Origin of the sequence: Janthinobacterium sp. DSP2-3-3, assembly GCF_049897325.1 — a bacterium.
Classification (GTDB): domain Bacteria; phylum Pseudomonadota; class Gammaproteobacteria; order Burkholderiales; family Burkholderiaceae_D; genus Janthinobacterium.
The window spans coordinates 115,343-155,761 of record NZ_JAFCWA010000014.1 but is presented as its reverse complement, the minus strand read 5'-3'; the positions used below and the strand labels follow the sequence as shown (position 1 = coordinate 155,761).

33 protein-coding genes (1 of these 33 running past the window's edge) are annotated in these 40,419 nt (G+C 64.0%); 13 read left to right on the top strand and 20 right to left on the bottom strand.

Annotation, left to right across the window (positions count from 1 at the left end; genetic code table 11):
* Positions 1 to 86: 86 nt before the first annotated feature.
* Both ACP7DE_RS23970 and ACP7DE_RS23965 read right to left on the bottom strand, forming a co-directional pair.
* A complete protein-coding gene (locus ACP7DE_RS23970) occupies positions 87 to 299 on the bottom strand; it encodes a hypothetical protein (protein ID WP_426074431.1) in 213 nt (70 codons plus the stop codon).
* A gap of 211 nt (positions 300 to 510) precedes the next feature.
* Positions 511 to 840 carry a hypothetical protein gene (locus tag ACP7DE_RS23965; RefSeq protein WP_426074430.1) on the bottom strand — a complete coding sequence of 110 codons (330 nt, stop codon included), beginning with the start codon at positions 838 to 840 and terminating at the stop codon, positions 511 to 513.
* A 172-nt stretch (positions 841 to 1,012) separates the two neighbouring features.
* Here ACP7DE_RS23965 and ACP7DE_RS23960 point away from each other — a divergent pair, with 172 nt between their 5' ends.
* The 8 genes from ACP7DE_RS23960 to ACP7DE_RS23925 all read left to right on the top strand — a co-directional run bounded on the left by ACP7DE_RS23960 (position 1,013) and on the right by ACP7DE_RS23925 (position 12,401).
* Positions 1,013 to 2,707, top strand: coding sequence for a methyl-accepting chemotaxis protein (locus tag ACP7DE_RS23960; protein ID WP_426074429.1), 1,695 nt, complete (start codon positions 1,013 to 1,015; stop codon positions 2,705 to 2,707).
* Between the two features lie 93 nt (positions 2,708 to 2,800).
* Positions 2,801 to 3,436, top strand: a complete 636-nt coding sequence (locus ACP7DE_RS23955) for a hypothetical protein (RefSeq protein WP_426074428.1) — start codon at positions 2,801 to 2,803, stop codon at positions 3,434 to 3,436.
* Positions 3,433 to 4,356: an HDOD domain-containing protein gene (locus ACP7DE_RS23950; protein WP_426074427.1), complete on the top strand. Its 924-nt coding sequence runs from the start codon at positions 3,433 to 3,435 to the stop codon at positions 4,354 to 4,356. The genes ACP7DE_RS23955 and ACP7DE_RS23950 overlap by 4 nt, the downstream gene beginning before the upstream one ends.
* 74 nt (positions 4,357 to 4,430) lie before the next feature.
* Positions 4,431 to 5,057, top strand: coding sequence for a response regulator (locus tag ACP7DE_RS23945; protein WP_426074426.1), 627 nt, complete (start codon positions 4,431 to 4,433; stop codon positions 5,055 to 5,057).
* A 33-nt stretch (positions 5,058 to 5,090) separates the two neighbouring features.
* A complete protein-coding gene (locus ACP7DE_RS23940) occupies positions 5,091 to 5,453 on the top strand; it encodes an Hpt domain-containing protein (protein ID WP_426074425.1) in 363 nt (120 codons plus the stop codon).
* Positions 5,450 to 7,006 (top strand): response regulator, encoded by a 1,557-nt coding sequence (locus ACP7DE_RS23935; RefSeq protein ID WP_426074424.1) that lies wholly within the window; start codon positions 5,450 to 5,452, stop codon positions 7,004 to 7,006. Before ACP7DE_RS23940 ends, ACP7DE_RS23935 begins: the two co-directional genes overlap by 4 nt.
* Positions 7,007 to 7,208: 202 nt before the next feature.
* Positions 7,209 to 8,918 (top strand): ATP-binding protein, encoded by a 1,710-nt coding sequence (locus ACP7DE_RS23930; RefSeq protein ID WP_426074423.1) that lies wholly within the window; start codon positions 7,209 to 7,211, stop codon positions 8,916 to 8,918.
* Between the two features lie 48 nt (positions 8,919 to 8,966).
* Positions 8,967 to 12,401, top strand: coding sequence for a response regulator (locus ACP7DE_RS23925; protein WP_426074422.1), 3,435 nt, complete (start codon positions 8,967 to 8,969; stop codon positions 12,399 to 12,401).
* A gap of 166 nt (positions 12,402 to 12,567) precedes the next feature.
* On the opposite strand, the gene ACP7DE_RS23920 is transcribed toward ACP7DE_RS23925, so the two are convergent.
* From ACP7DE_RS23920 to ACP7DE_RS23880, 9 genes are all read right to left on the bottom strand, one after another.
* Positions 12,568 to 13,779, bottom strand: coding sequence for an NnrS family protein (locus ACP7DE_RS23920; RefSeq protein ID WP_426074421.1), 1,212 nt, complete (start codon positions 13,777 to 13,779; stop codon positions 12,568 to 12,570).
* Between the two features lie 149 nt (positions 13,780 to 13,928).
* Entirely contained in the window at positions 13,929 to 14,591 is a 663-nt protein-coding gene (locus ACP7DE_RS23915; protein ID WP_071323820.1) for a response regulator, read from the bottom strand.
* Positions 14,592 to 14,615: 24 nt separating this feature from the next.
* A complete protein-coding gene (locus tag ACP7DE_RS23910; protein ID WP_426074420.1) occupies positions 14,616 to 16,517 on the bottom strand; it encodes a type IV pili methyl-accepting chemotaxis transducer N-terminal domain-containing protein in 1,902 nt (633 codons plus the stop codon).
* 29 nt (positions 16,518 to 16,546) lie between these two features.
* A complete protein-coding gene (gene moaA, locus ACP7DE_RS23905; RefSeq protein ID WP_426074419.1) occupies positions 16,547 to 17,533 on the bottom strand; it encodes a GTP 3',8-cyclase MoaA in 987 nt (328 codons plus the stop codon).
* 88 nt (positions 17,534 to 17,621) lie between these two features.
* On the bottom strand, positions 17,622 to 18,368 hold the full coding sequence (locus ACP7DE_RS23900) for a peptidylprolyl isomerase (protein WP_426074418.1): 747 nt from the start codon (positions 18,366 to 18,368) through the stop codon (positions 17,622 to 17,624).
* 14 nt (positions 18,369 to 18,382) lie between these two features.
* Complete coding sequence (narI, locus tag ACP7DE_RS23895; RefSeq protein WP_426074417.1) at positions 18,383 to 19,069, bottom strand: respiratory nitrate reductase subunit gamma; 687 nt, start codon at positions 19,067 to 19,069, stop codon at positions 18,383 to 18,385.
* 34 nt (positions 19,070 to 19,103) lie between these two features.
* Positions 19,104 to 19,772: a nitrate reductase molybdenum cofactor assembly chaperone gene (gene narJ / locus ACP7DE_RS23890; RefSeq protein ID WP_426074441.1), complete on the bottom strand. Its 669-nt coding sequence runs from the start codon at positions 19,770 to 19,772 to the stop codon at positions 19,104 to 19,106.
* Positions 19,773 to 19,793: 21 nt separating this feature from the next.
* Entirely contained in the window at positions 19,794 to 21,344 is a 1,551-nt protein-coding gene (gene narH, locus ACP7DE_RS23885) for a nitrate reductase subunit beta (RefSeq protein ID WP_426074416.1), read from the bottom strand.
* Between the two features lies 1 nt (position 21,345).
* Positions 21,346 to 25,044, bottom strand: a complete 3,699-nt coding sequence (locus ACP7DE_RS23880; RefSeq protein WP_426074415.1) for a nitrate reductase subunit alpha — start codon at positions 25,042 to 25,044, stop codon at positions 21,346 to 21,348.
* Positions 25,045 to 25,289: 245 nt separating this feature from the next.
* On the opposite strand from ACP7DE_RS23880, the gene ACP7DE_RS23875 reads away from it, so the two are divergent.
* Positions 25,290 to 25,661 (top strand): ribonucleotide reductase subunit alpha, encoded by a 372-nt coding sequence (locus ACP7DE_RS23875; protein WP_426074414.1) that lies wholly within the window; start codon positions 25,290 to 25,292, stop codon positions 25,659 to 25,661.
* Here the strand turns inward: ACP7DE_RS23875 and ACP7DE_RS23870 are convergent.
* From ACP7DE_RS23870 to ACP7DE_RS23860, 3 genes are read right to left on the bottom strand one after another with little or no spacing between them, the layout of a single operon-like run.
* The gene (locus ACP7DE_RS23870; RefSeq protein WP_426074413.1) at positions 25,647 to 26,342 is read right to left on the bottom strand and encodes a carbonic anhydrase; all 696 of its coding nucleotides are present in this window, start codon (positions 26,340 to 26,342) and stop codon (positions 25,647 to 25,649) included. The two genes, ACP7DE_RS23875 and ACP7DE_RS23870, sit on opposite strands and share 15 nt — an antisense overlap.
* A gap of 56 nt (positions 26,343 to 26,398) precedes the next feature.
* On the bottom strand, positions 26,399 to 27,796 hold the full coding sequence (locus ACP7DE_RS23865) for a NarK family nitrate/nitrite MFS transporter (RefSeq protein ID WP_426074440.1): 1,398 nt from the start codon (positions 27,794 to 27,796) through the stop codon (positions 26,399 to 26,401).
* 8 nt (positions 27,797 to 27,804) lie between these two features.
* Positions 27,805 to 29,049 carry an MFS transporter gene (locus tag ACP7DE_RS23860; RefSeq protein WP_426074439.1) on the bottom strand — a complete coding sequence of 415 codons (1,245 nt, stop codon included), beginning with the start codon at positions 29,047 to 29,049 and terminating at the stop codon, positions 27,805 to 27,807.
* 225 nt (positions 29,050 to 29,274) lie between these two features.
* On the opposite strand from ACP7DE_RS23860, the gene ACP7DE_RS23855 reads away from it, so the two are divergent.
* Both ACP7DE_RS23855 and ACP7DE_RS23850 read left to right on the top strand, forming a co-directional pair.
* Positions 29,275 to 29,631: a GNAT family N-acetyltransferase gene (locus ACP7DE_RS23855; RefSeq protein WP_426074412.1), complete on the top strand. Its 357-nt coding sequence runs from the start codon at positions 29,275 to 29,277 to the stop codon at positions 29,629 to 29,631.
* Between the two features lie 86 nt (positions 29,632 to 29,717).
* Complete coding sequence (locus ACP7DE_RS23850; RefSeq protein ID WP_426074411.1) at positions 29,718 to 30,095, top strand: SirB2 family protein; 378 nt, start codon at positions 29,718 to 29,720, stop codon at positions 30,093 to 30,095.
* Positions 30,096 to 30,099: 4 nt separating this feature from the next.
* Here the strand turns inward: ACP7DE_RS23850 and ACP7DE_RS23845 are convergent, their stop codons facing one another.
* From ACP7DE_RS23845 to ACP7DE_RS23835, 3 genes are all read right to left on the bottom strand, one after another.
* Entirely contained in the window at positions 30,100 to 32,568 is a 2,469-nt protein-coding gene (locus ACP7DE_RS23845) for a TonB-dependent siderophore receptor (protein ID WP_426074410.1), read from the bottom strand.
* 85 nt (positions 32,569 to 32,653) lie between these two features.
* Positions 32,654 to 33,628 carry a FecR domain-containing protein gene (locus ACP7DE_RS23840; RefSeq protein ID WP_426074438.1) on the bottom strand — a complete coding sequence of 325 codons (975 nt, stop codon included), beginning with the start codon at positions 33,626 to 33,628 and terminating at the stop codon, positions 32,654 to 32,656.
* Positions 33,628 to 34,140 (bottom strand): sigma-70 family RNA polymerase sigma factor, encoded by a 513-nt coding sequence (locus ACP7DE_RS23835; protein ID WP_426074409.1) that lies wholly within the window; start codon positions 34,138 to 34,140, stop codon positions 33,628 to 33,630. Before ACP7DE_RS23835 ends, ACP7DE_RS23840 begins: the two co-directional genes overlap by 1 nt.
* A gap of 29 nt (positions 34,141 to 34,169) precedes the next feature.
* Between ACP7DE_RS23835 and ACP7DE_RS23830 the strand changes: the two genes are divergently transcribed.
* Positions 34,170 to 34,346, top strand: a complete 177-nt coding sequence (locus tag ACP7DE_RS23830) for a hypothetical protein (RefSeq protein WP_426074408.1) — start codon at positions 34,170 to 34,172, stop codon at positions 34,344 to 34,346.
* Positions 34,333 to 34,845 (top strand): hypothetical protein, encoded by a 513-nt coding sequence (locus ACP7DE_RS23825; protein WP_426074407.1) that lies wholly within the window; start codon positions 34,333 to 34,335, stop codon positions 34,843 to 34,845. The genes ACP7DE_RS23830 and ACP7DE_RS23825 overlap by 14 nt, the downstream gene beginning before the upstream one ends.
* Before the next feature lie 6 nt (positions 34,846 to 34,851).
* On the opposite strand, the gene ACP7DE_RS23820 is transcribed toward ACP7DE_RS23825, so the two are convergent.
* From ACP7DE_RS23820 to ACP7DE_RS23810, 3 genes are all read right to left on the bottom strand, one after another.
* On the bottom strand, positions 34,852 to 36,219 hold the full coding sequence (locus tag ACP7DE_RS23820) for a DUF3472 domain-containing protein (RefSeq protein ID WP_426074406.1): 1,368 nt from the start codon (positions 36,217 to 36,219) through the stop codon (positions 34,852 to 34,854).
* A gap of 63 nt (positions 36,220 to 36,282) precedes the next feature.
* The gene (locus ACP7DE_RS23815; RefSeq protein ID WP_426074405.1) at positions 36,283 to 37,674 is read right to left on the bottom strand and encodes a Gfo/Idh/MocA family protein; all 1,392 of its coding nucleotides are present in this window, start codon (positions 37,672 to 37,674) and stop codon (positions 36,283 to 36,285) included.
* Between the two features lie 66 nt (positions 37,675 to 37,740).
* Positions 37,741 to 40,419, bottom strand: partial view of a TonB-dependent receptor gene (locus ACP7DE_RS23810; protein WP_426074404.1) — the 3' portion only. It continues 369 nt past the right edge of the window; the window shows 2,679 of its 3,048 coding nt (coding positions 370-3,048); its start codon lies beyond the right edge, outside the window; it ends in the stop codon at positions 37,741 to 37,743.

Below are 40,419 nucleotides of genomic sequence, written 5' to 3'. Positions count from 1 at the left end.
AAAATGAAAAGTCGACCAAGGTCGGCATCGCTACCAAACGCTTAAAAGCGGGCTGGAGTGCCGACTATCTTGCCAAGGTCTTGGGCTTACCGACTTGATGCTTCATGCAATCGCCCTGCCGTCACAACCGTGCCGGCCACGGGAACTGGAGCGTTTTTTGCCTTTTCAACCGCCAGCTCGGCTTCCAGCGTGGCGATCTTTTTATTCGCCGCATCCAGTTCGGCATTGGGTGCTTTAGGAGAGCAAGCGCTAATGGAAAGTAAGGCGGCAGTTATTACCGAGAGAGTCGTCGTTTTCATTGAATAAATCACAGGAGAGGCGACATGAGTCCGATCCCGAGTCTAGCAAACGACATTCCTACATGCAACATGCAAAGTTAAAAATTCGCCTGCACCAGAGCTAATGAGGCTACGGCGCAGCCAACAGTAGCGGCACCGCAACGATGGTGACTCTGTCGTTTTCCCCGCCGCCTTCACCGCCTCGTCCGGCAAGGCAAACGCCACCAGACTATCACCGCTCTTCGTGCCCAGTGAACCATGGCCGCCGGCTATCACCACCACACATGGGAAGCCCAGCGGCGACAGAAAGGGCTTGATTTCCACGGTAAACGTTACGCCCGTCTGCGGCTGCAAGCCCATTTCCGAACCCATGCAGCCCTTCGCGTTGGCTTGGGCACGGCGCCAGGCGCTCCAGGAAGCCCATGTAGTCCGGATTGACCAGCAGCAACTGACGCACCGGATCGACGGCCGCCCCGCCCCACTCGAACACGATGTCGCACCGCGACGTCATACCAGGAGCCGCCAAGGCAGACGAGCCAGGCGCCGCGGTGTTGCTTTTCATTACACCCCATCCTCCGCTCAGTCCGTTCTCCATCGGCGACCTCAAAAAAACAAAATAAATCAAATAAATAACAAATATCTCGAATAAATCAAATTTTTATCGTAAAATGAAAAACACGAACTCTACAAACGATTTTCCCGATTTTCAACCTTCACGTGGAGCGGCACCCATCATGACTATCGCCCAACGCCTGTATGCATTGATACTCTCCGCCGTTCTGGGACTGGCCGCGCTGGCGGGCGTCGGCATATATGAAACGGACCGCGTGTACACGGCGGCCAGCTATGCCACCGTCAACACCGTTCCCAGCCTGCTGACCTTGAACCAGGCTTTCGTACCCTTCACACAGATGCGCACGGCCGTCTGGCAGCACGTGGCGAGCAAGGATGCCGCCATGCGCGACAAGCTGGAAGCGGGCATCAGGGAAGCGCGTGCGGCAGTCGAGCAGGCGCTCGACAAGTATGAAAAGGAAAACCTTTCTGATGAGCAAGACAAAGCGTTGCTGGCCACGGACCGTGCCGTACTGCTGCGCTACGATGCCGTGCGCGACAAGGTACTGGCCCTGTCGAAGGCGGGTGAACTCGACGCGGCGCGCGACTTGCTGATGCAGAACCAGCCCATCATCAAGGAACTGGTCGACGCCCTTGCCGCCCACCACCGCCACAACGAAAAGCTGGGCAACATGGGCGCGGCCGAGGGCGCCGCCGCCGCGGCCAACTCGCGCTGGATTTCCATCAGCCTGGCCCTGGCCGTGACGATACTGGTGGCTGGCATGGGCATGCTGCTGGCGCGGCGCATCGTCGCCTCGCTGGCCAGCGCCATCGGCGTGGCCCGCACCATTGCAGGTGGCGACCTCAGCGTGCAGGTCAGCGCCACCTCGAACGACGAGGTGGGCCAGTTGATGACGGCCCTGGCGGACATGAGCGAGAGCCTGGTGCGCATCGTGGCCGAAGTACGCGCCGGCACGGAGACCATCAGCACGGCTGCAAGCGAGATCGCGGCAGGCAACCTGGACCTGTCGGCACGCACGGAACAGCAGGCCGGCTCGCTGGAAGAAACCGCCTCGGCCATGGAAGAACTGACGGCTACCGTGCGGCAAAACTCGGACAATGCCCGCCAGGCCAAGCAAATGGCCGTCAGCGCTTCGGACAAGGCGGTGCGGGGCGGCGAGGTGATGGGCGATGTCATCCGCACCATGCAAGCGATCGACAACTCGTCCAACAAGATCGCCGACATCATCAGCGTTATCGACGGCATCGCCTTCCAGACCAACATCCTGGCCCTGAATGCGGCCGTGGAAGCGGCGCGGGCCGGGGAACAAGGACGCGGTTTTGCCGTCGTGGCAACCGAAGTGCGCAACCTGGCACACCGTTCGGCGGCAGCCGCCAAGGAAATCAAGACACTCATCAGCGACTCCGTGGAGCAGGTGGAGCAAGGTGGCAAGCTGGTCCAGCAAGCCGGCGCGGCCATGACGGAAGTGGTCGACACGGTGCGCAGCGTCACCGACATCGTCAGCGAAATCTCGGCCGCCAGCGCGGAGCAAAGCACGGGCATCGAGGAAATCAACCGCGCCATCACGCAGATGGATGAAGTCACGCAGCAAAATGCGGCCCTGGTCGAAGAAGCGGCGGCGGCATCGCAATCGCTGCAAGAGCAGGCGCGCAACCTGGCCAGCGTGGTGGGCGCCTTCAAGCTGGCGCATGGCCAGGCCAATGTGGCGCAACAGAGCACGCCGGTGCGCCACGCCCCAGCCGCCCAGCCGCCGGCACCGCGCAAGACGGCGCCGCTCAAGCTGGTCGCCCAGCGCGCCGCCGGTCAGGCCAGAAGCACGACCGCAGCTGACGGCGGCGACTGGGAAACATTTTGAACCAGTCGCCACGCAGGATCAGCGGCATTGATCGCCCTGGAGCATCGCCATGACATCCGTTTTCAACCGCTCTCACTGTATGCAGGCATTGCCATGAACGCCTTCCTCGCCGTCCATCCTTACCTTCGCTGCGACGATGTCTCGCTGATGCGGCCGGCGTTGGCCCTGGCAGGCCTGCTGTTGCTGCTGGCCGCCCTGCTCTGGCGCCGCCTCCGCTGGCGCCAGGCCGGCCGCGCGCAAGCCGCCAGCGCGCCGGCTGCCGATCTGCATCAACTGCTGCAAACGCGCAGGGCCATCCAGCCGTGCAAGGTGGCAGACACGGCGCCGCCACAGCCCGAGGCGCTGGACACGCCGCCGTTCGAACTGGCCCGCCTGGATGCCATGTTCGGCTACGACCGACGCCTGCAGGGCGAGATTCTGGCCCTGTTCGTGGCCGAGACGCGCGACCGCCTGGCCGGCATCGCCCATGCGCTGCGCTGCGAACGCCCCGCCCCGGCACGCGTGCTGGCACAGGAAATTCTCGACAGCAGCCACGCCATGGGACTGCTCCCGCTGCAGGCCCTGGCGCGCCAAGCCGTGCATGCGGGCTTTTCCAACGATATCGGCGCGCTGCGCCGCCTGCATGCGGACCTGCTGATGGCGCTCGACGTGCTGTCGCAAGCGGTCACGGCCCTGCAAACCGGCGCCGCGCAGGCGGATGACTACCGTGGCATTGGGAGCCGGCCATGAATGCATACATCGATCTGGCGCGCCTGCTCGGCGGCGCCATCCTGCCCTCGCCCGCCTGGCGGCGCCACTGGCTGACGACCTTGTGCCAGCAACAGCTGCCGCTCGATGCGTTGGCAGAACAACTGGGCTGCGATCCGGCCCTGACCGGTATGATCATCGGCCTGGCGAATGCCGGCGTGCCACCGGGCGAGCGCCAACATGCGGCGGTCAACGCCGCGATGCTGGCGACCATCGGCTTGCCCGCCCTGCGCCAGGCATTTGCCACCCCCGCCGTGCCAGCGGCCACGTGTGCGCACTTCGACACGCAGCGCTTCTGGTCGCACTCGCTGGCCATGGCCTGCGCCGTCCGCGTGGCAGGCGACACGCTGCAGCTGGCGCCGGCCGATGAGCTGTACAGTTGCGGCTTGCTGGCCAACTGCGGCCAATTGGCGCTGGCCACCTTGCATCCGCAAGAATATGGACAACTGCTGGGCCAGCACGGCAATGCCGCCAAGACCCTGCTGCTGTGCGCAGAGTCGCAGCGCTTCGGCCACCACCAGTTGGAGCTGTCGGCCATGCTCATGCGGGGCTGGGGCATGCCGGACATCCTGTGCGACGCCGTACTCTGCCATGCGGCGCCGCCCGGCTTCGGGCAGTCCGGACGCAGGACAGACCTGGCCTGGCTGCTGAAACTGGCCAGCAGCTTCGCCGACCTGATACTGCGCAATGGCGTGGGGCCGCGCGGGCCGGCCATGGCCACTGCGCGGGTACTGGGTCTGGATGCGGAACACATGGAAACCCTGCTGCGCCACAGCAACGCGGAGTGGAGCGAATGGCGCGATATCCTGGAGCCGCACGGCCATATTGCCCTTTGCCGCACGCGCACGGGCACCGGCGCCAGGCCCACCGCCGCACGGCAGGTTTTTAGTGAATTCATCTAATTCGTTGAAATTGATTTTTTGAGCACGATTGCGTATCATTCCCTTCAACTTCATCCGCGACCATAAAGCCCATCATGCACACTGCAGACGTCTGCACTACACAAAAGGCCGCCGAAATCCTCGGCATCTCGGTCACCTCGGTGCAGCAATTGGTCGAGGCCGGCGTGATCGAAGCCTGGAAGACCAAGGGCGGCCACCGGCGCATTCCCCTCGCGGCCGTCGAGGCCTACAAGGGCAATCCCGGCCAGCCAGGCCAGGACCAGCGCACGGCACGGGCCAACCGCCCCGCCCCATCGGGCCGTCCGCCGTCCATCCTGGTGATCGAAGACAATCCAATCGAACGCGCGCTGTATGAAAAGCAGATCGGTTCATGGGGCTTGCAGGCTAGCTTGCGCTTTTGCGAGAACGGCTATCAGGCGTTGATGGAAATCGCCCGCGATCAGCCCGACATCCTGCTGGCCGACATCATCATGGAAGGCATCGACGGCTACGAAGTGATACGCACCATCCTGGCCGACCCGCTGCTGGCGGACATGCATATCGCCATGCTGTCGAGCCTGACGCCGGAGGAACTGGAAGAACGCGGTGGCGTGCCGCCCGGCGTGGTGTTCTTTGCCAAGCCCGTCAATTACGACGAGCTGCGCGGCTATTTGCGCGCCTGCTGCGCCGGCCATGCGCGGCGCAACAGCCTGGCCGCCTAGCCCTCCACCGCTTTCCATCGCCACGGAGCCCCCATGCCAGCCTATCGCCACATCGATCCAGCCGTGCTGTTCCAGGCCACCGGGCACGACCTGGAGATGTTCCGCGCCCTGTCCCAGACCTACCTGGACACGTCGCCGGCCATGTTTGCGCGCGTGGAACAGGCCGTACGGGGCGGCGCGGCGCAAGCGATCGTGCATAGCTGCCATACCTTGCGCGGCACCGTGGCCCTGCTGGGTGCCAGCGCCCTGGTGGCGCGCCTGGCGGAGCTCGAGCAACTGGTGCGCCACCAGGGCGTGGCGGCAGCCGGCTGGCTGGCGGAAACGGCAGCGCTGATCGGCGCAGTGGAGCAGGAGGTACGCCGCAGCATGCTTGACTACACGGGCACGCAAGCATGACCACGCGCCAGGCCGTCTTGCGCCTGGCGCACCGCTATCGCCCACGCAGCACGGCGGCCGTGGTGGGCCCGGTGCTGGTAGGCTTGCTGGCGCTGTGCATCGTCGTCTCGGGCGTGCTGCTGCACCGCGAAGCCGTCGATAACTGGAAGCAGGACCTGTCCAAGCTGTCGCTGCTGCTGGCGGAAAACACGGCGCAAAGCATGACGGCGGCCCGCCTGGTGCTCGATAGCGTCAGCAATGACATCCAGGCCGCCGCCCCCGCAGACGCGGCCGCGCTGGCGGCCGCCGTCGGCACCCCGGCCACGCACCAGATGCTGCGGCACAAGATCGGCGGCGTACCGCAAGTGGACGTGGTGTCCATCGTCGGCAGCGATGCCAGCGTGCTGACCTTCAGTCGCGCCTATCCCGCACCGCCCATCCGCCTCGACGAGCGCGATTACTTCGAGTATCACCGGCGCCACCCGGACGGCGGCATGCATCTCAGCGCGCCCGTGCAAAACAAGGGCAATGGCGCCTGGACCTTCTATATCAGCCGGCGCATCAGCAGGCCGGACGGCAGCTTCCTGGGCGTGGTGCTGGTCGGCCTGTCGTGCGACTTCTTCAGCAAATTCTTCCAGAACGCCAGCATCGGCGAACACACGGCCTTTTCCCTGTACCGCAGCGACTACACGCTGCTGGCGCGCTGGCCGACCGTGCCCGCCATGATGGGCAAGCGCAACCTGACGGGCAGCACCTACCGCTTGCTGGAACAAGGCAAGACGCATGGCGTGCTGCAGGTGGACTTGCCGCGCGCAGCCGAGCAGTGGCGCACGGTCGGCCGCCTGGCCGGCATACGACTGGTGCGCGACTATCCGCTGGCCATCAACGTGACCGTGACGGACGAGGTCTACCTGGCGGGCTGGCGGCGCATGCTGCGCACCATGGGCGGTGCGGCCGTGGTCAGCCTGCTCGGGCTGGCCCTGGCCATCGCGCTGATCATGGCCCTGCTGCGCCGCCACGAACGCGACGCGGCCATGGCGCTGGCGCTGCAAGCGCGCGCGGAAGCGGCGTATGCCGCCATGGCCGTCATGCGCCACGAGGTCCGCGCGCCGATAGCCTGCATGGCGGCCCATGTGCCGGAACCAGAGATAGCGCCGCCATCCGCATCCGCATCCGCGCCTGCCCCCACATCGGCGCCGGGCGCGCGCATCCTGCTGGTCGAGGATACGGCGCTGAACCGCCAGTTGGTGTGCCTGCAACTGGCCGCCCGCGGCTACCGCATCGACACGGCGGAGAACGGCGCACTGGGTCTGCAAGCACTGGCTGAGCAGCAGTACGACCTGGTCCTGATGGACTGCATGATGCCCGTCATGGATGGCTACCAGGCTTGCCAGGCCCTGCGTGCCCGCGAAACGGCCAGCGGCGCGGCGCGCCTGCCCGTCATCGCCCTGACGGCCGGCGTTACCGAGGACGACCGGCAGCGCTGCGTGGCGGCCGGCATGGACGATTATCTGTCCAAACCCTTTACGGCCACCCAGCTGCGCGCGATGGTGGAGCGCTGGCTGACGCGCTAGACGGCAATGCACAACTGCCGACGCCGGCGCCGGATACAACACTTCCGCATAAAAATCAATTTATTCAATAAAATCAACTATATTCGATATAATTAACAAAACAACGCGCCAGTGACGCCGGGCATCCGCGCATAGTGGCGGACTTGGCAGACCTGGCAGACCTGGCGGAGGCAGCATGCGGGAGTATAGAAACTGGAAAGCCATGACCAGGGAGCGCTGGCAGGGTTGGCAGAGTTGGCAGAGTTGGGATACCCGCGCCCTGCTGTCGCTCTTCATGGCGGTCCTGCTGGCGGGGCTGTGGAGCATCACTATGCTGCAATTGCAGCGCGCGCGCGACGCCGCCATCACCGATGCCGGGCGCGATGCGCGCAGCATGGCGCGCGTCTTCGACGAACACGCGATCCGCACGATAGCGGCGGCGGATCAGGCGGTCACTTACCTGCGCAGCCGCTACCAGGCGCTGGACAAGCACCTCGATATCGTGGCGGACCTGCAGCAAGGCCTCAATCCCGGCCCCCTGTACAACCTGTTTACCATCGTCGACGAACAGGGCGATACTGTACTGTCGAGCCGCCCCTTCAAACCGACCAATCTGGCCGACCGCGAGCACATCCGGGTACACATGCAGCGCGACAGCGGCGAACTGTATATCAGCAAGCCGGTGCTGGGCCGCGTGTCGAAAAAATGGTCGATCCAGATGACGCGCCGCATCAACCATGCCGATGGTCGCTTCAAGGGCGTGGTGGTGGTCTCGATGGACCCGTATTACTTTACGCGCCTGTACGACGAAGTCGACCTGGGCGACAACAGCTCGCTCACGCTCGTCGGCAGCGACGGCGTGGTGCGCGCGCGCCGGGTCGGTGCCGTCAACACCATCGGCCAGGATCTCGGCGGCAGCAAGATATTTGCCTTGATGCAAGGTAATTCACGGGGCAGCTTCACCGAGCGCAGTCCAGTCGACGGCACCCTGCGCATTTACGCCTTCGAAAAACTGGCCAACTACCCGCTCTACATGCTGGTTGGACTGGACCGCGACACGGTATTGGCCGACTACGTCTCGCGCCGCAACCAGGTCTTGCTGATGGCTGCCGTCACGAGCGCACTGATCGTGCTGTCCTGGGCTGCGCTGGTGCTGCTGATCGGCCGCCTGGTCGACAGCCGCGCCAGGGCCATCGCCGCCAGCGAGGCCAAGTCGCGCTTCCTGTCGAACATGTCGCATGAATTACGCACGCCCCTGAATGGCATCCTGGGGTTCTCCGAGCTACTGCTGGAGCAGCTGCGGGAGCCGGAACAGGCCGCCTACGCGCAAACGATACAGGACAGCGGCCGCCAATTGCTGGCCATGGTTGAGGCGGCGATGGAACTGAGCGCGCTCGAAAACGACCAGGTGCGGCTGGAGTCTGCCGCCGTGCCGCTGGACCAGCTGCTGACACTGGCGCTGGCGCCGCACCGGCAGCGCGCGGCGCATAAGGGCCTGCTGCTGGCCTCGCATATCGCGCCCGCAACGCCGCTCAGCATCGATTGCGACCGCGTCCGCCTGGTGCGCGTGCTCGATATCCTGCTCGACAATGCCATCCGTTACACGTCCGCAGGGCGGGTCGATGTCCACGTCATGCTCGGTGGCGCAGACCTGCAGATCGAAGTGCGCGATACGGGCATCGGCATCGCGCAGGCGCAGCAAGCCGAGATCTTCGACAAATTCTCGCAGGCGGACGACTCGCCGAGCCGCGCCCATGATGGCGCCGGCATGGGCCTGGCCATCGCGCGCCAGCTCGTCACCTTGATGGGCGGCGGCATCGGCGTGGAATCCGCGCCGGGCCACGGCGCCGCCTTCCGCCTGCGGCTGCCGCTGGGCGGCACGGCCCGCGCGATGGCGGCGGGCGGCAAATTGACCACACTATCGCATGCATAGTCATACGCTAACGTTGTTATCCATCCCTATCGGGTATAGCATCGCCTCATGACTTACCACACAGATGCGGCGGCGGTACGCAGACAATGGATCGAATGGCTGTTTTTACTCCTAGGGCTGCTCCTCGTGGCTACCGCCCTTGCCTACGCGCATATGGCCGAAGCTTCGCGGCACGACGCGGCCGAGCGTGAACGGCTCAGCGTGCTGACGGCCCTGCTGGCAAAAAATATTGAAGTCGACCTGGCGGCGACCAACTTGGTGCTCGACGGCGTGATCCGCGACTATCTTGACGCCGGCGCCGCGGCAGACGCCGGGCAAGCCCTGCCCCGGCGCCTGGCCGCGCTGGTCGACGCCATGCCGGGCGTGCGCACCATGCTGGTCATCGATGCGAAGGGCAAGCCGATCGCCACGAATATCCCGGAACTGGCCAAGCAGGATTTTTCGCGCCGCGGCTACTTCCAGACGGCGCGCGACGCCCCTGATGCACGCATGCTGTACATTTCGGCGCCCTTCCTGTCCTTCAAGCGTGACCTGGTCATCACGGCGTCGCGCATGGTGCAGGACAGGCAGGGCCGCTTTGCCGGCGTGGTGGTGGCCACCCTCGACCCTGAATACTTCACGGCCAAGTTCCGCACCGCCATGTATGCCCCCGACGTCTGGGCCGTGGTGCTGCATGGCGACGGCCGGCAATTCCTGAACTATCCCGCCAGGGCTGCCAATGGCGGCAATGTGGACACGCCCGGCAGCTTCCTGCGGCGCTTCCGCGACAGCGGCTATCAGGCTGGCGTCCTGAGCGGCGTCGAGATTGCCGGCGGCGCCGCACCCCGCATCATGGCCATGGCGACCATCGCGCCTCCCGCGCTGCACATGGACCGTGCCATCATCGTCGGCCTGAGCCGCGAAGAAACGGCCATCGCCGCCCCGCTGCGGCGGCAGGCGCTGGCCTATGTCCTCTGCTTTGCCATGCTGGCGCTGGCCGGGGCCAGCCTGCTGTTCTGGAGCCAGCGGCGGCGCCGGCAACAGGCCGCTTGGCATGCGGAACAGGAAACGGAGCGCCAGGCCATGCAAGCCGTGTCCGACAGCGAGACGCGCTTTCGCACGCTGATCGAAGATGCGCCCGTGGCCATCGCGATCCTGCGCCATGGCCACTTCATCTACTCGAATCCCCGCTATCGCAGACTGCATGGTTACGCGTTTGAAGACGATTTGAACGGTCTGCCCTGGTCCGCCATGATTTCCCCGCAATCGCAGGCGGCACTGGCCACCAACGAAGCGCTGATCGAGGCGGACTCGCCCAGCGAACAGGTGTTCGAAGCCATCGGCCTGGACAAGCAGGGCCTTCCCGTGCCCATGTTCAAGACCACCACGCGCGTGATGCTCAAGGATGGACCGGCCACGCTGATCTTTGCGCAGGATATCTCGGCACAAAAGCAGGCCGAAGAGGCCATGTTGCTGGCGCGCGATGCGGCCGAGACGGCCAACCGCAGCAAGGCGGAATTTCTCGCCAACATGAGCCATGAAATCCGCTCGCCGCTGAACGCCATCCTCGGCATGGCATGGCTGCTGGAACGCGGCAGCCTGGACGGCGAAGGACGCGAGATGACGCGCAAGATCCGCGCCGCCGGCCAGTCCTTGCTGGGCATCATCAATGACGTGCTCGACGTGTCGAAAATCGAGGCGGGCCACATGACCATCGAGCAGGCGCCGTTTCGCCTGGCCGAGGTGATCGAGAAGATCGCCGCCAGCATGGGCGTTGCCGCGCATGACAAGCCCATCGCCGTGCTGATCGGGCCACTGCCCGATGGTGTGGAGCAGGTGCTGGGCGACGCGCTGCGTCTGGAACAGGTGCTGGTCAACCTGACCAGCAATGCCATCAAGTTCACGCCGCAAGGCACGGTCGAGCTGTCGACCACACTGGAGCGCCGCGACGGCGACGCCGCGGTGCTGCGTTTCAGCGTGCGCGACACGGGCATCGGCATCGCCTCCGAGGCGCAGGAGACGATCTTTTCCGCCTTCGCCCAGGCCGACACGTCCACCACGCGCCGCTTCGGCGGCACGGGCCTGGGCCTGACCATCTGCCGCCAGTTGGTCAGCCTGATGGGCGGCGAGCTGCGCCTGAAAAGCGGCCTGGGCCAGGGCAGCGACTTCAGTTTCACGGTGCCGCTGCAACTGATGCCCGTCGGCGCCCTGTCCTCGCCCGACATGCAAGCCTTGCATGTCCTGCTGGCCGATGCCAACGCCGACACGCGCGATGCCGTTGCCGCCGTGGCGCGCGGCCTGGGCTGGAGCGTGCATGCCGTGTCCGGTGGGCGGGCGGCCCTCGACCATGCGCTCGCCTGCGCCCAGGGCGCGCGGCCCGGCGTCGTCCTGCTGGCGGCGCGCATGCCGGAGCTGGATGGCGAAGCCACGGCGCGCGCGCTGCGCGAACACCTGCCACCGCAGGACTGCCCCATCGTCATCCTGGCGGCCAGCGGCGCGCCAGCCTCGCAACCAGCGCGGCGCCATACGGACCCGGCCGATCCGGCCGACGCCGTCCTCAACGAACCGGTGACGGCTTCCAGCCTGTACAACGCGACGATGGAAGCGCGCCAACAGCGCGCCAGGGCTGCCGGCGTGGATACCAGCCTGGGTACGCTGGAAGAACGCCTGCTCGCCGGCGTACGCGTGCTGGTGGTCGACGACAGCGAGATCAACCGCGACGTGGTCAACCACATCCTGCGCGACCAGGGCGCCCTGCCCTCGTTCGCCTGCGATGGCCAGCAGGCGCTGGACTGGCTACTGGCCCACCCCGCCGCCGTCGACATCGTGCTGATGGATGTGCAGATGCCCGTCATGGATGGCTTGCAGGCGACGCGCGCGCTGCGCCGGCTGCCGCAGTTTCACGACCTGCCCGTGGTGGCGCTGACGGCCGGGGCATTCCAGGCACAGCGCACGGCGGCACTGGAAGCGGGCGTGAATCATTTCATCAGCAAACCGTTCGACGTGCCGCAGACCATCGCCCTGATTGCGCGCGCGCATCGCCGCCATGCGCAAGTGCTGTCTGCCCTGACGCCGTTCGTGGCCGAAGCGACGATGCCCGTGCCGCCTTGCGGTGCGGCATCCGTGATCGACCTGGCGCAAGGCATGGCGCAGTGGCTCGATGAGGCGCCTTACCGCCAGCATCTGTCGCGCTTTGGCAACACCTACCGCAACACGCTGGGCGCCATGCGCGCGCTGCTGGCGGCCAACGCACGCGACGCTGCCGCGGCACTGGCGCACAAGCTGGCGGGCGAGGCTGGCAGCCTGGCCCTGCCCGCCACCCTGCAGGCCGCTCAGCAAGTAGAACAGTTGCTGCACGCCGGCGCCGATGCGTCGGCCGCGCTCGATACACTGGAGCAAGCCCTGGCGCACGCCATCGATGCCATCGCTGCCTTCACGGCGCAGACGGCACCACCCGGCCAACCGGCCATGCCAGAAACTCAACATGGCAGTGCATGCCAATGATAAACTTGCCAATATGAAATTCGAAGGGACGCTATGCTTTGGTACAGGGATTTTCTGCTGAGGGCCTTGATGCTGGGCATGCTGCTATTCGTCGTGGGCGAATCGCTGTCCTACTGGACGCCGGAGATCAGGAAGCTGATGGCCTGGCGCCCTCTCTGACAAGCGCCTAGCCTTCGCGCCCATCCACCCTGGCGCGCCACAGATACGGCGCATACACGCACGCATACAGACCAAAGGCCAGCGACCAGCAAGCGCCTGCTGCCAGCAGCAGCGGCATGGCCAGCGCTGCGGGACCGACAGCGGCCAGCAGGCGTGTCAGCGCGCCCAGCTGGATCAGCCAGTACATCGCCGCTTCCGCCCGGCCGCCCGTCAAAGGGCGCCCCGTGTGGCCCAGGGTGGTGCGCGTCATCATGCCGATGATCAATCCGGCCATCGAGCCCACCGTCAGCGCGTGAAATGCGGCGCTGGCCGGCAGCAGTCCCAGGCTGGCCAGCGCCAGCAGCGCAAAGCCGACGCCTATCCACGCATACGACAGGTGCAAAATCCACAGCAAGGGCACTCGCAAGGTGCGCTGCGGCTGCCAAGCCAGCAGATTGGCCAGCGACACGCCGCTCGCCGCCAGGGCCAGCGGCGCCGTCAGCCAGGCCGGCGCGCCTGCCAGCCAGGCGATGGCGGCGGCCGCCATGCAGGCCACGGCGACCAGCGCCCGCTTCGGACTGGCCACCGGCGTACTGCCTGGCGCGCCATTGCGCGTAAACATGGGAATCACGCGCGCGCCGATCACCGATTCGATCAGCACGATGATGAAGATGGCCGCCTGCACGGGCACGAACAGCGACAGCGGCAACCAGCCCAGCACGGCCGCGTGGAACAGGCCATTGGCCAGCGCCAGCAAAGCCAGCAGGCCCACCAGGAACAGGTTGCGCGTATTGCCCGAGCGGCGCAGCACCTGGTACAAGGGCCAGGCGGCCAGCGGCAGGAACAGCCACTCGACCAGCGCCGCCACCAATCCGGGGCCGCACAGCATGGCCACGCGCCCCGCCAGCCACAGCGCCACCAGCGCCATCAGTTGCGCGCCGTGCGGCGTGGGCAAGCCCGTCCAGTTGCGCCCCGCCGTGTACAGGAAGCCCACGACGACGGCCAGCGCGAAGCCGAACACCATTTCATGCATATGCCAGTCCAGTCCCACCTGCAGGCCGCCCGCCAGCAAGCCGGCATAGCTGGCCAGCCACAGGGGTATGCTGATGGCCGCAAACACGGCCGCCAGCAGGTAAAACGGGCGGAAACCCAGTTGCCAGACGGCATGGCCGGCATGCCAGGGAGCGGCGTCGGCTGTCGTGGAAGAAGGGGAAGGTTCGCTGATCGGGGTGATGGCCATGATGGACTCGTATTTGAAGATATTGAAGATATATTCGTTAAAGATATATTCGTTAAAGATATATTCAACATACTACTTTAAAAACGCACACAACGCCATCGGCAAAAGGACTAGCCGACTAGCCCGCGATGACTAGCCGGCACTGCGGGCTACTTGCCCTGGCGGTGCTCAACCGCATACACGGCCGCCTGCACACGGCTGGTGAGGTTAAGTTTTTTCAGCACGTTCTGCACGTGGATCTTGACCGTGCTTTCGGCCAGGTCGAGGGTGCGGGCGATGCCCTTGTTGCTCTCGCCGCGCGACAGGCAGTCGATGATTTCCTTTTCGCGCGGCGTGAGCTTGTCGAGTTCCGACACGGGTTCCTCGCGCCGCGTGCCCGCCTGCAGCTGCGCCACCAGCTTGCCCGTCATCGCTTCGGCGATAACGACTTCACCGGCGGCTGCGCGACGGATGGCGCGCACCAGGTAATCGGCGTCGATATTCTTGATCAGGTAGCCGCAGGCACCCGCGCGCAGGGCCGTCGCCAGATCCTCCGCGTCTTCGGAGACGGTCAGCATGACGATGGCCGTGTCGGGACAGTCGTGCTGCATCAGCTGCAGCGCTTCGACGCCCGACATGCCGGCCATATTCAGGTCCAGCAACACCACATCGGGCTGCAACTGGATGGCGCGCTTGATGCCTTCCACGCCATCGGCCGCCTCGCCCACCACGGAAAAGTCGGTATGCCGCTGCAGCAGCGAGCGGATGCCGCTGCGGAACAACGCATGGTCGTCCACCAGCATGACGGTGATCGGTTTGACGGGAGTCTCCATTTTTTTGTACTTTCAGATAGTTGCTTATGCGGCGCGGCGCTGCTCGCGCGACAGGTGCAGTTCGACCGTGGTGCCGCCACCGGGACAGGCATGCACGTCGAACGTGGCCTCGATGCGCTGCGCGCGCTCGCGCATGATATGGATGCCGACATGGCTGTCGCCCTTTTCCAGCACGGCGCAGGCATCGAAGCCGACGCCATTGTCGCTGATCGTCAGCGTAAAGTCCTGGTGATCGGCGAGGCGCACCTCGACATGGCTGGCCTGGGCGTGCTTGCGGATGTTCGACAACGCTTCCTGCACGATGAATAGTAACTGCAATTGCTGTTCGCGGGGGAATGGCGCGCCATCGACATCGGCTAGCAGCTCGGCGTCGATGCCCGTCTGGCGGCGAAATTTGTCCACCGCCGCGCGCAGGGAGCCGATCAGGTCGTCTTCCATCAGGCGGCTGCGGAAGTTCGCCAGCAGTTCGCGCACGTCTTCATAGCTTTCCTTCACGCCCGCATGCAGGGCCGGCACGATGCCCGCCACTTCATCGAAGCGGGCATTGCGCACCGAATCGTCGAGCATCTGCACTTGCAGGTTGAGGAAATTGAGGCTTTGCGCGATGCTGTCATGCAGGCCCTGCGCCACCAAGTTGCGCTCTTCAGAAATGGCCATTTCACGCTCGCGCGCGGCCAGGCGCAGGTTTTCCAGCGCGATGCCCAGCAGCTGGCCCAGGGTTTCCAGCAGCGCCAGCTCGCGCGCGGAAAACACGCGCGCATGGCGGAAATGCAGGTTGAAGAAGCCCAGGTGCTGCTCATGCGCGTGGATATGGAAGACGGAGACGGTGGCAAAGCCTTCGCGGTGGCAGCGCAACTCGTGCGCCTTGTCGATGCGGCGCATGTCGTGCACCTTCGACACCTTCATCTCGACAGCCGTGCCGCACAGGCAGTCGCCCACCTTCAGGCAATGCTCGGATGCTACCAGTTCTTCCGACAGGCCGTGGTGCACCACCATGTGCAGGTTGCCGCGCTCGGCGTCGAGCACGCGCACGGTGGAGCCGTCGGCCTCGAAATAATCGACGATGCGCTGCATGAAGCCGCCGCAAATATCTTCCAGTGGCTGCGGGCGCTGCAGGAAAGCGGCGCTTTCGTACAGCAGGGCCAGTTCGCGGTTACGGTACTCCAGGGTGGCCGTCTTGCTGCGCACGCCCTCCTCCAGGTTGCCGTACAGCGCCTGCAGGCGGTCGGCCATCTGGTTGAAGCCACTGGCCAGCTGGCCGAATTCGTCATTGCTTTCGACGGCCAGGCGCACGCTGAAATCGCGTTCCTTCATGCGCTGCATGCCCAGGCGCAGCCGCGTGACGGGTTCAATGATGAGCATGAACATCAGGTAAATCATGCTGACCGTGCCGATGACAGCCATGCCGACCAGGATCAGCTGCGAGGCGCGCAGCCAGAAGGTGCGCTGTTCGCTATCGTGCTCGATCAGCCGCACCAGCTGGTCGACTTGGCCGACAAAGGTATCGGCGTCATGCTCGAAATGGCGCGCGCGCGCGGTGCTATCGGCGGCCAGGGCGGCCGGGCGCAAGGTGCCGCGCCAGGCGACGCCGATACGCTCGAATTCCGACTTGATGGCCGTGCTGGGGGGCAGGAACAAGGGACGCTGCGGGTCGCCGTGGCCGATCTTGGCCAGGGTTTCATCGATCAGCAGCACTTGCTGACGCGCCTGCTCGCCGGCGTCGCTGGCGAGCAGCAGGGTCAGACGGTAGGTCTGCATGCGCAAACGGCCCGTTTCATTGATGGCGGCAGAACTGCCTTCGAGCTGCCAAGACAAGAACAGGGTGCAGCCGATCGCACTCAAGGCCAGCACCAGCATGAGCAGCAGCGCGCCGACGATCTTGGTCGACAGCTTCTGCCAGGAGGAAAACATCGCCTTGAATTTCATACAGCCCTTGAATGTAAATACAAACTGCTTCAACCGCCCGTCTGCGCCATAAACCGGATAATCTTGTCTGGCTGCGTACTAAAATCGTGCTGCTGCGGCTTGAGTTCAATGGCGGCGCGGATCGCCGCTTCGATCTCCGCATCCGTGGCCCCGCCGCGCAGCATGGGGCCGAAGGCGAATTTCTCTTCCTGGCCCAGGCACAGATACAGGGTACCATCGACAGACAGGCGCACGCGGTTACAACTGGCGCAGAAATGCTGCGACATGGGCGTGATGAAGCCGATGCTCGAGCGTCCATCGGGTGTCGCCATATAGCGCGCCGGCCCGCCACCCAGCTCCATCGCCTGCGGCACCAGGCCAAAGCGGGCCGCCAGGCGCTCGCGCACGGGGCCCAGCGGCATGTAGCTGGCATTGCGGCCCGTGCTGCCCATAGGCATGGCTTCGATCAGGCGCAGGATGAACTGCTGCTCGATGCAAAACGCGGCCATGGCCTCGATCTGGCCGTCATTGACGCCGCGCATGGCCACCATATTGATCTTGATGGGGTCAAAACCGGCGGCTTTGCCCGCCATCAGGCCGTCTAAAATGGGCTGCAGGCTGTCGCGTCCCGTGATCTGCTGCATGCAGGCGCGGTCCAAAGAGTCCAGGCTGACATTGATGCGGTCCACACCGGCCGCGCGCAGTGCCACGGCGTGCTTGCCCAATTGGGTGGCGTTGGTCGACAGAGACAGGTCCTGCAAACCGGGCAGCGCGGACAGTTTCTGCGCTAGCTCGGGCAGATTGCGCCGCAACAGCGGCTCGCCGCCCGTCAGGCGCACGCGGCGCGTGCCGAGCCGCACGAAGATGCCCAGCAAGCGCTCGATCTCGTCGAACGTCAGCCAATCCTTCGGCTCTTCGAAGCCGCGAAAGCCCTTGGGTATGCAGTAACTGCAGCGCAAATCGCAGCGGTCGGTAACGGACAGCCGCACATAATCGATCGAACGGCCAAAACGGTCCTGCAACTTGACGCTACCCATGACACTACTCCTGTTACTTCCTTGATTGTAAGGGCTGGGGCACGATCTGGCTGCGCCCCAGAAGGCCTAGCGCACTACGCCTTTCGGTCTATTGCACCAGCGGGCTGGCTGTGCCTTCGAGCTCGATGCCCGCGATATCGGCGCGTCCCACCAGCAAGTGCAGATACTGGTGCACGGCGCGCTGCCACGCTGCGCGCGCCAGGCGGTCGGCGATCTGCGCCCGCACCGCCTCGTAGGCGATGGCCTGGCCTTCGACCCGGCGCTGCACCTGCACGATGTGGTAGCCGAAGCGCGTTTCCAGCAAGTGACCGGCCAGCGCACCCGCCTCCAGGCGGAACAGCAGCGCGTCGAATTCCGGCACGCTCTGGCCCGGCGACAGCTGGCCCAGGCTTCCGCCCAAAGCGCCGGACGGGCAATTCGAATACTGCGCCGCCAGTTCGGCGAAGCGCTCGGGCGCCAGTTTGAGGGCGTCAAGCACGGCTTGCGCCGTCGTGCGCAGCAGCTCCAGCGGCGCTTCCGGCGTCACCTGGAACAGGATGTGGCGCGCCTCGACCAGCGCGCCGCTGCGGAACAATTGCGGGCGCTGCGCATAAAAAGTGCGACAGGCTTCGTCGTCGGCGGGCGGCACGCGCACTTCCTGCGCAAACAGCGCCTCGATGCGGTCGTCATCGCTGCCGCCCTGCACGCCGAGGCGCTCGGCCTCACCCAGCAGCAGCCGGCGCAGCACCAGTTCATGCACGGCCTGTTTCAGCGGATTGCCAGCACGCTCGTGGTGCGGCAATTCCAGTGCGATGTCGGCATCGTCGATATCGATGCCATTGACGGAGATTCCCATGACTGACTCCTTTCTTAGCGGCGGCGAACCAGTTGATAGGCGCGGCCCAAATAGACAACTGCGCCAAAGCCGCTCCACACGTGCACCAGACGGGTGAACGGGAAGATGACGAACAGCGACATGCCCATGAACAGGTGCAGCTTGAAGACCAGCGGCGCATCGACGATGAAGCTGGCGGCGTCGCCGCGGAAGGTGACGATGTGCTGTGCCCAGTTCATCAGCAGGACCATCATGTGGCCATCCATGTGCGAGGCAGAGACAAAGATCGACGACAGGCCCAGCAGCAAGGTCAACAGGATCCAGACCATCACCAGTTTGTCGCCGGCCGTGGTGACGGCGCGCAGCCGGTCATTGGAAAAGCGGCGCACCAGCAAGATCAGCAAGCCGGCCAGGCACAGGCCGCCCATGATGCCGCCGGCCGCCATGGCCACGCCCTGTTTCAGGCTGTGCGACACGCCCAATGTATCCCACACCCAGACGGGCGTGAGCAAGCCGGCCGCATGACCGAACAGCAGGCCGATGATGCCGATGTGGAACAGGATATTGCCCAGGCGCAGGCTGCCACGGTGCAGCAGCTGGCTGGAATCAGACTTCCACGTGTATTGCTCGCGGTCGAAGCGGATCAGACTGCCGAGGAAAAAGATGGCCAGCGCGATGTATGGATAAATGCCGTACACAAATTGATGCAAATAATTACTCATGATAACTCCTCGTCATGCGGGCGCAGGGGGCCGTTTAAGCGGCGCGCCGCGGCTGCGGGTGAAAATGCACGGGATGGACGCCGCCCGGGGCCTGGCCCAGACCTTGGCGCAGCAACGGCTCGACGCCATCCGCACCGGGACCGAAGGTTTCCAGCGCTTCATCCATGTCGCGGATGGGCGGTTCGGCCAGCATTTCGGCCGCCACGGGGCTCAGGAGTTCGAGCACCGTGAAGACGGGCGCATACGGACTGCCGTTGACCGTCAGCTTGCGGCCGATATGCGCCAGCACGTGGACGGCGTCGCCCAGCAACGGCGCCGATGCAGCCTCGTCGAGCTGCGCCAAAAATTCCAGGAACAGCGGCACGAAGTCGGGCAAATCGTCGCCCGTCATCTGCAAGCCATGGCGCTTGTATTCCTCCATCAGGTCGACCATGGCCTGGCCACGGTCGCGCGATTCGCCGTGGATATGCTCGAACAGATGCAGCGAATGCGACGGGTTGCGGTCGAACGTGGCCACGTACTGCTGCTGCAGGTCGATCAGGCTGCTGCTTTCCAGGTGCGCCAACAAGGGCCGCAACGAGGGGTACATCAAGGCGTGCTGTTCCGGCATGGCCGCCAGCGCCGCGTCCAGCTCGGGCAGATGCGCGATCAGCTCGGGCTCGGGATACAGCAACAGGCGCGAGAGGATTTGATAGTGATTCATAGCGTGTGTCATATCGGTTCCTTAAGCGCCTGGCGCCGTTTTGCGCGACTTCGGCATCTGCATGAAGATGGCCGAACCGTGTTTTTTCTTGCCGAACAAGGTCGGTTCACTGGTGCCGTCCGAGCAGCCATTGCCGAAGCTGAAGCCGCACGAGCCCTTCTCGTTGAAGCTGTCTTCGGCCATTTCCTTGTGGCTGCTGGGAATGACGAAACGGTCTTCGTAATTGGCGATGGCCATGATGTGGTACATGTCTTCCACCTGCGCCTTGGTCAAGCCCACCTGCTTCAATACCGTCAGGTTCTCCACCTTGTCGACGGTCTTGCTGCGCATATAGGCGCGCATGGCCAGCATGCGGTCCAGCGCCGAGACGATGGGCGGCTGGTCGCCTGCCGTCAGCAAATTGGCCAGATACTGCACGGGAATGCGCAGGCTTTGCGTGTCCGGCAGCATGCCATTCACGCCCAGCTTGCCCGATTCGGCGGCCGCCTGGATCGGTGACAGGGGTGGCACATACCATACCATCGGCAAGGTGCGGTACTCGGGATGCAGCGGGAACGCCACTTTCCAATCGACGGCCATCTTGTAGACGGGCGACTTCGCGGCCGCTTCCAGCCACAGGTCGGGGATGCCCTGGCGGCGCGCCTCGGCGATGATGGCCGGGTCGTGCGGATCGAGGAACAGATCGAGCTGCGCCTGGTACAGGTCCTGCTCTTGCGGCACGGAGGCGGCAGCCTCGATCTTGTCGGCGTCGTACAGCAGCACGCCCAGGTAGCGGATGCGGCCCACGCACGTTTCCGAGCACACGGTAGGCTGGCCCGCTTCGATGCGGGGGAAGCAGAATGTGCACTTCTCCGCTTTGCCGGACGACCAGTTGTAGTAAATCTTCTTGTACGGGCAACCGGAGATGCACATGCGCCAGCCACGGCATTTGTCCTGGTCGATCAGCACGATGCCGTCGTCTTCGCGCTTGTACACGGAGCCGGACGGGCAAGACGCCACGCACGTCGGGTTCAGGCAATGCTCGCACAGGCGCGGCAAATACATCATGAAGGTGTTTTCGAAGGTGCCGTACATTTCCTTCTGCATGTTGTCGAACAGCTTGTCCTTGCTGCGGTGGGCGAACTCGCCCCCCAGGTCATCCTCCCAATTCGGACCCCATTCGATCTTTTCCATCTTCTTCCCCGTCAGCACGGAGATCGGACGGGCGGTCGGCGGCGTCTGCGACAGCGGTGCGCTTTGCAGGTGCTCGTAATCGTAGGTGAACGGCTCGTAGTACTCGTCGATGGCCGGCAGGTTCGGATTGGCGAAAATATTCGCCAGGATTTTCAGTCGGCTGCCCTGGCGCGGCTCGATCTTGCCCGCGTCCGTGCGGCGCCAGCCGCCATTCCACTTGTCCTGGTTTTCCCACTGCTTCGGATAGCCGATGCCCGGTTTCGTTTCGACGTTGTTGAACCATGCGTACTCGACGCCGTCGCGGCTGGTCCACACGTTCTTGCAGGTGACGGAACAGGTGTGGCAGCCGATGCACTTGTCCAGGTTCAGCACCATGCCGATTTGCGCTCTGATTTTCATACTATGCTCCTTCTTCCTGCAACGGGCCTTCCAGCCAATCGACCTTGTTCATTTTGCGCACCAATACGAATTCATCGCGGTTGGAGCCCACCGTACCGTAGTAATTGAAGCCGTACGCCAGTTGCGCATAGCCGCCGATCATGTGCGTCGGCTTGGGCACGGCGCGCGTCACGGAGTTATGGATGCCGCCCCGCTTGCCCGTCATCTCCGCGCCAGGCACGTTGATGATCTTTTCCTGCGCGTGGTACATCATCGTCATGCCGGACGGGATGCGCTGGCTGACGACGGCCCGCGCCGTCAGGCTGCCGTTCACGTTGAAGACTTCGATCCAGTCGTTGTCGACGATGCCGGCCGTCTTCGCGTCGATTTCCGACAGCCACACGTGCGGTCCGCCGCGCGACAGGGTCAGCATGCGCAGGTTGTCCGAATACGTGGAGTGGATGCCCCATTTCTGGTGCGGCGTCAGGAAGTTCAGCGCCAGTTCCTTGTTGCCGTTCGGTTTGGTGCCCAGCAGCGCTTCCGTCGTCTTGGTATTGATCGCCGGCTTGTACACGCACAGGCCTTCACCGAAATCGCGCATCCACAGGTGATCCTGGTAAAACTGCTGGCGGCCCGTCAGCGTGCGCCATGGGATCATTTCATGCACATTCGTATAGCCGGCCGTGTAGCTGACTTCTTCGCTTTCCAGACCCGACCAGGTGGGCGAGGAAATGATCTTGCGCGGCTGCGCCTGCACATCGCGGAAGCGGATGCTGTCATGCTCGCGCGGCTTGGCCAGATGCGTGTGCTCGCGTCCCGTGATGGCCGACAGCGCGGCCCAGGCTTTCACGGCCACGTGGCCATTCGTTTCCGGCGCCAGCGTCAGGATCATCTCGGCTGCATCGATGGCCGTGTCGAGGCGCGGCTGGCCTTTCGACACGCCTTCATCGAGCACCGTGCGGTTGATGCCGCGCAACACGTCGATTTCATGCCCCGTTTTCCAGGAAATGCCCTTGCCGCCGTTGCCGATGGTTTCCAGCAGCGGTCCGATCGAGGTGAACTTCTTGTAGACGTCGCGGTAATTACGCTCGACAACTGTCATGTTCGGCATGGTCTTGCCCGGCACGGCTTCGCATTCGCCGGCGCGCCAATCCTTGGGATCGAAAGGCTGGCCCAGCTCGCCCGGCGTATCGTGCATCAGCGGCGTCAGGATGATGTCTTGCTGGGTGCCCAGCAGCTCGCCGCCGATTTCCGAGAATTTCTCGGCGATGCCCTTGTAGATTTCCCAGTCCGACTTCGATTGCCACAAGGGCTGCACGGCTTCCGACAACGGGTGGATGAAGGGGTGCATATCCGAGGTATTCAAGTCATCTTTTTCATACCAGGTGGCCGTCGGCAGCACCACGTCGCCATACAAACACGTGGTCGACATGCGGAAGTCCAGCACCACCAGCAGATCGAGCTTGCCTTCGGCGGCGGGACGCACTTTCACCTGTTTCGGCGTGATGCAGTCGTCTTCGTCGCTGAGCAAACCGTTCTGCGTGCCCAGCAGGTATTTCAGGAAATACTCGTGGCCCTTGCCCGAGCTGCCCAGGATATTCGAGCGCCAGACAAACATATTGCGCGGGAAGTTGGCTGGATTGTCCGGGTCGTCGCAAGAGAACTGCAACTGGCCGGCCTTGATCTGATCGAGCGCATAGGCGGCCGGCGCCTGCCCCGCCGCCTTGGCGGCCTTGGCCACTTCCAGCGGATTGGTTTGCAACTGCGGCGCCGATGGCAGCCAGCCCATGCGCTCGGCCTTGGCGTTGTAGTCGAGCAGGGTCAGGTCGCCCGTGCCGCTGGCGGCCGATGGCGAGGCGATGTCGCCCGTTTCCAGCTTTTCATGGCGCCACTGGCTGGTGTGCGCATAGAAGAATGAGGTGCCGTTCATCTGGCGCATCGGCCGCACCCAGTCCTGGGCGAAAGCCAATGGCGTCCAGCCGGTTTGCGGACGCAGCTTTTCCTGTCCCACGTAATGCGCCCAGCCACCGCCGGACTGGCCGATACAGCCGCACATCATCAGCATATTGATGATGCCGCGATAGGTCATGTCCATGTGGTACCAGTGATTCAGGCCGGCACCCACGATGACCATGCTCTTGCCGCGCGTCTGGTCCGCATTTTCCGCGAACTGGCGCGCCACGGTAATGACGTCGGCGCGTTTCACGCCCGTGTGTTTTTCCTGCCATGCCGGGGTGTAAGGCACGTCGTCGTCATAGCTTTCCGCCACGTTTTCGCCGCCCAGGCCACGGTCGATACCGTAGTTGGCCAGGGTCAGGTCGAACACGGTGGTGACCAGGGCGGTGCTGCCGTCGGCCAGGCGTATGGTTTTCACCGGCACTTTGCGCAGCAGCATGTCGGCCGCATCCTTGCCGCCGAAGTAGGCGAAACCCACTTCCGTGACGGCATCGCTGTCGTTGATCATGGACAGCATCGGCACGATGGGCACGCCGCTGCCGCCTGCCTTCTGCTCCAGGTTCCACTTGCCCGATTCGCCCCAGCGGAAGCCGATGGAGCCGGCCGGCGCCGTGATGGCGCCCGTGGTTTCGTCAATGACGAGGGTTTTCCATTCCGGGTTGTTGGTTTCGTCGAGGTTGTTGTCCAGGTGCGAAGCGCGCAGGAAGTAATCGGGCACCAGGGTGCCGTTATGCTCCTTGAGCAGCACCAGCATGGGGAAGTCCGTGTACTGGCGCGCATACTCGCGGAAGTAGGCGCTCTGCCCTTCCGAGTGGAATTCCTTCAGGATGACGTGGCCCATGGCCAGCGCCAGCGCGGCGTCCGTGCCCTGTTTCGGGGCCAGCCAGATGTCGCCGAACTTCACCATTTCGCCATAATCGGGCGAGATGGCCACGGTTTTCGTGCCCTTGTAGCGCACTTCCGTGTAGAAGTGGGCATCCGGCGTGCGCGTCATCGGCACGTTCGAACCCCACACCATCAAATAGGTCGAGTTGTACCAGTCGGCCGATTCCGGCACGTCCGTCTGTTCGCCCCACACTTGCGGGCTGGCAGGCGGCAAGTCGCAGTACCAGTCATAGAAACTCAGGGCCACGCCGCCGATCAGTGACAGGTAGCGCGTGCCGGAGGCATAGCTGACCATGGACATGGCGGGAATCGGCGAGAAGCCGACGATGCGGTCCGGGCCGTATTTCTTGATCGTCAGCGCATTCGCGGCGGCGATGATTTCATTCGATTCTTCCCAGGTGGCGCGCACGAAGCCGCCCAATCCACGGATGGACTTGTACTGCTGCGAGCGCACGGGGTCCTGGCTGATCCAGTCCCAGGCGGTGACGGGGTCCATGGTCTTGCGCGCTTCGCGCCACATTTCCATCAGGCGGCCGCGCACCATCGGATACTTCACGCGCTGGGCCGAATACATATACCAGGAATAGCTGGCGCCGCGCGGGCAGCCGCGCGGCTCGTGGTTGGGCAGGTCGGGCCGCGTGCGCGGGTAATCGGTTTGCTGGGTTTCCCAGGTGATCAGGCCATTCTTGACATACACCTTCCAGCTGCACGAGCCGGTGCAATTCACGCCATGCGTGGAACGCACGATCTTGTCGTGCTGCCAGCGCTGGCGATAGGCGTTTTCCCAGGTACGGTCTTCATCGACCACGGTGCCATGGCCGTTGGAAAACGGCTCGGCGGGCTTGCTAAAAAATTTCAGGCGGTCCAGAAAGTGACTCATGCTACCTCCACATTGCGCCGCAGGCAGCGGCGCCAGGTCTTAAAAAACGCTGCAAGCAGGATGGCTCAAGCGTCGATACAAACAGTCTATCGATGCGCCCCGCGCGGCGGTATTGGCAAGAAGTCGGTTTCCGGCACCAGGAATGCATAGGCGCGTAGTCACCCGGATAGTCACTATTGCCTATGGGCGCCGCGAGCGTGCTGCGGTATACCTGTCGTCATCGTTCAACACAGAGAAAGAGCACCATGTCCATTACCGATTACGCCAGCTTGCTGCGCAGCGCCCGCGACCAGGAACAGCCGCAACGTCTGCTGTTCACCTTTACCCAGGCGCAGGCCCAGCCAGGCGGCCAGGGCAAGTCCCTCACGCCCGTGATGTGCGCCGACAAGCTGCCAGATGAACTGGGCAGCTTCGATACATTGATGGAGGAGTCGAAACAGATGCAGACGCACTGGGACGTGGTCTTCGTGGCGGGACTGGCGGGCCAGGACGGCCAGCCGCCCGCCGCGCAGGCATGCGAGGCGCCCCTGCGCGCCATGGTGACGGCCATCGAGCAAGGGCGTATCGACGGCCTGCTGGCGTTTGACCGCAGCGGCGATCTGTTACGCTTTAGTTGAATCCGGCCAAGGGCGCTCGTGCAAATGGCGCGCCCTTTCGATTGGACACACGAGCGGCAAAAACTGCTGCTGGCGCGCCGAATACGCCATCAGCGCGCCGCTGTCGATGTCAAAATACCAGCCATGCAATTTCAATAAGCCCTGCTCCACCCGGCGCTTCAGCCAAGGGTAGGTCAGCAGGTTGTCCAGCGACTGCAGGATGCTGGCCAGTTCGCACGCATGGTGCTGTTCCTCCGATGAGCGGTGCGCCAGCTCGCGCCGCACGCGCTGCGCCACCGGTTCGGCAATGCGCATCCACTGTCCCACGAAGTCCGTTTCCTGCCCTTCCGCGCGCGGCTGCGGTTCCAGCAGTGCGCGGATGCCGCCGCAGCGCGCATGTCCGAGCACGATGACCCTGGCCACTTCGAGCTTGCAGACGGCAAACTCGATGGCCGAACTGACGCCGGGCGGCGCGTCGGGCGTGCACGGCGGCACCAGATTAGCGATATTGCGCACCACGAACATGTCACCCGGGTCGCTGCCCGTCAGCAGCATGGGGTCGACGCGCGAATCGCAGCAACCGATCAGCAAGGTCGTGGGCCGCTGCCCATCGCGCAGGCTGTCGTACAAGGTCTGCGGCTCGCTGAAATACTGCCGCTGAAACAGGCTGAAGCCGTTGACGAATTTTTCCAGTTCTTCCATGACATACTCTCATTTCCTCAACGTCTGGCAAGAACGACTTGCCAGACACTCCAACTTTAGCAAGGCATGGGCGCATTCTTGCGCGCATAGCACCACCAGGTAATCGCGATGCAGCTCACATAAAAGCCGATGAAGCACCACAGGGCCGCGTCGGGGCTGCCCGTCAGAGAAATCGAGGTGCCATAGCTTTTCGGAATGAAGAAGGCACCGTAGGCCGCCACGGCCGAGGTGAAGCCCAGGACTGCCGCGCCTTCCTTGTTGGCGTCGACGATGGCTTGCTCCTGCGCCGCCTTGCCCTTGCCGGCCGCAGCGCGCTGGTGCTCCGTCAAAAAGATCACGGGGATCATGCGGAAGGTCGACGCATTGCCGATGCCCGTGCCGGCGAACAGCAGCATGAACATCCAGAAGAAGCCCTTGAAACTACCCGCAGTGTGCACACCTGCGCCGGCTTGCGGCATGAAGTACAGCACGCCCAGCACGGCGCCTATCATCAGCAGGAAGGACCACAGGGTGACTTTGGCGCCGCCCAATTTATCGGAAATCACGCCGCCGGCCACGCGCGCCAGCGCGCCGACCAAAGGGCCCAGGAAGGCGTAATCGAGAGGGTTGACGTCGGGGAACTGGATCTTGATCAGCAGCGGGAACGCGGCCGAATAACCGATGAAGGAGCCGAAGGTGCCCGTGTACAGCCAGCACATGAGCCAGTTGTGCTTGCGCTTGAAGATCACGGCTTGTTCGGAAAACGAAGCCTTGGCCGAGGCCAGGTCATTCATGCCGAACCAGGCCAGCAATGTGGACAGCGCGATGAACGGCACCCAGATGAAGCCCGCGTTTTGCAGCCACATGTCCTTGCTCACGCCATTCTTGACCCAGGTGAGCGAATCGCCGCCCCAGGCGCCGAAGACGGCGAACGTGATCACCAGCGGCACGACGAACTGCACCACCGACACGCCCAGGTTGCCCAGGCCCGCATTCATGCCCAGCGCGAAGCCCTTGCTCGCCTTCGGGTAGAAAAAGCTGATATTGGCCATCGACGAAGCGAAATTGCCGCCGCCGAAGCCGCACAGCAGGGCCAGGATCAGCATGGTCGGATAGCCCGTGTTCACATCCTGCACGGCCAGGCCGATGCCGATGGCGGGAATCAGCAGCGACCCCGTGGAAATGGCCGTCCAGCGGCGGCCGCCAAAGATGGGCACCATGAACGAATAAAAGATGCGCAAGGTGGCGCCGGACAGGCCCGGCAAGGCCGTCAGCCAGAACAGCTGGTTGTTACTGTAGGTGAAGCCGATGTTGGGCAGGTTGACCACCACCACGCTCCACACCATCCACACGGCAAACGCCAGCAGCAGCGCGGGAATCGAAATCCACAGATTGCGGGCGGCCGTGGCCTTGCCCGTGCTTTGCCAGAAGCTCGGGGTTTCCGGCTCCCAGGTATTGATCATGTAGCGGCTCATTGGTTTGCTCACAGCGTCACTCCTGCAGGTTGATTGATTGGTGCCGCACGCAGCGGCTTGAACGAGAAATACATCCAGACGAGGGAAACGCAGACGGTGCCGTACAGAAGCATGAAGGCGCTCGAACGCACGCCGGTGAAGTCCACCAGGGCGCCGAACATCACGGGCAGGACGAAGCCGCCGAGACCACCGGCCAGGCCCACTACGCCCGAGACGGCGCCGATGTTGTCGGAAAAGTCATCGCCGATGAACTTGAAGACGGAGGCCTTGCCCACGGCCATGGCGATGCCGACGATGAACAGCAGCACGGTGAACCACAGCGGCGACAGGCCGATGTGGATAGCCAGCGGCCCCGTCACGGTCTCGATCACCATCTGCGTTTGCGGATATGACAGCAGGAAGAAACACACCCAGCACACCCACATCACGGCCCAGGTGACTTTGGCGGCACCATATTTGTCCGAGATCCAGCCGCCCAGCGCGCGCAGCACGCCGCCTGGCAGCGAGAAGCAGGCCGCCAGCAGCGCCGCGTGCTTCAGGTCGAAGCCGTATTCGGCCACGTAATACTTCGTCATCCACAGCGCCAGCGCCACATAGCCGCCAAACACCACCGAGTAGTACTGGCAGTAGCGCCACACGCGCGGGTCCTTCAGCACCTTCATTTGTGCCGAAAAACTCTCGCCCGATGGCGCCAGATGCGATTTGTCGGTGTACGAAAACAGCCAGAAGATAATGGCCGTGGCCAGCATGGCCACCGCATACACCTTCGGCAGCATTTGCCAGCCGAAGGCGGCGACGATGCCCGGCGCGACGAACTTGGTCAGCGCGGAACCGGAGTTGCCGGCGCCGAAGATGCCCATCGCCAGGCCACGACGCTCCTTTTCATACCAACGCGCCACGTACGGCGTGCCGACGGAAAACGAGCCGCCTGCCAGGCCCACGAACATGCCCAGCACGAGGAAATGCCAATAGACGGTGGCGTAGGAAATCAGGTAGATCGGCACCACGCTGGCCAGCATCAGCAGGAAGAAGACGCGGCGTCCACCGTATTTGTCGGTCCAGATGCCCAGCGGCACGCGCACGAGGGAGCCCGTCAGCACGGGCATGGCGGCCAGCAGGCCAAATTGCGTTTCAGTCAAGCCCAGGCTGGTCTTGATGGGAATGCCCAGTACGGCAAACATCATCCATACCGCGAAGCAGATGGTAAACGCGAAGGTACTGCTGACCAACACGGACGCCTGCTTGCGCCGCATGCCCGGTTCGACTGCCTTGTTACTACTGTTGTTCTTAGTGCCATCTAGGGTAGCCACGATGTTTCTCCATGAATGCACTGGCCGTCTGGCCAGCCGTCCCGACCAGCTTACGTGGCAGAGGGGAAAGGCACTATCGGCCACAGGGTGATTCTGGAAAGGCAATCTGGATAGCCGTATCGGCAAAAGTGACTAGATACAGGCACGCGGACCTAGCCTGGATGGCGGGTGTCTTACAAAAGCCGGGGCGAAGCCGTGCGCGCGGCCGTCGACAGGAATCTATGCCTGGTCGCCCTCCGGGCCGGCCAAGCCGCCGGCTATGCGCTGCTGCACGAGGACTTCTTTGGCTACGGTTTTGTCTCGCTGGTGGTGGTCTCGTCCGCGCAGCAGCGGCGCGGCGTGGGACTATGCCTGCTGGCGGCCGCCGAAGCCGCGTGCCAGACAAAGAAACTGTTCACCTCGACGAACCAGTCCATCCTGGCCGCGCAACGGCTGTTCGCCAGTGCGGGCTTCGTGCGCAGCGGCCAGATCGACCATCTCGACGAGGGAGACCCGGAGCTGGTGTACGTAAAATGGTGCCGCTGATTGCGCGACCTCCCGACGACGTATGGCGCGGCGCGCGAAAGGCGGCTATGCTGGCGCCACCGTCAATCAACGCCACCGACACACGCATGGATTATCTGAGCCTCAAACATTTCCACATGGGTTGCGCCGCCGCCAGTGGCTTTCTTTTCCTCTTGCGCGGTGCCTGGATGTTGCGCGCCTCGCCCGCCTTGCGGCAGCGCTGGGTGAAGGTGCTGCCGCACCTGGTCGACACGGCCTTGCTGGCCAGCGCCATCGCCCTGGCCGTGTGGAGCGGCCAGTCGCCCGGCAGCCAACCCTGGCTGGCCGCCAAGCTGTGCGCGCTGGTGGGCTACATCGTGCTGGGCACCATCGCGCTCAAACGTGGCAAGACGCCGGCCGTGCGCGGCGCCGCCTTCGCAGGCGCCGTGCTGGTATTCGCCTACATCGTCGCCGTAGCCATCACCAAACAGGCCTGGCCGCTCTGATGCATCAGAAAATGTAGCGCAGGGTCACGCTGGCGTTGCGTGGTGCGCCCCAGTAAGCCTGGTTGTACATACCGAGCTGGCTGTAGTAATGCTTGTCGAACAGGTTGTTGATGTTCGCCTGCAGCGACAGCTGGCGCGACAGCGCATATTTGGCCATCAGACTGGCCACGGCGTAACCGCCCTGCTCCACGCGCTCGACACCGTTCGGCCCCGTGGCGTCGCGGTAGGCGCCGCTCTGCCAGTTCACGCCGCCGCCCACGGACAAGGCGCGCCAGTCGCCATCGAGCTGCCAGGTGGAAAACACACGCGCCAGGGTTTGCGGCACATAGCTGTTCAAGCGCGCGCCCGCGTTGTCCTCGGCCGCCGCATGCGACACGCTGGCCGACACGTTCCAGCCCTTTGCCAGCTCGCCCGACACATCCAGTTCCACACCCTTGCTGGTGGTGCCCGATGCCGCGAAATACGCCTGCGTCAGCGAATTACCGACAACATGCCCCGTGTCTTCCTGCGCCAGGCCATCTTGCGCGATGCGGAACACGGCCAGCGCGGCATTGAGTTTGCCGCCAAAATACTCGCCCTTCACGCCCACTTCCACATTCTTGCCCTGCACCGGGTCGAGGTAGCGGCCGAACCGGTCCTGGTAGCCCTGCGGCTTGAAGATTTTGCTGTAGCTGGTGTACAGCGCATGCTGCGCATCGATATCCCACACCAGGCCCGCGTAGGGCGTCACGGCATGCTTGGCGTAGGCGTAGCTGCCGCCCCAGTCGTCAACATGGTCGGCCTTGTAACGGCTGTAGCGCGCACCGACTATCAGTTTCAAGGGGTCGGCCAGCGAAAAACGCGCCGTGCCGTAGATGCCGCGCTGCTGCACCGTATCGAGCAGCTTCCAGCGCGAGAAACCGGGATCGTTCCAGTCCGGCTCCGGCGTCACGCCCCGCCATTGATGGAAATTGCCGTAATCGACGCTGCCGCCGGCGATGCCCGGATAGCTGGAGAACTGCTTGCTGCCAGAGACGCCAAACGCCAGGTCATGCGTGCGCCCCAGCAGTTGCACCGGTCCCTGCACATAGGCATCGACGCTATCCTGGCGCCGCGTGCCTGAATAGAAGCCGGGGCCGCCCTTCATGCCCTGCCCCGTGGCCTTGTCGGGCCACAGGTAGGCGAAGGACTCGGCAGCCGAGTAATCGCCCCAGCCGTGATTCAGCATGGCCGTCAGGTTCCAGCCGCTGCCCAGGTCCTGCTCCAGACGCAGAAAGGCCGTCTGGCTGGTGCTGAACCAGCGGCTCCAGGTGGCGGCCGTGGTGGCCGAGCGGGACCAGGTGGCGCGCTCGCCGTTCGCATGCCACAGCGGCAAGCCGCCATACATGCCGCCGCGCGGGCGGTTATCCTGGTACTCATAGCCCGCGATCAGCACGCTGCCGGGCGCCAAGTCCGCTTCCACGGTGGCGTAGGCCATGGCTTTCTTGCCGTGATACAGGTTCACATACGATTCGCTGTCCTGGTAGCTGGCCACGACACGGCCACGCACCTTGCCATCCGCAGTCAAAGGCGTGGACAGGTCCGCGCTGGCGCGAGCATTGTTCCAGGAACCCAGGCTCAGGGCGGCATTCCCCGCCAGCTGCCTTGAAGACGCGCGCTTGCGCACCAGGTTGACGGTGGCCGACGGTTCGCCGGCGCCAGTGAGCAAGCCCGTGGCGCCGCGCACGATCTCGACCCTGTCATAGGCCGTCATGTCCAGCGTGCTGTCGCCCACGCTGAACGCATTGTCGACCGTGGTGGGGATGCCGTCATACTGGTAGCTGGCGATGGAAAAACCGCGCGCGAAGAACGAGGTACGGTCGCTGTCGTAGCGGTTGATGGCCACGCCGGCCGCATTTTGCAGCACGTCTTCCACCGTTTGCAGATTCTGGTCATCCATCTGCTGGCGCGTGACCACGCTGACGGCTTGCGGCGTCTCGCGCACGGACAGGCCCAGGCGCGTGGCCGAGCGCATGGTCTGTGTCGTGTAAGCGCCGCTGCCTTCCGTCGCGCCATGCGCGCTTGCGCTGGCGGTGACCTTCGTCTCGGGCATGGTCTGGCCGCCGTCGGCGGGCGCCAGGTCGAGTACGTAGCCGCCATTCGCCTGCGGCACGGCACGCAGACCCGAACCGGCGACGATGGCGCCCAGCGCTTCAGGCACGCTGTAGCTGCCCGTCAGTCCGGCGCTGCGCTTGCCGGCCACGGTGGCGGCCTGGTAGGAAATCATGGTGCCCGTCTGCTGGCCAAAGCGCACCAGCACCTGTTCCAGGGTGCCGCCGGGTATCGCCAGTTCGATGCGCGCCCCATTGGCTGCCTGAGTAATAGGTGCGACGGCCAATGCGCCGCCGGCGGCGAGCAGCCACAGGGCCTGGCTGACGGCCAGTGCCGCCACGCTGCGGCGGCATACGGTGGAAGCGGAAGCGGAAGAAGCGTAAATAGGTGTTGTGCTGGGCATGCGGACTGTTTTCCTGAAAGTGAATGAAGGGTTCACTTGCTATGTCACGCGAAAATCGAAAACCCCTCAGTTTTTCAGAAAATAGTTATGAATTCTTCCGATGCGGCACCACGGAGACCCAGAAGCGCGTGCTCTGGCGCACGTCGAGGGGCAAGGTGCGCGTCAGCATGTCAAGCACTTGCGTGGTGTCTGCCAGCGGGTAGATGCCGGACACGCGCAGCTGGGCGACGGCCGGATCGCAAGCCAGGCGCCCATGGCGGTAGCGCGCCAGCTCGCCGATAAAATCGGCCAGCGGCATGTCGTGCGCCACCATCATGCCCGTCGTCCAGGCATCCGCGCCGGCAGGCAAGGCTTGCACGGCACCGATCTGCGCCGCCGTAAAGCTGGTTTGCTGACCGGGGTGCAGCCTTTGCACGGCGCCGGGCGCCAGCTTTGGCATGATGTCAACAGCGCCCGCGAACACGCCCAGGCGCGTGGCCTCGCCACCGGCGCGCACGGCAAAGCGCGTACCCGCGGGCTGCAAGCGGCCCTGGGCCGTCTGCACGATAAAAGGCCGGCCGGCAGGATCGCGCGCCGTGCTGACCATGATTTCGCCCTTTAATACTGTCACCAGGCGCTGGCCTGCGTCATAGCGCACGTCGACGGAGGTGGCCGTATTGAGGGTGATGCGCGTGCCGTCTGCCAGCACGATGTGGCGCAATTCACCCGTGCCGGTGCGGTAGTCTGCCAGCCAGCATCGCGCCTGCTCATCGCCGCCCACTATCCATGCCCCGCCGCCCACGGCCAGCAGCGCCAGGAGTTTGAGCGACTGCCGGCGCGCCGCATTGGCCTGCGCATGCGCGGGCTTGCGCGCCAGGGTGCCATGCGCCAGCGGCGCCGGCAAGGCACGCATGCGCGCCATGCAGCCTTCCACATGCAGCCAGGCTTGCTCATGTTCCGGATCACTGTCGCGCCAGACGCGCCAGGCCTGCTCCACTTCCGGCGTGGCGTCACCGGCCTGCAGGCGCACCAGCCACTCCACGGCCTGCAGGCTGGCCGCTTCCGGCGTCAAGGCGGCCATCACGGCCCCGGCTGGGAAAAGAAGCACTGGTGCATGGCTTTGACCAGGTAGCGCTGCACGGTGGCCAGCGAGATATTCAGTTCCAGTGCGATGGCCGCCTGCGGCATGCCATCGAGCTGCGACAGTAGAAAGGCGCGACGCACGACCGGCGCCAGGCCATCGAGGCGGCGGTCGATGTCGAACAAGGCTTCGAGCAAAATGGCCTGCGCTTCGGGATCGGGTGCGTGCTGCGCCGGCAAACTGGCCAGGGTGTCCAGGTAGGCCGCTTCCAGGTCGCGGCGGCGGTACAAATTGCCCAGCACGCCCTTGGCCACCGTCGTCAGGAAAGCCCGCGGCTCGCGCGCGGCGATGGCCACGTCACGGTTCAGCAGGCGCATGAAGGTGTCGTGCGCCACGTCGGCCGCGTCAAAGGCATTGCCCAACTTGTGCTTGAGCCAGCCTTGCAGCCACCGATGGTGTTCATGATACAGGCTGCCCACTTCCTGGTGGACGCCGGATTGGGCAGCCGACACGTTGCATACTCCCTGGTTCGCAAATAGTAATGATTCGCATTCTATATCTATGCGGTGCTGCGGCGCAAGCGGCCGGCGAGGGGCATGTGGTCGGTTCTGCAGAACGCGCCAGCTTGCAAGGCAATGATAGTATTTATGACATCATGCACACGCTGACCATCCCGGCCATGCCACCACCATTGAAAGGCAAACATGCTGCTATCTGAGCTGCTGACCAAGCTGACCTGCGGTGACCTGGAAGGAGAGGAGCTCGACGAAGCCGTCACCGCCATCACCGATGCGCCCTCCGCTCCACGCGACGAGTGGATCGATAGCGATGCGCAGGCCTACGCGGTGGCGATCCTCTCGCATCTGGGCGGCTACATGGCGTCGAGCGACAAGCTCGATGAACTGCACGAACAGATACAGGAAATTTTCGACGATTTCCCCGACTTCCCGTACGAAATGCTCAAGGACAGCGACGGTAGCGCCCTGCCCTATTTCGAGTGGCTGGATACGGAACTGGCGCAGCGCGCCGTGGACGAAGGCGGCTATGAGCTGATACAGATCGACGGCAACGGCACCGATGAAATGGATGCGCTGGTGGTGTACCGGCGCGATACAAACGACATCATCCAGGCGGCAGCATTGATGGGAGTGACGATAGGCCGGCCGCTCACTTACTATCGCGGCATCGAAGCGATGGTGGGCAAGCGGCCGGGCTAAGGGCGCCTATTGCATCGGCAAGGCGCTCACATCGACGGTGGGTGCCTGCCCCGTGGCGGGCCGCGTGAAGTTCTGGCTGGTTTTCACGACATCGGCAAAGAAGCCGCCGTTATGCAGGTAGAACTTGCCGTTTTCCAGGCCGCCCGCGTAATCCATGCGCTGCGCATTGGTGGCCGTAGCGTCGCCCGTGTAGCGCCCTGCCGTCACTTCGGACCAGGTGCCGGAAACGTTCCTTGCCCACTGGTTGCCAAACTGGACGCGGCGCTCCTTGTAGCCCAGGGTGTCGATGAAGTTCTCAAGGAAGGAATGCACGCCCGTCAGGTAGGTGGAAATCGCCGGCCGCTTCCAGGTGGCGATGTAGCGCCACTTGCCCGTCTCGGGCGCGAAGAACCAGGCCGAGTAATCGCTGCCGCCCTTGCCATCGGGCCGCGCGCGCGTGATGAAACGGTACGTGGTGCCGGCCGCCCAGTCATACGACAGGTAAGTCTGTCCGCCCGTGCCCTCGCCGCCAAACGCATTGTCGACCACGCCGGCACCCTTGCTGACCAGGGTAGTCTTCGCGCCATTGTCGGCATCCCACACGGAAAACAAGATCCAGCGCTCGCTGGGCGACTTGACCTGAATGCCCATATAGCCCTGGCCGAAGCCGTTGGCCATGAAGTAGGAGCCGATGGCGTCCTGCCCCTTCGGTATCGTCATCTCGTTGTAAAAATACTCGGTATTGGCCGGCACCGCGTAGCCCATGTGCACGGACGGCCCGCGCCGCGACCAGTAGTAATTGGCCGGATCGTTGGCATAGTTCAGCGTGGCACCGGCCATCACCTTCAGCGCGGCGACCTCGCCAAACGTGGCCTTTGCGCGTGTCAGTCCCTGCAAGTCCACCTTCACATAACCGGCCGCCGGCACATTGACCGTGCCGACGGCGTAAGTCTTGCGCGCCTTGCCGGCCAGCTTGACGTCGAAGGGCTGGCCGTTGAGCTTCACGCGGATGGTGCTGTTGCCGCCATCGGCCAAGCTGGCATCGAGCGCCACCTGGACGGGGCCCGCCCCGGCCACGCGAAAATACGTGCTGGCGACGGCAGCCGGATTGCTCCAGCCGGCCAGGCCATGTTCGCCGATGACGGCGCCCTCCTGCCCGCTGGTGATGAAGGCGTTGCCGGCCAGTTCCACGGTGGCGGACGTGACCGGTGCGGCCACGCTGGCGGCCAGCAAGGCGGTGCCGCCCGTGCTGGTGCTGGTGCTGGTGCTGGTGCTGGTGCTGGTGCTGGTGCTGGTGCTGGTGCTGGTGCTGGTGGCGGTGGCGCCGCCGCAGGCTGCCAGCAGCAAGGGCATGGCGGGAAGGACTGTGTAGAGTAATGAACTTCTGTGTTTCATCAACGTCTCCTGGGATAGAAAAAACCCGCCACGGCGGCAGGCGCGGTAGCGGGTGAATGGTGCTTAGTATTTGCCGTCGAGGGCGAAGATCGGCTTGCGCGATTTCCACTGCCCGCCCGTGAAGTCGGGGAAGTCCAGGGTCTGGAAGTTGGCGGCAATCGACTGCTCGGACAGCGGCGTGATGGCGCTCCACGTCACGGCATCGTAGATATCGATCGGCATCGGCGCATTGGCTTTCAATGCTTCGACAAAGGCATGGATGACGAAGAAGTCCATGCCGCCGTGGCCCGCGCCTTCGGCCTGCGCCGCGTACTTGCGCCATACGGGATGGTCATACTTGTCCTGGTAGACCTTGAAGTCGTCCCACTGGTGCGGCTTGCTGACGCCTTCGATGTGAATCGCATTGTTCAAGTCCATCCACAGGCCATCCGTGCCTTGCACGCGGAAACCCAGCGAATACGGGCGCGGCAGGCTCGTGTCGTGCTGCAGGATGATGGTTTCGCCGTTTTCGCACGCCAGGGTGGTAGTGACCACGTCGCCGAGCTTGAACTTCACCTTGGCGTTCGCATGCTGCGCGCCGCCCGGCTGCTTGACGATGTAGTCATGCAAGCCGCGCGCCTTGCTGGCGAAGGCGTTGATACGCGTAAAACGGTTGCCGCGGTTGATGTTCGTGTACATGGCGCACGGGCCGATGCCGTGGCTCGGATACAGTTCGCCATTGCGCTCGACCGAGTGTTGCGTGCGCCAATGGGCTTCCGACCAGCCTTTTTCGCCGAATTCCACGCCGCCGCCATACGGCTTGGCCGGATTGCCGCTGTTGAATTTGACGGCGCGCAGGTCATGCTGGTAGCCGCCCTGCAAGTGCAGCAGTTCGCCGAACAGGCCCGCGCGCACCATCTGCAGCGCGGCCATCACGTCGCGGCGGTAGCACACATTTTCCAGCAACATATAGGGCGTACCCGTTTTCAACTGGGTATTCAAGACATCCCAGTGGTCTTGCAGGGTGATGCCGGCCACCACCTCGCAACCGACGGGTATCTTCGCCTGCATGGCGGCAATCGCCATGGGCGCGTGGAATTCCCACGGTGTGGCGATGATCACGCCATCGAGGCCGCCCGCATCCAGCATGTGCTTGTAGGCTTTCTCGTCGCGGTCTTCGCCATACGTGCGCGGACGCGGCTTGCCGGATTTGGCCACCTGGCCCAGCGCGTGTTTCAGCATGATCGGCTCGATATCGCACAGGGCAACCACTTCCACGTCGTCGCGGCGCACCAGCTCGGCCAGCAGCACCTGGCCGCGCATGCCCGTGCCGATCAGTCCCAGGCGGACCTTGTCGCGGCCGGCGACAGGTGCGGCGTTGGCGGCGCCAGGCAGCAAGGCGCTACCGGCCATGGCGCCACCGGCCAGCGCGGCGCTGGCGGACAGGAAATTGCGTCGATTGATTTGTGTCGTCATTGGTCTCTTCTCGCTTCCATTGGTAATGTTTGTCACCGGCCCGCCGCACGGCGGGCCGGCTGCAGTTTAATAGGTGTATTCCGCCGTGATGCGCACGGAGCGCGGCGCCGTGCGTCCATCCACCTGCAGGTAATTGCGGGAGATGGCGCCATGGTCTTCGCGCGTTTCGCTGTAGCGGGTCACGGTCTGACTGTTGAATACATTGAAGACGTCCACTTTCAGGCTCAGGCCCTTGACGGCGCTGGGAGTATAGGCCACATTCATGTCCAGCTGGGCTTGCCACGGGAGGCGGCCCTGGCTGCCGCGCGGCGCCGGCTTGCCGTTGCAATAAAAGTAGGAATCGCCGTAATCGTTCTCGAACTTCAGGTTGTCCGGCAGCGCGCCAATGCAGTTGCGCGGTGCACCCGAGATCAGCGACAGGTTGGCACCGACCATCACGTCCGGGATGACCTGCATGAAACCGTAGGCCTTGAAGGCGTGGCGATGGTCGCCCGGCAGGTAGCCATACGCGTTGTACATCAGTTCCTTGTGGTCGTCGCTGACCGTCAAGCCCACGTCGCCGCCTCCGATGCTGTCCGTCTGGCCTTCCATATTGCCCTTCAGCGCGGACAGGGTGTAGGTCAGCTTGCCGTACCAGCCGTTCGTGTACGGATGCTCGACGAACATGTTCAAGGCGCGGTAGGTGCGCGATGGCAGCGGATTGCCCCACTCTGCCGCCGAAATATCCACGCGACGCAAGCCCTTGCCGTCGTCAAAGTCCACCATCAGGCTGTTGTCGCGGCCCGGGTTGATGATGGCGCACTGGAAGCCGCTCCAGTTGCCCGTATCGACGCCGTTGCGCGTGGCCCAGGCTTGCAGCGGACGCGCGTCGCAGCTGTCGTCGTTGGTGTCGTTCAGCTTGCGGTACAGGACGCTGGCGCCCACCACCAGCTTCTTGCTCAGGGCGCGTTCGAAGCCCAGCGAGAATTCATCCTGCGACAGCGGTTTCAGGCCAACGGCCGTCACTTCGCGCGCATCGCGGCTCTGGCCGTACGCGTTGTTGGCCGAATACGGCTTGCTGATCGCATGCAGGCCCGTCGGCGCGCCCGTGACGGGATCGACGCCCGTGTAGGTGAACATCTCGCTGGTGGCCAGGAAGGGGCTGGCCATGTTGCTCGACAAATTCGACGGCACCGGCAAATGGTAGCGGCCACCGTTGGCGAAGAATTTCAGGGTGCCGTCACCCAGGTAGTCCCAGGTGGCGCCCACGCGCGGGGCGATCATGTTGCGCTGCGAAATGAAGGCCACGCCATCGGTACTGTAGTTGGTGAACTGTTCGCGGCGCAGGCCCAGGTCCAGCAGCACCCGCTCCGTGACCTGATAGTGATCCTGGATGTACTGCGCCGACTGCACGCTGGTCGGACGCGCCAGATTGGCATTCAAGTCCTTGCTGACATAATAGCCATCCTTGCCGTAGCCGCCGCCCTGGGCCGGCGTCTCAAAGGCGCCGTTGATCGGCAGATTCGCATCTTTGGCTTTAAAATAGCTCCAGCGGTAGCCGCCGGCCAGGCTCAGGCCCACTTGCGATTCCACGTCGATGCGGTCGATGCCGCCGCGCAGCGAGTGCTTGCCCAGCTTGTATTCTAGGTCCAGGCGCTTGGCTTTCTGGCGGTCTTCCGAGGAAGGATCGACCAGGGTGCCCGTCACCGCTTGCGGATTGGCATAGGAGAGGCCAGGCACCTGGGTCGACGTGTTCGACGAGGTCTGCGCCAGCAGCGGGTTGTAGCCATTCGGCGTGCGGGTGTGCGCAGTGCGCGACTGGCCCATCATGGCCGTCACCGTCAGCTTATCCGTCAGATAGCCCGTGTACTTGAAGATGTCGACATTCGCGCCTGGCGCAGCCGACGAGCCGCAGCAGTTGATGGTGGTCTCGCTCCCGCCGCCAGGCACGTTGTTGCGTTTCAGCGTGGCATAGTCGAAGCCATAGCTCTGGCTGTCCGTTGTCGTGCGGTCATACAGCTTGGTATATTCAAAGTGATGATCATCCGTCAGATTGTAGTCCAGCTTGGCCATCATGCGGTCAACCTTGCTCTTGCTCTCGCGCCAGCCGTTCGGCAGCACTTTGTCCACCAGGTCGTCGCGCGCACCAGCGACAGAGCCGCCATCCGTGCGCGTCTGTTCCAGCGCCACGAAGGCGAACAGTTTGTTCTTGATCAGCGGCCCGCTGCCGTACAAGCCGACGACCTTGCTGGTGCTGCCGTTATCGCGGTTCCAGTACTTCAAGGTGCCATCCGTCTTCGGATTGGCGCCCGTGTTCGGGTAATACCGGTTTTCCGTCGTGCCCTTCAGCGAGCGGGGGATGATGGACACCTTGCCGCCGAATTCGACCTTGTTGCCGCCGCTCTTGGTGGTGATGTTGATCACGCCGCCCGTGGAACGGCCAAATTCCGAGCCGTAGCCGCCCGACAGCACCTGCAGGTTGGAAATCGCGCCAAACGGCAGTTCCGACGCGCCCACCTGGGTCAGGATGTTGGTGATGGGGAAACCGTTGACGTAAAACGCGTTTTCCGACTGGCCTGAACCGCCGATCGATGGCGCGTTGCCATACACACTGTTGGTGCCGCGCGCCACGCCCGGCGTCAGCTGCACGATGGAGGCCACGTCATTCCCGACTGGCAGCGCTTTCAATTCCTTGGCGGTGAAGATCACGCCATTGTTCGTGTTCGACACGTCGATCGGGTTGCGCGACGCTTTCACCACGACGGT

Bases quoted from the DNA above. Each gene is read 5' to 3' on its own strand.
- ACP7DE_RS23850 (WP_426074411.1), top strand. From the start codon at position 29,718: ATGGATTATCTGAGCCTCAAACATTTCCACATGGGTTGCGCCGCCGCC.
- narI (WP_426074417.1), bottom strand. From the start codon at position 19,069: ATGAGTAATTATTTGCATCAATTTGTGTACGGCATTTATCCATACATC.
- ACP7DE_RS23880 (WP_426074415.1), bottom strand. From the start codon at position 25,044: ATGAGTCACTTTCTGGACCGCCTGAAATTTTTTAGCAAGCCCGCCGAG.
- ACP7DE_RS23870 (WP_426074413.1), bottom strand. From the start codon at position 26,342: ATGGAAGAACTGGAAAAATTCGTCAACGGCTTCAGCCTGTTTCAGCGG.
- ACP7DE_RS23875 (WP_426074414.1), top strand. From the start codon at position 25,290: ATGTCCATTACCGATTACGCCAGCTTGCTGCGCAGCGCCCGCGACCAG.
- ACP7DE_RS23965 (WP_426074430.1), bottom strand. From the start codon at position 840: ATGAAAAGCAACACCGCGGCGCCTGGCTCGTCTGCCTTGGCGGCTCCT.
- ACP7DE_RS23865 (WP_426074440.1), bottom strand. From the start codon at position 27,796: ATGAGCCGCTACATGATCAATACCTGGGAGCCGGAAACCCCGAGCTTC.
- ACP7DE_RS23900 (WP_426074418.1), bottom strand. From the start codon at position 18,368: ATGGGAATCTCCGTCAATGGCATCGATATCGACGATGCCGACATCGCA.
- ACP7DE_RS23930 (WP_426074423.1), top strand. From the start codon at position 7,209: ATGACCAGGGAGCGCTGGCAGGGTTGGCAGAGTTGGCAGAGTTGGGAT.
- ACP7DE_RS23945 (WP_426074426.1), top strand. From the start codon at position 4,431: ATGCACACTGCAGACGTCTGCACTACACAAAAGGCCGCCGAAATCCTC.
- ACP7DE_RS23820 (WP_426074406.1), bottom strand. From the start codon at position 36,219: ATGAAACACAGAAGTTCATTACTCTACACAGTCCTTCCCGCCATGCCC.
- ACP7DE_RS23845 (WP_426074410.1), bottom strand. From the start codon at position 32,568: ATGCCCAGCACAACACCTATTTACGCTTCTTCCGCTTCCGCTTCCACC.
- ACP7DE_RS23815 (WP_426074405.1), bottom strand. From the start codon at position 37,674: ATGACGACACAAATCAATCGACGCAATTTCCTGTCCGCCAGCGCCGCG.
- ACP7DE_RS23925 (WP_426074422.1), top strand. From the start codon at position 8,967: ATGACTTACCACACAGATGCGGCGGCGGTACGCAGACAATGGATCGAA.
- ACP7DE_RS23950 (WP_426074427.1), top strand. From the start codon at position 3,433: ATGAATGCATACATCGATCTGGCGCGCCTGCTCGGCGGCGCCATCCTG.
- ACP7DE_RS23935 (WP_426074424.1), top strand. From the start codon at position 5,450: ATGACCACGCGCCAGGCCGTCTTGCGCCTGGCGCACCGCTATCGCCCA.
- ACP7DE_RS23910 (WP_426074420.1), bottom strand. From the start codon at position 16,517: ATGAAATTCAAGGCGATGTTTTCCTCCTGGCAGAAGCTGTCGACCAAG.
- ACP7DE_RS23825 (WP_426074407.1), top strand. From the start codon at position 34,333: ATGCTGCTATCTGAGCTGCTGACCAAGCTGACCTGCGGTGACCTGGAA.
- ACP7DE_RS23830 (WP_426074408.1), top strand. From the start codon at position 34,170: ATGATTCGCATTCTATATCTATGCGGTGCTGCGGCGCAAGCGGCCGGC.
- narH (WP_426074416.1), bottom strand. From the start codon at position 21,344: ATGAAAATCAGAGCGCAAATCGGCATGGTGCTGAACCTGGACAAGTGC.
- ACP7DE_RS23960 (WP_426074429.1), top strand. From the start codon at position 1,013: ATGACTATCGCCCAACGCCTGTATGCATTGATACTCTCCGCCGTTCTG.
- ACP7DE_RS23940 (WP_426074425.1), top strand. From the start codon at position 5,091: ATGCCAGCCTATCGCCACATCGATCCAGCCGTGCTGTTCCAGGCCACC.
- ACP7DE_RS23860 (WP_426074439.1), bottom strand. From the start codon at position 29,049: ATGCGGCGCAAGCAGGCGTCCGTGTTGGTCAGCAGTACCTTCGCGTTT.
- ACP7DE_RS23915 (WP_071323820.1), bottom strand. From the start codon at position 14,591: ATGGAGACTCCCGTCAAACCGATCACCGTCATGCTGGTGGACGACCAT.
- ACP7DE_RS23970 (WP_426074431.1), bottom strand. From the start codon at position 299: ATGAAAACGACGACTCTCTCGGTAATAACTGCCGCCTTACTTTCCATT.
- ACP7DE_RS23920 (WP_426074421.1), bottom strand. From the start codon at position 13,779: ATGGCCATCACCCCGATCAGCGAACCTTCCCCTTCTTCCACGACAGCC.
- ACP7DE_RS23840 (WP_426074438.1), bottom strand. From the start codon at position 33,628: ATGGCCGCCTTGACGCCGGAAGCGGCCAGCCTGCAGGCCGTGGAGTGG.
- ACP7DE_RS23955 (WP_426074428.1), top strand. From the start codon at position 2,801: ATGAACGCCTTCCTCGCCGTCCATCCTTACCTTCGCTGCGACGATGTC.
- moaA (WP_426074419.1), bottom strand. From the start codon at position 17,533: ATGGGTAGCGTCAAGTTGCAGGACCGTTTTGGCCGTTCGATCGATTAT.
- narJ (WP_426074441.1), bottom strand. From the start codon at position 19,772: ATGAATCACTATCAAATCCTCTCGCGCCTGTTGCTGTATCCCGAGCCC.